The following is a 57,671-nucleotide window of genomic DNA, read 5'->3' as shown; positions in this document are numbered from 1 at the left end:
GACGGTATTGAGCGTAGCGCCCTTCAGTTCGGCGTTGTCGTGTTCTGCAATAACGAGAATGCTCATCAGATTACCTTCGCCTCGTTCTTCAGTTTATCTACCAGTTCAGCCACATCGGCGACCTTCACACCAGCCTGGCGCTCGGCCGGCGGCTCTACTTTCAGGGTCTTGGTGCGCGGGGCGATATCCACGCCCAGATCGGCGGGAGAGGTCGTGTCCAGCGGCTTTTTCTTCGCCTTCATGATGTTGGGCAGGGAAGCGTAGCGCGGCTCGTTGAGGCGCAGGTCTGTGGTCACCACAGCCGGCAGCTTCAGCTCGACAGTCTGCAGGCCGCCATCGATTTCACGGGTCACTTTTACGGAACCGTCTTCGACAACCACTTCAGAGGCGAAGGTGCCCTGGGCCATGCCGGTCAGCGCAGCCAGCATCTGGCCGGTCTGGTTGTTATCGCCATCAATGGACTGCTTGCCCAGGATGACCATCTGAGGCTCTTCCTTATCTACGATCGCCTTCAGGCACTTGGCAACGGCCAGAGGCTGCAATTCCTCATCGGTCTCCACCAGGATGCCGCGGTCGGCGCCAAGGGCCAGAGCGGTGCGAATCTGCTCCTGGCATTGCTTAGGACCCATGGAAACGGCGACTATCTCGCTGACAACGCCTTTCTCCTTCAAGCGTACGGCCTCTTCTACTGCAATTTCGCAGAAGGGGTTGATAGACATTTTCACGTTGGCAATATCGACGTCGCTACCATCCGCCTTTGGGCGGACCTTGACGTTGTAGTCGACAACGCGTTTCACAGCTACAAGAACTTTCATGGAAATCCCGTCTCGGTAATCTGTTTAAAAGCCGCGACTGACAGGTCAAATCGCGAACGAATCGGATCGTTAAGTCAAACGGTTGTTTGAACGGCGTGTATGGTGAGCCTTCTATAAAGCAAAATCAATAGGGTGGCGGTTCCTAACAACCCTTTTCAATTGATTCACGACCCAAAACTAAATGGCGAACTCAGTCACGCTAAGTTGTTGAAATATTACCTTTTTGCCACAGCAAATGAATGCTCCTGCAATTGGTAGGGTTGAATAAACACCGATATAATCCGCGACGATCAAAAAACCAGAGGGCTTTGACGCCCGCCAACACCGTGTAACTAGCTGAGGAGAGCGCCGTGGAACGCGAATCAATGGAATACGATGTAGTGATCGTGGGTGCCGGCCCCGCGGGTTTGGCAGCGGCTTGCCGTATTCGCCAGCTGAATGAGGACGTTTCGGTTTGCGTGGTGGAAAAAGGCTCAGAGGTTGGCGCCCATATTCTGTCCGGCGCAGTTTTCGAGCCCACAGCACTCAATGAACTCTTCCCTGACTGGAAAGACCGCGGCGCCCCCCTCAAAACATCCGTCGCCGGTGACGAAATCTACGTCATGGGCAACGCCGAGAAGGCGACCCGCATCCCCAACTTCTTTGTGCCCAGCACTATGCACAACGAGGGTAACTACATTATCAGCCTCGGCAACCTGTGCCGCTGGCTCGCCGAGCAGGCCGAGAGCCTGGGCGTTGAAATCTTCCCCGGCTTCGCCGCAGCGGAGGTACTTTACAACGAAGACGGCTCAGTCAAAGGGATCGCCACTGGCGACATGGGTGTTGCCGCTAACGGTGACCATAAAGACTCCTATATGCCCGGCATGGAGCTGCACGCCAAATACACCCTCTTTGCCGAGGGCTGCCGTGGCCAGCTGGGCAAGCAGCTGATTTCCCATTTCAAGCTGGATAAAGATGCGGACCCTCAGCACTATGGCATCGGTATCAAGGAACTCTGGAAAGTCAGCGACGAGCACCATAAGCCGGGACTGGTGGTTCACACTGCCGGCTGGCCTCTCGATGAGAGCGGCTCCCACGGCGGTGGCTTCCTATATCACCTGGAAGACAATCAGGTCGTTGTCGGTCTGATCACCGATCTGGCCTATAGCAACCCGCATGTCAGCCCGTTTGACGAATTCCAGCGCTATAAGCACCACCCGGTCATCAAGCAATACCTGGAAGGTGGCCAGCGTGTGGCCTACGGCGCCCGCGCCATCGTCAAAGGCGGCCTGCAGTCCCAGCCCAAAATGACCTTCCCCGGCGGCCTGCTGATCGGCGATAACGCCGGCACCCTGAATTTCGCCAAGATCAAGGGTAACCACACCGCCATGAAGTCCGGCATGATCGCCGCAGAGTCAGTGGTCGAAGCCCTGGCGGCCGGGCGCGGCAATGATGAGCTAAACGAATACTCCGATGCCTACCGCAACAGCTGGGCCCATAAAGAGCTGCACAAACAGCGCAACTTCGGCCCCGCGCAGCACAAGTTTGGCAATATCCTCGGCTCCGCTTACGCCTTTATCGATATCAATATCTTCCAGGGCAAACTGCCATGGACACTGCGGGATACCAAGCCCGATTACGCCCAGCTGAAGCCGGCGGCTGACTGCAGGAAAATCAGCTATCCGAAACCGGACGGCGTGCTCAGCTTCGACAAGCTCTCCTCTGTGTTTATCTCCAACACAAACCACGAGGAGGACCAGCCTTGTCACCTGACCCTGAAGGACGACGAGATCCCCCTCAATCACAACCTGCCCATTTACGATGAGCCGGCCCAGCGGTACTGCCCTGCCGGTGTCTACGAAGTGATTGAGGATGCCAACGGAAAGCGCTTCCAGATCAACTCGCAGAACTGCGTACACTGTAAGACCTGCGATATTAAGGACCCGACCCAGAATATCGTATGGGTTGCCCCGGAAGGCGGCGGCGGCCCCAACTACCCCAACATGTAAGACCGGCAGGTCTTCACCAGTATCTTGCAGGGCGCTCTTTGAGCGCCCTTTTTTGTGCGCATGCCCCCTCCTGCCAATAGATTCACAAGCGGAGGGCGATTAACGAAACCATTAAACGAGGAAGCATTCACCGAGGGTCGATAACCCCAGGTGATGGCGGCACTATGAACGGAGGACTATGCGCAGCAACAAGCAGGAGTAATCACAGCGGCTACACTGAGGGTAGTTTGAGACGCCAGCACGATCCACCGAGACGAGGATAGCCATGAAGTCCGCCCTGCTCTGTATCGACTTGCAACACCTCTTTGCCGCACGCGGTGAGGGCATTTTCGCCAGCGGTGAAAACTGTCGTTTCACAAAGAAAGAGCAAGACTATTTCTTTGAGCGCCTGCAACACCAGTTGCTCCCCAATGTGCAGAAACTCCAGGCCACCTTTAGAGACAAGGGGATTGAGGTGCTGCACATCCGCACCCGCAGCAAAACCCGGGATGGACGTGAGCGAACCTTCTGGCAAAAGCGCATGGGGCTACTGGCAACACCCGGTTCCCGAGAGGCAGAGTTCATCAGCGCCGTGGCACCGCAGGGCGATGAGCTGGTTATCAACAAAACCGGATACGGGCCGTTCGGCAACACCAATATCCACGCCCTTCTCGTGCAACTCGATGTGAAGCAACTCTACTGCTGCGGTGTGCACACCAATACCAGCATAGAGTCCACCATTCGCGCGGCAGCGGATTATGGCTATTGCCCTGTGCTGATCAGTGATGCCACCGCGGCCATCAGTCAGACCCAACATGACAGCAGCCTGGAGCGGCTACAGGACCACTGCAGTGAGATTATCGAGACTGACAAGCTGGTAGAGGACTTCGAGCAACACCTGCGCTCAGTCGGTTAACTCGGCGGAAGTGAAAAATAGCGGAGCTAACAAAGCTCCGGCGCGGCATCCTATGCCAACGATATCGGCTGGTTAAATTCGGCGATTGCAAAGCAAGACTCCTGAAATGCGAGCCCCTGCGCCTTGCAAGACTGGCTGCCAATCCTGAGTGCAAAGCCGCCGGCAATATGTCAAGAAACGGCAATATGGTCAGGAAAAATAGCCCTGAGTTTTGACCGGGTTAACGGGGGCTGCCAACAGTCATCATCGCAAAGCGAATCCCCAGCTGGCTGCTTTTGGGCTGCTGACGTTGCTTGTTTGCGCTGGCAGCTTACATTGGATAACTCGCCGCAGAGGGTAGACGCGAGCGGCCTGTACAAGCCTTTGTGAACCGTTGCGGGTCTTTTTGTCTATGTGAATTGAGATCTTTGTGTGCCGCGACTTAAACGCTTCCCAACGGAAAGCGCTGTCCGTCACTACGAATATCCAGAGCGGACGAGGAGGTATCACTATCGGTACTGCCGATACTGTCCGCTGACTCCTCAAGCGCCCAGTCCACCAGCTGGTAAAATACCTCCCGTGATACCCGGGCCCACAGGTCATTGCGTACCTCGATATACGGCACCGGCTGCGGCGGCTCACCAAACGGGCGCAGGCTCCAGCCCGTATCCCGGGACAGCGGCACCACATCCCCCGTATTGGTGGTAAATAGCAGTAACGGCTTGCCATCACGCTCACCCCTGGCGACCTGTGTGGCAATAAAAGGCACATCTTCTATCTCAATGCGCCACTTCTCCACCGGGGTCACAAGAAAGTACTCATCACCCTCCCGGCGTAGAATACTGGCAAAGAGGCGAACCAGCGCCTGCCGCTGGACTTCGCTGCCCTCATGAATCCAGCTGCCGTTACGGGCGATCACCATATCCATGTCACCGCAGAGCTCCGGGTTCCAACTGTTCACTGGCGGGTGACCTGTAAACTGATCCTCAAGCTTTTGCAACTGCTCAAAAAGTGGCTCAGCCAAAAGAAGACCCCGAGCTACCGCCGGGCTGTGGTGCCTGGCTCTGATCCGGCGCGCGCCTACCGGAGACATCACCGATATGCACGCCGACATCCATGATAAATTCCATCAACCCCTCTCGGTCTTGAATAACATCCGCGAAGGAGCGGGAATGGTAGAGTTCCACTGCACCCTGAACCAGCGCCCAGTAGGTGGAGTAGTAGAAGTAGGCAGGAACGCGCTTCAGCATGCCTTCATCCATCCGGCGCTCGAAGACACGATTGAGGGCTTCGGCGTTGGAGTTACGAATCGCGTGCAGATCGGCAATCATCTCGGGGGCAAGATTAAGCGCAATGATTTTCTCTTCCAGTCGCTGGAAAAGCCGGTCTTTCGCCGGGTCTGCCATACGGGACTCGAAATAAGCACGCGCCGGGGCGGTAATGTCACCCTTCTCGGCGGAAGCCACAGCCGCCTTGATGCGCTCAGTCAGCGCCTTTTCGTAGTCCATCAGGAGGCGCATGTATATCTCCGTCTTGGAGATAAAGTGTTTGTAGATGGTGCCTTTGCCGATATCTACCCGCTCGGCGATCTGCTCAACAGTGACCTTCTCTTCACCATGCTCGAGCAATAACTCCAGGGCGGCATCCAGAATGCGCTGCTCGCGGGCGCGAAAGCGCTGCACCTTCTCTTTTGCCTTGTCCATACCTGCGACCTTACCTGTGGGTGAGCTTTGAGACTGAAGTTGACTATTCATTCATGAATGATAGGCAATTCATCCCACTTGGAAAAGCGCATTGCCCAACTAATTCCATTGCCGATGCACTGCGGCAGCGGGCAGAACAGCGCGCCAATTAAAACCATACACACAAATAAGGAATAGCAGCTACGGCGAAGGCAAACCGCTGCGCCAAATGGCCTATAAGTGAGCTACCGGCAGCTGCCTTGTGTTTTCCGGCCGGGTGTCGCCAGCCACATCGGCAAAGAGATAGATCTATAGATAGACCTGAGATAGCCAACGGTTGTTAAAGTGCTTTTCGATATAACAAGCGCCCAGATTTGCGGCATTCAAGCTCCAGCAACAACTTCGACTCGAAGATTCTCAGCCGACACCTCAGTGGCTAAAGTTCGAGGGCTACAGGTCAATGGCTACAGGCGTTACGGGGCTGCACTTACGAGCCACACACCTGCGAGCCACACACCTGCGAGGCGGGGACCTACGAGACAAGCCTCAGTCTGGGGTCATTTTGATGCCTGCTTGATATTTAAGCCCCAGGAGCTTCCCTGAAGGTGGCCGGCGCGTGCAGAGCCGCCCAGCAGTGATGCGGTCAGCACCCCAGCCCCGGGGTTATCTACAGGCCGCGGCACCGACCTGAGCTCCAGCCGCAGCCAATATCAAGCATGGGTCATTAGTCCACTTTGCCGCCGCTATCATTAGGCAACCGGGGCATTAGCGGTCAAGATAAACGACCAGTTAAGGCAATAGGCGCCAGCGCCTCAACTGGTATCATCAATGGCACTGGCAGCGGGTTACTGCCCTGCCCCATCCTCACCAAAGAAATTACTCAGCTACAGGGCCACGCCATTATGGAGAAACTCAGCCACCTGTTGGATGTCGAGGAACTCGATGGAAATCTGTTTCGCAGCCGCCACCATGTGGAGAACTACCGCAAGGTTCTCTTCGGCGGGCAGGTCCTCGGCCAGGCGCTGATGGCCGCCACGCGCACCGTGGAAGGGCGCCTGCCGCACTCCCTGCATGCCTATTTCCTGCGCCCAGGCAGCAGCGAGATGCCGGTGATTTACGATGTCGACCCTATTCGGGACGGTGGCAGCTTCACCACCCGGCGCGTGGTTGCGCGCCAGAAAGGTCGGGCAATCTTCAACATGTCCGCCTCATTCCAGGTTCACGAACCCGGTTTTGATCATCAGGCGCCCATGCCCACAGGAGATATTCCCGACCCGGAATCCCTCAAAAACACCCAGCAACTGGCAGAAGAGGCCGGCCTGACCAGCGCCGCCCATGATCAGCGTCGTTACATGGTGGACTTCCGGCCGGTGGACCCCGAACGGTATTTCAGCGCAGAAGAACGTGAGCCCAGCTGTATGTTCTGGTTTCGGGTCGTTGGCGAAATGAGCGATGACCCGGTGGAGCATCGCTGTGCCCTCTCCTACGCCTCGGACCTGGCACTGCTCGGCACCAGCCTGCAGCCACACCCAACCTCACTCTACGACCCCCACCTGATGCCGGCCAGCCTCGATCACGCCATGTGGTTCCACCGGGACTTCAGGGCCGACGAGTGGCTGCTTTACGTGACCGATAGCCCCTCAGCCAGTGGGGGACGGGGGTTCTGTCGCGGCGAGCTCTTCACTCGTGACGGCCTGTTGGTGGCATCTGCCTGCCAGGAAGGCCTTATCCGCCGGATCGATGGCAAAAAAGATTAATTTCCGGTAAATCAGTGGTTTACAGAGCGCGGGCGGCTGTTATAATTCCGCCCGCTTCATTGATGAAGCACTTCAACATCGGTGAGTAGCGCAGCCTGGTAGCGCACTTCCTTCGGGAGGAAGGGGTCGGAGGTTCGAATCCTCTCTCACCGACCAGATTCAAAAAGCCCGCTTTATGCGGGCTTTTTTGTGCCTCTCTTGCGGGCTGCCAGCCCCCTTGCGCAGTGCCTTTATTTATTGTGCCGGTATAGCAATGCTGATTACTGCCGGCAGAAACACAGACAGCACACCTTCCGCCTTCACTCCACTTGTTTGCCCGGTGCAAAGCAGGCACCCTTCATCCGCCTTCCACCACTGCAATCCAGCAGACCTTTTAGGTCTTTCCTGAAACAATTTAGAGCCCAAGGAAAGCTTCTGAAAACTACTTGGAAGAGATCTCCGTGCCAGTAGCGTAAACTGCAAGGCACCACGGTTGCATGCGCGGCCTAACATCCAGATCGCGATATTTTGTGAGTTAGATGCATTTGCCAAGGATTAACCCAGTTTTCTCCCGCCTGTTCACTGGGCTTTTGCTACTCGTATGCATTGGCGCCAGGGCGGCTGCATACGAGCCCTTCGATATTGAGTACCGTGCCGAGATCAAACCGGAAAGAGGCGTGGCCTTGGTGACGATTCAACTGCGGGGAGAAAAGCTGCCCAGCAAACTCGTACTCCACCTACACGGCGACCGATACAAGCATATGCAAAGTACCGACACGCTGGATATAGAGGGAGACAGGGCCACTTGGAAACCCAGCGGAACCAGCTCGGAGCTTAGTTACCAGTTTGCGATCGATGAACAGAAGTCCTCTGGCCGTTATGATTCCCGGGTTCAGGCAGACTGGGCCATTTTGCGCGGCGATAAACTGATTCCCCCCATAGCCGCAACCATGAAATCCGGGCTGCAGTCCCGCGCCCATCTCACCCTGCACATGCCAAACGGTTGGTCTGCCGCCCTGCCCTACAAAGAGTCCTCAGAGAACCGCTTCCCGATCACAGATCCCGGCCGGAGATTCAAGCGCCCCAAGGGCTGGATGATCCTTGGCAACATTGGCAGTCGTCAGGATATGATCGCTGGCGTCAGCACCAAGGTTGCGGCACCGCTGGATGAGGGCATACGACGGCAGGACACCTTGGCATTCCTGAACTGGAACCTGCCGCATATTGTCGAGGTCTTTCCCGGGTTCCCCAACAGGCTACTGGTCGTGATGGGTGGAGACCCCATGTGGCTCGGAGGGTTATCTGGCACCGGCTCGCTGTTTATGCACGGGGGGCGCCCGCTGATCAGTGGCAACCGGACCAGCAGCCTGATCCACGAGCTGGTGCATGTGGCGACAGGCATCAGGGGTGACGGCGAGAGCGACTGGATTGTAGAGGGGCTGGCCGAATTCTACGCACTGGAAATCCTGCGGCGCTCCGGGGGCATCAGCGAGAAACGCTACCAGCAGGCCCTGGAGGCTCTCGCGGAATGGGGCCGGGAATCCGCAACACTGTTCCGAAAGCGTTCCGAGGGCGCTACGACCGCCCGAGCGGCGTCGATCATTGCCAACGTGGATAGGGAGATTCGCAGCGCAACGAATAACCAGGCCAGTATCGATGATGTAGCCCGAGCACTGGCAGAGGAAAGGGGTCAGGTGAGCCTTTCACAGCTCAGGAGGCTTGCTGCCGAGGCTGCCGGCAAGCCGGTCCAGGCGCTCTCCGACAGGGCGCTATCTAACTAGGCAACCCCTAACCAGGCAGTCGCTGAGCGCATGCTCTCTGACCCGTCAGCTTCTATCCCAGCACCGACAAAAACCTCTGAGCCTGTGACCTGCACCCTCTCCCATGCCTGCACGCTTTAGTTGAGAGCTTGGGACCACGTGGGGCCCAGGCAGGCGGTAAATAGCAGGCAAAAAAAAGCCCTGACGACGGGGGGGGGGAGAGCGTCAGGGCCAAGACCATTAGGGTGAAACTGGGAGGATTTCATCCATGCAATTCTGTAGGCGCTACATAACCAACTGCTAGATACAATCAAGCACAATCAATAGGTAGCGCATTTCCTGTCTGCTTGCTGCTTGATAGTGGCGACCTCCTTAAGTGCCTGGAGGATCACGCAGGCCAGATACAGAGAAGTATCGAACAAAATTCGCACCTCGCCAGTTATTTGCCCCCTGCCGGCAATATCAAGTTGTAATAACATCCAGCAGAACTATTACCTATCTGGCCATAGCCATTATTTAGCCGACAGCGATCACTTTTTATACGCCGCTCTCGCTTCACAGTGACGGTAAAGGGAAATCCACCCCCGCAGCCAGACAATACTTGACTAATCCGGCCCAACCCCTAGAATAGCGCGCTCTTACTTACCGCAAGGCACGTAAGTATCAGAAAACGCTAGGATTTTTCGAGTGATTTCGTTAGAATCGCCGGCGTTTTTCCGCCTCAGGCGGCACCTATTAGGCTAGGTGGCAGAGTGGTCATGCAGCGGACTGCAACTCCGTGTACGCCGGTTCGATTCCGACCCTAGCCTCCATTTTCCCGCCCGCTCACCTCCTTAGAGCTGGCAAGCAACGAGAGATACGGCACCAGCCGCACAATACAACTCTCGTTCACCTACCCCGCCCGGGTGGTGGAATCGGTAGACACAGGAGACTTAAAATCTCCCGGCTTTACGGCCGTGCCGGTTCAAGTCCGGCCCCGGGCACCAATCTTTTCCACAGCTCTCTTGAAAACTGCAAACCTACTTACAGCTGGAATATGTGCTGATTTCGCAGCTCTAACGATTTGCCCCTCGAGGCGAACTCGCGAGCGGAACCCCGCAGGTGTGCAAGCAGCCCAGCCGAGACAGTACAATACTGGACACGTAAAGCTGACCACCTCTCTTCCCGCCTAGCTCAGGCAAGATTCAAGCCTGCAATGTGGCAGATGGGCCAGCCATGGCAGCAATGCCAGCCTCGTTAGTCGCCACCCCTTCACGTGCGTCTCACACGCCACGCTCAAGCCAGTTGCTCAACACCCTGTCAACGGTTGCTCGCAATAAGCTATTAAAATAAAAACGCCCACGCGTTTAACGGGCGGGCGTTCTCAGAGGGCAAATTCAACCCGGCGTGTCAGTCCCGCTCTCGCGCCCTTTCATCATCAACATCGCCCTGCCCTTTATTGGCGACAGTGGCATTGGAGCCGGCCTGATCCTCAGGATGATCGGCGACCAGTACCGGCCAGGCGGCGCGCATATACATGACCATGGTCCACAGGGTCAGCGCCGCGGCAACGTAAAGCAGGATATAACCAAGGACTTCCATCAGCGGGTATTCCCGCACATCGAAAGCCAGCAGGATGATAATGGCCGCCATTTGCGCAGTGGTCTTGATTTTGCCCACGAAGGAGACGGCGACGCTGTTACGCTTGCCGAGCTCCGCCATCCATTCCCGCAGGCCGGACACGGCGATTTCACGACCGATAATGACTGCGGCAGCGACCGTAAACCAGCCGTTCTTGTGCAGTCCCACAAGCAGCACCAGCGCGGTCGCCACCATCAGTTTGTCTGCGACCGGATCCAAAAAAGCGCCAAAGGCTGTGCTCTGATTCAGCTTTCGAGCAATGTAACCATCGAGCCAGTCGGTAATGGCGGCGGCGGAGAAGATAATTGCCGAGGCAAAATAGCTCCATTGGTAAGGAAGATAAAATACCAGTACGAAAACCGGTATCAATGCGACACGAAGGAGTGTGAGCTGGTTGGCGAGGTTCATGCTTTTCCTTGTACTTGGGGTGCGCGTAAGTTACCAAGTCGACACCCAAAAAGAAACTTTATACGCCGCCGGTAAAGCCCCAGAAAGCGCCGGGTTTTTATTCGTTGTGTAACGCCGAGTATATATCCTGCGCCAGCTTTCGGCTCACGCCATCAACGCCGGCAAGCTCATCCACTGAAGCCCGCTTGATTTCCCGCAAGCCGCCAAAATGACGCAGCAAAGCGCGACGCCTTGCGGGTCCGACGCCGGGGATACCCTCCAGTGGCGATTCCCGACGCTTCTTGTCCCGCCGCTGACGATGCCCAGTGATGGCGAAGCGGTGGGCCTCATCACGAATCTGCTGTATCAGATGCAAAGCGGGTGAGTCTGCGGATAGTACCAGCTCGCGCTGCTCGGATACGATGTGCAGGGTTTCAAAACCCGCCTTTCGGGTGGTCCCTTTGGCGACGCCGATAATCTCTACGCCGACGACACCAAGCTCTTCCAGCGTTTCAACCGCCTGCCGTACCTGCCCTTTGCCGCCGTCGATCAGAAGAATATTGGGAAACTTCCCCTCTCCGCTGGCCAGCCGGGTATAGCGGCGCTTGAGCGCCTGCCCCATGGCCGCATAGTCATCACCGGGCGTAATGCCCTCAATATTGAAGCGGCGGTAATCGGATTTGACTGGCCCGCCGGTATCGAACACGACACAGGAGGCCACTGTAGCCTCTCCCGCGGAATGGCTGATATCAAAGCACTCCAGGCGCTCGGGCACCTGCTCCAGGGTCAGGCATTCCTGCAGCGATTCAAAGCGCCCCTGCAGCTTCTGCTGGGCGGCAGTGCGGCTGGTGAGGTTCTGAGCCGCCGCCTCTTGCGCCATCGTCACCCAGGTAGCGCGGTTGCCCCGCAGCTTGTGCACAATGGCGACCTCCCTGCCACTCTGCAGGCGCAGGGCATCCTGCAGGGTCTCTGTATCCTCGACAGGCTCTGACGTCAGTATTTCCCGGGGCACCTCGCGCTGGCTGCCGAGGTAAAACTGCGGAATAAACGCCGACAAAAGCTCGGCCGGCGTGAGGCCGAGGCGCTCATCGGGAAAGTAACTGCGGCTGCCCAAAATCCGCCCCTGGCGAATAAACAGGATGTGTACGCAGCTGGTGCCGCCCAGGCTGGCGATGCCCAGCACATCTACATCCCCGCGCCCCTGTTCGGCAACCTGATCCGACTGTAACTGCCGCAGCGCACCGATCTGATCCCGCAGGCGCGCCGCCTTTTCGAACTCCAGCTCTCTGGAGGCCGTATCCATCTGGTCCGCCAGCTCACGAATAATGCTGTCGCTCTTACCGCCGAGAAACATCTCGGCGTGGCGCACATCGACCTGATACTCCTCTTCGCTGATGTACTCCACACAGGGGGCCGTACAGCGCTCAATCTGATACTGAAGGCAGGGACGGGAGCGATTGCGGAAGACGCTGTCCTCACAGGAGCGAATACGGAAAGTCTTCTGCAGAAAATTCAGGCTGTCGCGCACCGAGTGGGCGTTTGGATAGGGTCCGAAATACTGGCCCTTTTTACGTTTTGCGCCACGATGCAGGGCAATGCGCGGATATGGGTCGCGGCTCGAAATAAAGATATAGGGGTAGCCCTTGTCATCCTTCAGCATGACGTTATAGGGCGGGCGCTGGGATTTGATCAGGCTCTGCTCAAGGACCAGCGCTTCGGTCTCGCTGCGGGTGACGGTGACTTCGATACTGGCGATTTTCTCTACCAGCGCCATGGTCTTGGTGGTGAGACCGGAAGCCCGGAAGTAGCTGCCGAGACGATTGCGCAGGCTCTTTGCCTTACCTACGTAAAGAATCCGCCCCTCGACATCAAACATCTGGTAGACGCCAGGCTGGCGAGTGACCGTCTGCAGGAATCGCTTGCTATCGAAAGGGGATGCGCCCTCGGGGGCCTTTATTTCCGCCATGAAGCTGCCTGGAAGGAATGAAACACCGCCTGCCGCCGATACGTGGCTGGCTACAGCCTAAAGCCGCTCTCGCCATCAGAAAGCCACAAAGCCACTAGAGAGCAAGAGAGAGTCATAGCTTGTATGAATGACGAAGAAGGCCGTTGCCTAGAGCACCGTCTCGGGGTCCAACAGCTGGTATTTTACCGCCAGCAGCGTCAATTCGACATCGCTGTGAATTCCCAGCTTGTCAAAAATCCGGTAGCGATAACTGTTCACCGTCTTGGGACTCACCGCGAGGGTGTCGGCAATATCCGCAACCTTGCTGCCATTGACGATCAGAACCGCCGTTTGCAATTCACGCTCCGAGAGCTCATCAAAGGGGGAGGCATTTTCGGGCTTGCCGGAGACATTGCGCATGGCCATTTTGGTGGCCATTGAGCTGCTGATAAAAACCTCACCCCGCTGCACGGATCGAATAGCGCGAACCATTTCCTCCAGATCCGCGCCCTTGGTGACATAGCCAAAGGCGCCGGCCTGCAGCAGCCGGCCGGGGAAAATATCGTCATCCAGCGCGCTGACCGCAACCACCTTTATGGAGGGAGAGCGGGCAACCACCTTTCTGGTGGCCTCAAGGCCACCCATTCCGGGCATTTTGACGTCCATAAGAATGACGTCAACATCCTCACGGCGCACAAACGCCAGCGCCTCTTCCCCGGACTTTGCCTCGCCGACAACATCGATATCGGTAACGTCACTGAGCATGCGCGCTATTCCCATACGCACAAGGTCGTGATCGTCAACCACTAAGACTCTAATCAAAATAGCCCCAACTGCGGATGCTTTAGCGACCGCGACTCAGGTCTCTCACACCCCGAGCATCATATGCACTTCGCCGTTATTGTTATTACTCAGCGCTGGCAGTGCCGCGCAAAGTTCCTTCCTACAGAGCCGGAGCCAACATACCAGACAAAGCCACCACCGCAAAGCGTGTCGCAGGCTTGAGAAAAAAAGCCTTTACAGGTTGGAATGGATATAACGGAAAGTAAGGCTAATCCTGCCGGCGAGCGGCCGGCGACTTTTGGCAACCTGATGCTGCCAGTGGTGCTGCACCGCGCCAGAGGTCAATAGCAGCGACCCGCTGGGCAACTCCAGCACCTCTCGCCCTGCCCCTTGCCGCACGCGAAAGGATAGCCTCCGCGGCTGGCCAAGGCTGATTGTGGCAACCACCGGGGAATCGCCGAGCTCGCGCTCATTGTCCGCATGCCAGCCCATGCCATCGGCGCCGCTGCGGTAGTGGTTGATGAGAATGGAATTGAAAGCGAAACCGGCCTCAAACAACCGGTCACGCACATCTTTAAGGGGCGCGGTCCAGGGTTGGGGGTGCTGCTCAAGGCCAGACCACCGGTAGCGGACACCGGCATCACCGATAAAGGCATGGCGGCGCGGGATCGGATACTGGCGGCCGAACAGGCGAACCGACGGCTGGTCCCACTCGAGTGTATCGAGGCAGTGCGCCATCAGCGTCTCAGCTTTACCAGGAGTAAGCCAGTCAGGCACCAGGACAGCGCACCCCGGCGGCAGTGGCAGCGTCACACTGTCTGGGTATTGATGGGCCAGCCTTTCGGCCAACTGGCGGAAGCGTTTTTCGTCCAAGTGCTCCTCAGTGCTCCTCAGTGCTCCTCAGTGCTCCACGTAGTCGCTGCGATTGCGTAGGGTGTTTGCAATGGATTCTGCCCAGGGTACGCAGTGTACCCCCAGCGGAGACGAGGTTCAGCCCTGGCTCGCCGGCACCTCTGCAGGATCAGCATTCAGGGTTAAGCCGCAATATGAGGGGTAGCGGCGCCAGGGATAGTAACGGGGCCAGGGATAATAGCGGGGCCAGGGATAATAGCGGGGCCAGGGATAGTAACGGGGCTAGGGATAGTAACGGGGCTCGGGCTCCAGCTGCACACCAAACCTGTTCAGGATGTCGTCGGCAATAGCGCGGGCCAGATCGGTGATCTCGGACCCCGCTCCACGGCCGGGGTTGACGAGGACCAGGGCCTGCCTGTCGTGGACGCCCACGTTGCCGATACGGCGTCCGCGCCAGCCGGCCTGGTCGATCAGCCAGCCTGCGGCGAGCTTCCAGCACTTGCCCGCCGGGAAAGCCACCAGATCCGGATAGGCCTGCTTCAGCGCCAGGTACGCGGTTTCATCGACCAGCGGGTTTTTGAAAAAACTGCCGGCGTTGGGAGTCTTCTCCGGTGCCGGCAGCTTGGAGCGGCGCACCGCGATCACCGCTTCGGCAACCCTGGCGGGAGTGAGGCCGCCCACATCGATCTGATGCTCCTGAAGGTACTGCAGCAATGCCGGGTAATCCGCGCGGGGTTGCCAGTTCGACGGCAGGCGCATACGTACCCGGGTAATGATGTACTGATCCCGCGCATCCCCCTTAAAGACGCTGTCGCGGTAGGCGAAGTGGCAGTCCGCCTTGCTGAATTCACGCAGTTCGCCGGAGGCGATATGGATCGCGCTGAGATCCTCGAAGGTATCGCGAAGCTCGACGCCATAGGCGCCGATGTTCTGGATCGGGGCCGCGCCGACACGACCGGGAATCAGGGCCAGATTTTCCAGTCCGCCCAGATTGCGCGCTACGGTGTGCATCACCAGCTGATGCCAGTTCTCCCCGGCGGCAGCGGTGATCAGGGCCCCGTGAGGGCCCTCCTCGACCGCAAGGCCCTGGAGGTCGATATGCAGAACCAGCCCGGGGTAACCCCCGGTCAATACGATATTGCTGCCACCACCTAACGGCAGGATCGGCAGGCGCCTGCGGCGGGCAAATTCCAGCGCCTCGCGCAACTCGTCCAGACTGCCAACATGTGCATAGTGCGCAGCGCGGGCACGAATGGCCATGGTGTTGAAGGGTTGCAGGTCCACATCCCGCTGGATCATCGCGCCAGCAGCTCCCGCATGCGCGTCAGGTCGGCTTCCGTGTCCACCCCGCCCGGCACCTGCTCGCGGGCGTCCGCCACGTGTATCTGCTCGTCGTGAAACAGGAAGCGCAACTGCTCGAGGGATTCAAATCGCTCCAGTGGGGCCATGGGCCAGCCGACAAAACGGTTCAGGAGCGCGACCCGGTAGGCGTAGATACCGATGTGGCGGCGCGGGTGCAGCCCCTCGGGCAGTGCTCGCTGCTCGAAGGCAAAAGCGTCACGCGGCCAGGGGATGGGCGCCCGGGAGAAGTAACGTGCCAGCCCGCTCTCAGAGGCCACCACCTTGACGATGTTGGGATTGAGAAAATCGTCCAGAGACTCGATCGGCTCAGCCAGAGTCGCCACACCCGCCGCATGGTTGCGGGCCAGGTTGCCCGCCACCTGGTCGATCACCGCCGCGGGAATCAGCGGTTCATCGCCCTGCACGTTGACGATGATGCGCTCCTCCGAGAGGCCGAGATTGGACGCCACCTCCTGCAAGCGGTCGGTGCCGGATGCGTGCTCCGCTGAAGTCATACAGACCTCGCCACCGAAGCCGCGCACCGCTTCCGCGACCCGCATATCATCGGTTGCCACCACCACACGCGCCGCGCTGCTCTCACCGGCGCGTTCATAGACATGCTGGATCATGGGTTTGCCGGCGATATCCGCCAGGGGCTTGCCCGGGAGACGGCTGGAGCCAAAACGGGCGGGAATTACAACATCAAAGGAAACGCTATCAGTCATGCTCGGCAAAGTTCTGAATGTGCTGGTGAATCTTCTGGTAAAACAGGTCCGGCAGGCTGGCACGTACTTCCAGCGCCCACCAATGGGTCTGCCAGAAATCGCGGCACTTCACCGCATCTTTCATGGTCATCATCACCGGTGTGACGCCGTCAAACTCCAGTTCCTGCGGGGAGAATTCGTGATGATCGCTGAAAGCCTGCTCCACCACCTGATAGCCAAGGCCGCGCAGTGTGCGGAAAAAACGCTGCGGGTTGCCGATGGCGGCAACGCCGTGGACGAGGCCGGGCTCAGGCCCGGACTCCAGCTTCAGCGTAGATGTCTGGTCGAGGTTGAACTGGTGCCAGCAGGCCGGCTGCAGCGTCATGGTGAAGTCCAGCCGCCCGCCACACTGTTTGCGCACCTCGGGCTCCGGCTCGCCATTGCTGACGACAATCCCCACCTGGTCGAGACGTGAGATGGGTTCGCGCAGTGGCCCCCTCGGCAGCAGGCGGCCATTGCCGAACCCGCGCTGGCCGTCGACCACACAGATTTCCATGCTGCGCCACAGTCCATAGTGCTGCAGGCCGTCATCGGCAATGATGACATCGCAGTGGTGATAGTCGATCAGCGCCTGCGCCGCCTCGGCCCGATTGGGCGAGACCATCACCGGCAGGCCGGTGATCAGGCGCAGCATCAGGGGTTCATCGCCGGACTCCAGCGGGTGGGACTGCTCGGTAACCTGGTATGGATAACTCTTCGCCCGGCCGCCATAGCCGCGGCTGACGATCCCCGGGTTCATGCCGCGCTCGTGCAGCCAGCGGGCGAGTTCCGCCACAAGCGGGGTTTTGCCGGCCCCGCCAGCGGTAATATTGCCCACGACAATCACCGGCACACTGAGCGCCTCCGGTGCGTGGGTGCGCGCCCAACCCCGGCGCCCTTCCACCGCGAGGCGGTAGAGGCCCTCAACCGGCGACAGCAGCGCGAGGCCACCGGACGATTGCTCCTCATCGGCGGGATACCAGCGCTTGTTGAACCAGTCTTCCAGTGACATCCCTACCCCGCGGTTTGCTGCTGAAGCAGCGTCGCGTAGCGACCGCCCGCTGCAAGCAATGTTTCGTGAGTGCCGCTCTCGATAATACGCCCCTGCTCCATCACCAGAATACAATCCGCACTCTCGATAGTGCTGAGGCGGTGGGCAATCACAAAAGTGGTTCTGTTCTTCATCACCTCAGCCAGTGCTGCCTGTATGTGGCGCTCGGACTCGTTATCCAGAGCGGAAGTGGCTTCGTCGAGAATCAGGATTGGCGCGTCCTTGAGCAGTGCTCTGGCGATCGCCAGCCGCTGGCGCTGGCCACCGGAGAGCATCTGCGCATTGTCACCCAGCATAGTGTCCAAACCGTCCGATAGCTCGCCGATGAACTCGGAAGCATGGGCCAGCTGCACCGCTCTCTCCACCGCCTCGCGGCTGGCGCCGGCCAGCTCGCCATAGGCGATATTGTTGTACACGGTGTCATTGAACAGCACGATGCTCTGGGAAACCATGCTGATCTGGCGGCGCACGTCGGCAATGGACACGTCGGTGATATCCGTGCCGTCGATCAGGATGCGCCCCTGAGTGGGATCGTAGAAGCGCGACAGCAGGCTGACCAGTGTACTTTTGCCGGAGCCTGACGCGCCCACAAGCGCCACCGTGCTTCCGGCTTCAACAGAGACATGGATATCGCTCAACACCTCGGGGGCGGCCGGGTCGTAGCGGAAGCCCAGATGTTCGAAGGTAACCGCGCCGCGAACCGGCTCCGGCAAGCGCGCGGTGCCGCCAAGCGGCTCCTTGGGAGAGTCGAACACCTCAAAAATGCTCTCGGCGGCCGCAATCCCGCGCTGGATATCGGCAAACACCTCGGACAGGCTGCGCACGGGTTTGGCCAGTGAGGCCGCCGCACCGATATAAGCGGCGAATACGCCCGCGGTCATGGACTCCACCATCCCCGGCGCCAGGGCCAGCCAGACGATGGTGGCTGTGGACAGCCCTACCAAAACCTGGATCACCGAAACACTGGCGTTGTCCGCTACCACCAGCTTCATAAACTGCTGGCGGTTGTTGTCGCTGGCCTGCTCGAAACGCTTGTTTTCATAGGTCTGACCGCCGTACATGCGCACCACGTGGTAGCCGTTGATCGCCTCCTGGGTAACATGGGTCACATCGCCCATGGTGTTCTGGATGCGGTGGCTCAGTTTGCGAAAGCGCTTGCCCACGGTGCGCACGATCAGGGCGATCATTGGGGCGAACAGAAAGAATGTAAGAGTCAGCTTCCAGTTCACCAGCAGCAGGTAAGTCAGCAGGCCGATGGTGGTAAAAGACTCCCGGATCAGGACTTTTACCGCCTTGGTGATGGAATTGGTCACCTGCTCCACGTTGTAGGAGACCTTGGAGATCAGGTAGGCACTGGTATAGCGGTCGAAGTAGGCACTGGGCAGCTGGCCAATTTTGGCAAACAGCTGGGTGCGCAGCTGGTGAATCACCGCCCGCCCCACATAGGCCAATCCGTAACTGCCAATGAAATTGCCGCAGGCGCGCAGCACGATGATCAAGAGCATCGCCAGCGGAATCAGCCAGCGGGCGGTCTCCTGCGGCATCACGCCGCCGGGAAAGTGGCTGGCGACGATCTTGGCGAGAAAGCCCCGGCTCTCCTGAATACCCGCCCCAACGGCATCCAGCAACAGCTCGGTCACCGCGATCAGGCTCACGCCCATGACGGAAAACAGCAGAAAGCCGAACACGGCCAGTGCGAAGATCGGCCAGTATGGCAGGGCGTAGGTCAACAGGCGGCGGTAGGTTTCCGCACCGCGCTGGGGTTTGCGCGGTGGCGCGTTCACTCTGTCCATACAAACTCTTGGCCGGACTCCCTGCAAACACAAAGCGGCAGCATGAACGCGCTGCGCTTAAGCGGGCCTGCAGGGTCCCCCGTCAGCCTGTCAGCTGCGGTTGGACTGCGGGCCCTCTTGCGAGGGGTTAATTTTTTTCTGGTTGCCGTGTAGTGATACTGAGGTGGACAAACCCCAGCTGACCCGCGGCATCCATGGCGCGAACCACCGCCTGATGCTCTGCGGTGGCGTCAGCGGTGATAACAAGCGGGCGATTGTACTCGCCCGCGGAAACTTCCGACAGCGCCGATTTGAGCGTAGCCAGCTTTTTGTTGATCAGCGCGCGGCCATCCACCGCGTAAGAGCCATCCGCGTTAATCAACACCTCAACCATGCTTGGCTCAGCCTGCGCCTGTGGGCCGGCGGCCTCCGGCAGGTTGAGCTTCAGGTGGCTCTCCTTGGTAAAGGTGGTGGAAACCATAAAAAAGATCAGCAACAGGAAGACCACATCGATCAGTGGCGTGAGGTTGACCCCATCCTGCTCGCGCTGCTGGCGGCGAAACTGCATTGGACTTACCCCACTCAGACCGCTTCGATGCGGCGGTCACTGTGCAGGGCATCCACCAGCTTCACCGCCTCCTGCTCCATGGTCACGACGATACTGTCGACACGGCGCTGAAAATAGCGGTGCGCCATCAGCGCCGGAATAGCCACCGTCAGGCCGGCGGCGGTAGTGATCAGGGCCTGGCTGATACCACCGGCCAGAACACCGGCGTTGCCGGTACCCTCCAGCATAATGGCGGTGAACACCTGGATCATGCCGAGCACTGTACCCAACAGACCAATCAACGGTGCCACGGCGGCGATGGTACCCAGGGCACCGAGGTAGCGCTCCATTTCATGCACAACCTGACTGGCGGCCTCTTCGATGCTGTCTTTCATCACCTCGCGGCCGTGCTTGGAGTTGGACAGCCCGGCGGCGAATATCCGCCCGAGGTAACTTGAATCGCGCAGAGTCTTGAGTTTCTCGCCGTCGACCTGGTTGTTTTTCAACCAATCCCAGACCTGACCGAGCAAGGTACGCGGAGCGATGCGACTGGCGTTCAGCGTCCACAGACGCTCAATACAAATGGCAATCACCGCAACGGAACAGAGGAGTATTGGCAGCATCAGCCAGCCGCCGGATTTTATTATTTCGAGCACTTTATATGACCCCAAAACTGCCAAAGGGAATAGCGGCCTCAGACTCTACCACAGCTGGTCCCGGCGGCTAAGTCCCCGTTGCATCCAGTGGCCGCAGTGTGACGCAGGAGGCAAAGTGTAAATACGCCCAAGAATTCACCAGCTTCTTTTTAACCACGCGCTTAATCCGCGTATTTTGTTCCAATCCATCTGGCCTCGTCTCTCCGCCCCCTGATACGCCTCTGCCCAGGTCTGACAGGATTCCTGCGAAAGGCAACCTCCACGATCTCTCCACTAGCGCAGCCAGAAAGGCCCTGTGTCCCTGGCCTTTTGCACCACAGGAGACTCAACACCTGGCTCCCAAAAGAAGGAAACGGCACCACTGTCGGCGGTGGAAAAAATGCGCGCGCCACGATGTTGATAGCGGCTCACCACCTCCGGATGGGGATGCCCGAAATGATGGCGATAGCCGGCACTGAACACCACCGCCGCCGGCTGACTCCAGCGCAGAAATGCTTCCGATGACGAAGTGCGGGAGCCGTGGTGGGGGGCAATCAATAAATCCACCGGCAAGAAATCATCAAAGCGCCGTGCCAATTGCCCCTCGACCGAGGTGGAAATATCGCCGGCCAACAGGATACGGTGATCACGCCACTCCACCAGCGCCACACAGCTATGGTCATTTTCCTCCCCGCTGACATCGTCTTCGTTTGGCCACAACCAGGTAATGCGCATCCCACCCAGATTGAAGGCGCTACCGGCCACGCAGGGAAAGGCCGCCAAACTGTGGGAACCCGATAAACCCTGCGGCCGAGATGAACCATCAGGTCCGGCTCCTGCGCTCATGCGCCGAACCAACTCCCCGGGTGCCGCCAGCCGCTTGATTGGCATCATTGCCAGAAGCCCCGCAAATCCCCCGGCGTGATCACTGTCGCCATGGCTCAGCACCAGGAGGTCCACCTCGCGTCCGCCCTCACCCAGCAGAAATGGCGCGACGATTGCGCTGCCGGCATTCCAGCCTCCGACAGTGCCGGGCCCTGCGTCATAGACCAGCACGGCGTCCCTGGAGCGCAGCACCACCGCAAGGCCCTGCCCCACGTCCAGCGCCGTTACCGCCAGCTTGTCTGCAACCGGCGTCCGCGGCAGCCAGCCCGACGGCAAGCCAACCAGCAGCACCAGTAGCGCCACCCAGCCAAGCGCCCTGCCCGGCACGCCGGCTGGCAATAACAGCCAGAAGATACCGAGTCCGAACATTACCGCCAGCCAGGGGGAGGCGGGTGCGCCGGCACTGAACCAGCCGCCGCCGACAGCCATTGGGCCGGTGAGCATTTCCAGCAGTAACTGCAGCTGCGCACTCCCCAATGTCAGCAGCCAGGCGCCGGCTGAAGTTCCCACGAGCAGCGTGCCGATCAGTAAGGCAGGTAGAATCGACACCGCCATCCAGGGAATGGCCACCAGGTTGAATACAAAGCCGCCGGCACTGAAACCCTGAAAAAATGCCATGGATGGCAGCAGCAAGGCGAGCCCGATCAGCCACTGGCTGCGCAGCAGCTCCAGCAAGCGCCCTGCCGACCTTTTGGCCAGACCGGATAAGCCCTGCTGGCCGCACAGTGGGGACAAGTCGCAAGAGTGAGAGAGTCCCGCTCGCGGCGTGACCCGATAGCGGCCGCGAAATCCCAGCAGCAGCGCCGCCACAGCGAGAAAAGACAGCCAGAAACCCGGCCCGTGAAAGGCCAGGGGCTGCAGGGTAAGCACGATCGCCAGCGCCAACAGCAGCGCCAGTGCGCTGTGCAATCGCCGGCGCCAGTACCAGGCCAGCAACAAAACCGCCAGCATCACCAGCGCCCGCTGTGCCGATAAGGGCGCTCCACTCATCAGCACATACAGGCCCGCCGCTGTCAGCGACAGAACAGGCACCAGCAAGCGGGGAGTCCAGCCCAGAAACAGCCCGATCAGTCGCGCCAGCAGCCCCGCCAACAGGGCCACAGCGCCTGCCACCATGCCTACATGCAGGCCGGAGATGGCGATCAGGTGCGCAGTGCCGGAGTTGCGCAGCGCCTGTGTCTCCGCATGCGACAGGCCGCTGCGGTCCCCCAGTACCAACGCCAGGATCAAATCTGCGCTCGGTAATTCCAGGGATCGAATGCGGCTGCGGATCGCCTCGCGGGCGGACAGCACCCCGCCACTTTCACCGAGCAGCTTGGGCTGCGCATCCTGTGGCCTGATGTAGCCGGTGGCATAAATATTTCGGCGCAGCAGCCAGCCTTCGTAATCGAAGCCGTGGGGATTCACGCTCCCTCTGGGGCGTTTCAGCCGCACCGGCATCGTCCAGATAGTGCCACCGCGCAGCCGCGCCTGCTCCTCCGGACCCGCCCCATACCAAGTCAATTCAAGGTGCCTGCCGCGCAGGCTTTCCTCTGCAGCCGAATCCAGCACCCGGGCAGTGAAACGGATATCGACGCCCCCACGGCTTCCGTAGCGGCTGCGCGAATCCCTGACCGCCGGCAGTGAATCCACACGCAGCGGCAAAACCCAGTCCGCACCGTGGCCCGCTTCCGGGAGCCGGTCCAAAAGCGCTCGCTGGTTGCTCCAGGTGGCCCATCCGGCGCCGAGCATTGCCGCCAGCAAGAGGGGCAGAACAGCTCGGCGCCATGGGGACACAGTCACCGCCACCGCAAGCGCAAAGCCCACAAGAACAAGAGCCTCCAGGGTGGGGAGCTGATACAGGCTGCCGCAGATAAGGATTGCCGCCACATAGGCGGCCAGCTCTCTCGGGCCAGGCCGGTAGCGCGCCGCAATCCTCAACTGTTGGCGCACTGCTAACAGCGTTTTACGGTTACTGCCTTCCCCGGCCTGCGTACTCGCTGCATCCATGCTGCGATCTCTATCTGGGTATGAAGTTGATTTTGCCCTGCTCCGGTTTTAGCTCTGCTTTAACTTGGCTGTTTACCGTCTTCCCGGCTCAGCGGCCGTCCTATGTCTATTGCCGATGTTTGCCCGCCGCTCCCGGGGCTGGCCAGTGATTTTGCGAGCGCCAACATGGGTTTGTGCCAGATTCCAGCCGATGAAGCAAAAGTTGTCCATGAAGTGGAATCAGCGAATTTGGCTGCACCGAACCAGCCGGCTGCTCATTTTTTAATCGGCCTGGCGCGTTTATATAAAAAAATGTCACCTTTAATTTTTTTGTCACATACGATGCGCAGAATTCGCAGCAACTCGAGGGATGGCAGAGATTCGGACAGGAAGCCGGCCCTCAATCACAAGCAAAACCACAAACCTGTGAGACGACCATGAAAAAAACTGCTATCTCTCTGGCCATTGCCGCCGTGGTGCCAGCACTGGCAACTGGTCAAGATGACTCCAAGGCTATGCAGCTCTATGGCAAAGCCAATGTCGCATTCCAGTCTGCCGACGAAGGCGAAGGTTCCATCACGGATATCAAGAGCAACGCCTCACGCCTGGGCGTGAATGGCGAACTGCCCTTCGCCAACGGCCTCACCGGCATCTACAAGATGGAGTACGAGGTCAATGTGGACGGCGATGCGGAAGAGACCTTCTCCCAGCGCAACATCTACGTAGGCATCCAGGGTGACTTCGGTCAGGTGATCGGTGGCAAATTCGACACTCCGCTGAAAGTGGCGCAGAAGAAAGTTGATTTATTCAACGACCTGGAAGGCGATATCAAGAGCCTGATCACCAAGAGTGACAACCGCGAAGCCAACAACCTGCAGTACACCAGCCCCTCTTTCGGAGGCTTCAAGGTCAGCACTGCCTATATCAGCAATCGTGAAGAAGTGATCGGCACTGACCAGCAAGAGAACGAGATCACCCGCGACAACGGCACCTCCATTTCCTTCGCCTACGACCAGGGCGGCGTCTACATCGCTTACGCCTACGACATGGATGTGGAAGCCAACGGCTGGGATACCGCCCGCCTTGTTACCCAATACAATATCGGTGCGGTTCAGGTAGGTGCCCTCTACGAAGAGCAGGAAAAAGAAGACGGCAGCAGCCAGGAAGGCTGGATGACTTCCGCCGCCTACAAGATCAATGCCTGGACATTGAAAGCCCAGTACGGCCAGTCTGATATTGTCGAAGAAGACGGTGAGACCTACAGCCTGGGTCTGGACTACAAGCTGTCCAGCGCCGCCAAGGTATACGGTTTCTTCACCGACGAGTCTGCAGCTGCTGATTACGACCGCAGCTACTTCGGTGTGGGCACCGAGTTCAAGTTCTGATCCCCGGGGTCAAGGCTTGAAAACAGGCGGCCAGCGGCCGCCTGTTTGCGTTTTGTTGTCAGGGTATTTCCAGTCCGGCTTGTCTCCTTGATGCCTTGATGCTTGATGCCTCGCGGCATTTGTCCCGACAAAACACGCCCAAAGCAGCTAATCGCACCGATCAATTCCAATAGACGACTCAGTCCGTTACCGATGGCCGGCAGCTTGCACGCGCTCACCGTTACCGGAGTTGCCAGTATACGCGCCGCAGGGACTCAAACCCCGACAATACGAGCGCGGAACTTGCGGCCTTTCAGCTTGCCGCTGGCGAGTTTGGCCAGCGCCTTTTTGGCCACCACGCGCTCCACCGCCACAAAAGTGGAAAAGTCGAACAGCTGGATCTTGCCGATCTGGTCTCCGCCGATACCGCCATCCCCGGTGAGGGCACCCACCACATCGCCGGCGCGCACTTTCTGCTTTTTGCCACCGTCGATCTGCAGGGTCGACATCACCGGCCGCGAAGGCGTAAACCCTCTGGGCAACTCCGGCAGCGCCTCCAGGGTGATTTTCAGCTGCAGCAACTCTTCGAGACGCTCCAGCTTGTAGATCTCTTTCTTGCTGACAAGAGACAAGGCCACACCCTTCTGCCCAGCCCGCCCGGTACGGCCGACACGGTGTACGTGTACCTCGGGATCGCGGGAGAGATGGTAGTTCACCACCACCGGCAGTTCTTCAATATCCAGCCCGCGCGCCGCCACATCCGTTGCCACCAGAATCGAGGCACTGCCGTTGGCGAAGAGTGTCAGGGTGCGTTCGCGCTCTTTCTGCTCCATATCCCCATGCAGGGCAAGCGCCGCAAAGCCGGCGCGCTTCAGTGTTTGCGCGGCCTCGTCGGTTTCTTTCTTGGTGTTGCAGAAAACCATTGCCGATGAAGCGTCATAGCTAGCCAGTAACTGGTACAGGGCCGCGGGCCGCGCCTCATTGTTTTCCACCCGGTAGTAATGCTGCTCGATGGTACTCTGGGTATGCGCGGCCGCCACTTCCACCTTCACCGGCTTGCGCAGTACCCGACCCGCCAGTGCATCGATGGTTTTGGGGTAAGTGGCGGAAAACAGCAGGGTCTGCCGCTCTTCGGGCAGCTGTTCAAGAATCTGATCCAGCACCTCCTGGAAACCCATATCGAGCATTCGGTCCGCCTCGTCGAGCACCAGCGTGTCCACATTGGCGAGGTCTAGGTTGCCTTTGCGCAGGTGGTCTTCAATCCGCCCCGGCGTGCCCACCACGATATGGGCACCGTGTTTGAGGGAACCTATCTGTGGCCCGAAGGGCATGCCGCCGCAGAGGGTCAGAATCTTGATGTTGTGAATGGCCCGCGCCAGCTTGCGCAGCTCCCGCGCCACCTGATCCGCCAGCTCCCGGGTGGGACACAGCACCAGCGCCTGCACGCGGAATCGCTCCACGTTTAGCTTGTGCAGCAGACCCAGCCCGAACGCCACCGTTTTGCCGGAACCGGTCTTGGCCTGCCCGATGACATCCCTGCCCTCCACAATCGCCGGCAGCGCAGCGGCCTGGATTTCCGTCAGCCGCTGATAGCCGAGGTCCTGCAGATTTTTGAGGAGCGCCGGCTGCAGCGGCAGGGACTTGAAATCGCGGGGGTGATGGTTGTCGGGGCTGGTCAAGACAATGACTCGTGTCGGTAAATGGCCGCGTATTGTAGGTAAGGGGCGGCCGATTTCCTATTGGAAACGCCTGCGACCCCATCGACATTCAATGAAGTAGGCCGGCGGGGGAAGCCGAGAAGAAGTCCAGACTGTCGAGAATGACCGGCGCTTCCGACCCGGAAGAGGGTTTGAAAGAGTATTTGAAAGCGGATTGGAAAGGCGGACCAAGGAGACCAATCGGAGGGAAAAACACACGGCCAAATCAGAGAAACGAATCAGAGAGCGGAAGCGGAAGCAGAGCCGCAGGGTCCGGAGAGGCCGCTATCAGCCAGACCTTGCCAGACCTTGCCAGACCTTGCCAGACCTTGATCAACCTGCTGATCAGACACAGCCCAAGCACAAGGTTCAAAGCCACGGCAAAAACACACAGCCGGCCATGACACCGGCCTATGCAGCCCAGTAGTCAGTCAAGCTTAGCGTTACAGATTGACCTCAATATCGGCAATGATCGCATTGGCGGTATCGCGGGCGGTTGTAATGTCATCGGCCCGCGCCAGGGCCACGCCCAAACGGCGCTTGCCGGCCACTTCCGGTTTGCCGAACAGGCGCAGCTGGGTATCCGGGCGGGCGAGCGCGGTGGCCAGGTTGCCGAACCGCATCTGCGTGGAATCCCCCTCCACCAGCAATACGGCAGAGGCAGAGGCGCGGTGCAGCTGGATATTGGGAATGGGCAACCCAAGGATGGCGCGGGCGTGCAATGCGAACTCGGACAAGTCCTGCGAGATCAGCGTCACCAGCCCGGTATCGTGGGGTCGCGGCGAAACTTCACTGAAAATCACCTCGTCGCCTTTAACAAACAGCTCCACCCCGAACAGGCCGCGACCACCGAGATTGTCGGTCACCGCCCGGGCAACATCCTGAGCGCGCGCGAGGGCAGTCGCCGACATAGGTTGCGGCTGCCAGGATTCCTGATAATCCCCGTCCGCCTGGCGATGGCCAATGGGTGCGCAGAAGCTGGTGACAATCCTGCCGCTGCCATCGTTGTGGCGGATCGTCAGCAGGGTGATTTCGTAATCGAAATCCACAAAGCCCTCGACGATCACCTTGCCCTTGCCGGCGCGGCCGCCCTCCTGCGCATAAGCCCAGGCAAGGTGAACCTGAGAGGCATCCCGCACCAGGCTCTGGCCTTTACCCGATGAACTCATGATCGGTTTGACCAGGCAGGGAATGCCGATCTCGTCGATGGCGGCTTTGAATTCCGCCTCGCTGGCGGCAAAGCGATAACTGGAAGTGGTCAGGCCCAGAGTTTCTGCGGCAAGCCGGCGTATACCCTCGCGGTTCATGGTCAGCTGCACCGCTCGCGCGCTGGGGACTATCTCCACCCCCTCGCGCTCCAGCTCGGCCAGAGTATCGGTAGCGATGGCCTCGATTTCAGGCACCACCAGGTGAGGCTGCTCCTTCTCAATCACGTCGCGCAGGGCAGTGCCATCGAGCATATTGATCACATGACTGCGGTCTGCCACCTGCATCGCCGGGGCGTTGGGGTAGCGGTCAACGGCAATCACCTCGCAGCCGAGGCGCTGCAGCTCGATCACAACTTCCTTGCCCAACTCCCCCGCGCCGCAGAGCAGTACGCGGGTTGCAGTAGCGGAAAACGGGGTGCCCAGAGTGGCCATAAATGTGTACCTCAAGATAAAGGGGGCTCTTACTGGATCATCAACGGCCTAGTCATTGTCCCAGGCCGGAGCCAGACGCTCGGCCTCCTCTTCACGAACATCATCGATAACAGCCATCAGATCAGCGACGTCGACACTGCGCGCATCATGCTCGAAACTGCCACTAAGGCGACTGTCGGGATGCAGTTCGCCGCTCTCATACAGCGCCCAGATTTCCTTACCGTACTCCGTATTCAACAGTTCCGGGGCAAAACGGCCAAAATAGGCGCGCATATTGTTGACATCGCGCTCCAGCATGGCAGCCGCATGGTTGTTGCCGGCGGCATCCACCGCCTGGGGCAAATCGATAATGACCGGGCCTTCCGGCCCGAGCAGTACGTTGAACTCAGAAAGATCGCCGTGGACAAGGCCGGCGCAAAGCATACGCACAACATCGGCCATCACCTGGGCGTGGTACTCGCGGGCCTGCTCCGGGGTCAGGGTAACGTCGTCCAGTCGCGGGGCCGCATACCCTTCGGCATCAGCGACCATCTCCATCAGCAGCACACCGTCGACAAAGCCGTATGGCTGCGGAACGCGCACACCGGCGGACGCCAGCCGGTAGAGGGCATCCACCTCGGCACTCAGCCAGGCCTGCTCCTGCTCCTTCTGGCCATAGCGGGTCTTCTTCGACATGGCCCGCGCGCGGCGGCTATTGCGCATCTTGCGGCCTTCCTGATACTGCACCGCCTGCTTGAAGCTGCGCTGCTTGGCCTCCTTAAAGACCTTGGCACAGCGCAACTCATCGCCACAGCGCACCACATACACCTGCGCTTCCTTGCCGCTCATCAGCTGGACAACGACCTCATCAATCAGACCGTCGTCGACCAGCGGTTGTAGTCTCTTGGGTATTTTCATCCGGGTACTTTCATCTGGGTACTTTCATCTGGGTACTTTCACCTGGGTACTTTCACCTGGGTACTTTCACCTGGGTACTTTCACCTGGGTACTTTCACCTGGGTACTTTCACCTGGGTACTTTCTTCGGTGTGCCGGTATCCGGGTACAGGCATCTGCGCACTTTCTGGGTTCTGTTGTGAGGGTCGCCAAACGCGAGTCATCTTCTTGTATTCCCCGCCGGCCAGGCCCTGAGCACTGTACACCCTGCCCTATTACTCCCCGCCATGTTACTAGCGCACCGACAACTAGTCGATTGCGACGGACACAAACAGAACTGTTAATGCACAGCTTGTCTGAGATTAGTGGCAACCTTAGCTTGTGACAATCAGCACAAAATATACTGGCACAGCGCACAACTTTGCCGTTGAGCTCGTGCTCACCGCGTAGAGCGAGGACATATTAATCCGTCGCAGCCTTCACATTTTCATTACACCTTGAGCATGTTATCTTTTGCGCGCATTTTTTATAAATCACGGATGATAATAATGAATGATTTTGTGTGCTGGAGACGCACCATCACTGGTGTTCTTGCAAGTTTCCTGGTGATTGTACTCAGTGGCTGTGGAGGGGGTGGTAACGACCAGTCAACGACACCGGAGGACTCCGGCGGTGGCGGTAACGAACAGCCAGCGGCACCAACTGGAACCGGCGATGACAGTAACGATCAGCCGCCGATACCCGGAGAAAGCAGCGCTGGCGGTAACGAACAGCCAGAGCCAGTGGAAGACAATAGCGGTGGTGCCAATGAACAGCCCACTGCGCCCGTGGACACCAGTGCTCCTACGGTGATTTATGCCTCGCCCACCAGCACCGAAACCGGCGTACCACGCTCGGCAGTGGTTTCGGCCTTCTTTAGCGAAGAACTGCTGGCCAGCTCGGTATCCAGTGAGAGCTTCAGTCTCAGGGGCGACATCCCCGTTCAAGGTACAGTCTCCTTTGACTCCTCCACCAATGAGGCTACCTTCACCCCAAATACGCCTTTGGGCATTCTAACTAGCTACACCGTCACCCTAAGCACCGACATCAGCGATCTGGCCGGTAACGCACTGGCCAGCGTATCCAGTTGGGGTTTCACCACCGCCGACGGCAGGCTCAGCACTAACGCAGAAACGGTACAAGGCCCAGCCGCATCATCGTACATGACCAGACCCCACGTGGTTTACCACGATAACGGTGACGCGATTGCTGCGTGGTCAAGAGAAGATAAGATCTGGGTCAACCATTACCGCGCTGGCAGCGGTTGGGGAGCCCCTTCCCCCTTAGATTTAGTGGCGCCATCAAACACTGAGACCAACGGTCGTGAACTCTGGTTAACCTCCGATGACAGTGGCAATGCAATGATTGCCTGGAGCGAGCATAAAACAGATATCTGGGCAGACATCTTCTCAGCGATCTCAAGACGCATCTTGACGGGTATCTTTACCGGCAGCTGGACAGACTTCTGGACCGACCTTCGGGATGACGTCTGGGCAGATCTCAGAACAGACATCTGGGTTAGCTACTACGATCAGTCTTCAGGCAGCTGGTCAACACCGGTAACACTGAACACACCCGGTGTCAGTCGCGCACCAAGACTTGCGATGGACAGCAACGGCAATGCCATGGCCTTATGGGTCGAGGGGTTAGGCAACATTTGGGCTCGCAATTTCTCACTGGAGTCAGGCTGGACTGACGCAGTAAAAATTGAATCCGATCCTGGCTTTGTCCATGGACATCAGTTGGTCTTTGACGGGTACGGCAATGCCATCGTCACCTGGGCGGAATTTGACGGCACCAACAAGGTCTATGCCAATCGGTTTGATTCTGGCAGTGGCTGGGATACCCCTTTTCTGCTGTCGGAGGATATCGGCCTCCGCGCAGGCACCCCGCGATTAGCTGCGGACGCCAGCGGCAACGCCATCGCCATCTGGACGAAACGTGAGGGACTCCGATACAACCTCTGGTACAGCTATTACGATACGGTAAATGGCTGGGGTAGCGCGGCACCACTTGAAGAGCATGATGAAAGCGTTAAAGTTGCACAGCTTGCCATGAGCACTAACGGCAGCGCTATTGTTACCTGGTTTAGATCCGATCGCGACTTGGCGGGCACCTGGTCCAGCAGACGCTATATCCCAGGGGAGGGCTGGGGCAACCAGGAAGACCTAGGCTCCAGCTACAGAGATTCTTGTTTCTGCTCTTATATGAATTGGGATCTGGACCTGGAAATCGATAACAATGGTAACGCCTTGTTTTTCTGGGAGCACGACGACGGCACTGATACCACTATCCGGTTTAACCGTTACACGACAGCCAATGGCTGGGGACAGTCAACCGAACTGGCTCCCACGGAAGCCAATGACGATGGGCAATGGTCCCTCGCAGGGGCGGTTAATGAAAACGGTGAGGTTATGGTCGTCTATAGTGATTCGTCCAGCAGCGAAGCACAGATCTGGAGCCGACAGTTTAAGTAAGTAAATCCAACTGACTTAACCGGGCGGGTTCGCCCGCCCGGTTAAGCAACCCAGTCAGCGATTGCCATCAAGCACGCCTCACAAAACCTCACTCCGCTCAAGCCCCTACCTTATCTTGACCTTTTTTGTGGCGTGCCTGCGGGTGATCAATTGCAGAAAATGTTGCGTTGGCCTGTGCGGTAGTGCACTGCCGGGCTATGGCTGCTGTTGGGCTAGACTTCGGGGGTGCTCTTTAACTCGTACTGGGAAACTTTCGCGCAGGCCCAGTTACTAGTGCGGAAATTCGATCACTCCGCGCGTGAATTTCGGTGCAGCGATGATCTCAATATTGTCATCTGCGGGCGCAATGAGAGCGATCTGCTCAAGCGACATATTACCGCCTGTGGAAATTCAGACTGCGATATCCGATGGCCAACAGCCGATTCTTTCGCCCTTATTTAGTTTTTGCGGCTGTTTACGATAACAGGGGGAAGCGTAAAGCTGCACCCCTATGCTTTGGGGTTAGCGCTGATTAATCAAATGTAACACTGAACTCTCGGCATCGCGGGCCTCACGCTGGATTTTGATACCTCCACGCACAACCAGCCCACAAATCAGCGTACCGATCAGTAAATCCGGGTACCGGCTATCAAACAGCGCAACGAGGCAAGCAGATACAATCACCCCTAAATTGGCAACGACATCATTGACTGAAAAAATCCACGAGGCCCGCATATGTACACCGCCAGTGTCGTGCTTTGAGATAAGCGCAAGGCAAACGACATTCGCCAGTAAAGCAACTGTGCCCACCACTATAATTAATGTGCTTATCGGCTCACTGCCGAACACCAAGCGCCTGAGAACCTCGCACAGCACAGCGGCACCCAGCAGAATCTGCAGGTAACCGCTCACCCTGGCTGCAGAGACTTTGTTCGCCAGCGCCTTGCCAACCGCGTAAAGCGAAAGCCCATACACCATGGCATCCGCCAACATATCTAGGGAGTCTGCTATCAAACTGGTTGACTGAGAGATCAATCCCAACACCAGCTCAAGGATAAACATACAGGCGTTGATAGCTAACAACGCAACGAGAGTGTGTCTTTCCAGACTGTTTTCCTGTGTCATTAGCTCACCCCAAACAGCCCCAACTGCCCATCCACGAGGGTGTCAAAATCCAGCGCGATAAAAGGCAAAATAGCATCAGCCACCGGCTTCAGCTGCCGGTCGATATAGTGCTGGTAATCCATCGGTGCCTGCCGGTACTCCACCGGCTCCGGGCCGTTGAGGGTGATTACGTAACGAATCCAGCCTTTGTTCTGGTAGCGGGGTGCCAGCCCCTGCTGGCGGCGGTGCTCATCGGCGAGCCGCGCCGCGCGCACATGGGGCGGCACATTTTTTACGTATTGGTCCAGTTTGCGCCGGAGCCGCTTGCGATACACTAGCTGCTCATCCATCTCCCCTGCCCGGGTTTTCTGTACCGTCTCGCGGATATACTCGGACGGATCAACACCCTTAAACACCATCCCATAGAGTTGCCTCTGGAACTCCCTGGCGAGAGCAGTCCAGTCGCTGCGCACCGTTTCCAGGCCCTTGAATACCAGCTTTTCGTCATCGCCGTTCACCACCAGCCCCGCATAGCGCTTTTTTGAGCCGGCCTCTGAACCGCGAATGGTGGGCATCAGAAAGCGTTGGTAGTGGGTCTCGAATTCCAGCTCCAGTTCGCACTCCAGCGCCAGCTCGTCTTTGAGTTTGTTTTGCCAGCGCCGGTTGATTTCACTGGCGAGATTTCTGCCGATGATATCCGCCTCTTCCGGGCTGGGCCGACCGCTCAGCCAGACAAAGGTGGAATCGGTATCGCCATAGATAACCTGATGGCCAAGCTCCTCAACCCAGCGGGCCGTCTGCTGCATGATCTCGTGACCGCGCAGGGTGATGGAGCTGGCCAGGCGTGTGTCGTAGAAACGGCAGCCACCACTGCCGAGCACGCCGTAGAAGGAGTTCATGATGATCTTGATGGCCTGTGAGCGCGCGGCATCCCGCTCCTGCTTGGCGATGTCGCGCTGCGCCCAGAGGTTGGTGATGATGTCGGGGAGGAAGTGCTTGTCACGGGAAAAGCGCGCACCGCGAAAACCGGGGATAGACTTGGGTATCGTATCTTCCTCCACCCGGGCACCTTCCCGCCGCGCTTCACTCTCCCCTTCGCGCCACTCTTTACGTAGTCCTTCAGGTCTATTTTCCTGCTTTTCTTTACGCCGCGCTTCCTGTGTAGACTCCCCCTCCTCTGCCAGCCCTTCAACCAAGCCCATGGGGTCGATCTTGAAGGTGCGGATAATGCTGGGGTACAGACTCTTGAAATCCAGCACCAGCACGTTGTCATAGAGGCCCGGCCGGGAGTCCATCACATAGCCGCCGGGACTGGCCAGGCCACCGTCGGCCGGCAGGTTGGGCGCCACATAGCGGCTGCGGTGCAGCCTGGGCAGGTAGAGGTTGGTGAAGGCCGCCACCGAACCGCCGCTGCGATCCAGTTCCAAGCCGGTAAGCTGGGCGCGCAGGCGCAGGTAATCCAGCAGGCGCGTGTGCTGGAATATGTCCCAGACCAGCCGGCAGTCTTCCAGGTTGTACGCGGCAAGTTTGGGTTTGTTATGCAGAAAATCCTGCTCAATCGCCGCCAGACGGTTGTCCACGTCCTCGGTGTCCTTGCCCCTGCCCAGCAGGGTCTGGGCCACAAACTCCAGGCTGAAGCTTTCGAAGTTATAGGTGGCGTTTTTCAGTCCGTCGATACCGTCCAGCACCACCCGGCCCGGCAGTGTGACAAAGCCCTGATTGCCCTCGCGGCCATCCCGCCAGCGGGCATCGGTGCCACCACGCCCCAGCTTCAGGCGCAGACCATGACGGGCGGCCCTTTTCAGCAGCAGCCGGAAATCGAAATCCACCACCGACCAGCCGATGATGATGTCCGGGTCCAGACATTGAATCCTCGCCTCCAGCGCCTTGAGCAGCGCGCGCTCGTCATCCACCCAATGGATGGTGGTTTCAGCACTTTCAGGCTCGCCCACCATCAACACCTCCTCCACACCATGACCGTAGAGACCGACGGAATACAGCTCACCCCGGCCGGAGCACTCCACGTCCAGTGATACCACCTTGAACTGTGGCTGCACCTCAGCGCCCCTGAGACGCACCTGCCGATATTCCATGTAGCCATCTCTGGCCCTGGCCACACCTTCAAAGTAGAGGCCACCGCGGGCAAAGCGCTCCATCAGGTAACGGTCGTGAAGGCGAAAATCCGCTTCAAACACCTCGATGCCGCGAGTTTGCAACAGTGCGTGCGCGCGGCGGTGGGCGTCGATGGTGGGGAAATACAGCATGGCCGCTTGTTCGCGGCTAAAGGTCTGAAAGCCCAGCTGCTGCCAATCATAGGGGACACCGGCCAGCACCTCGGTGACCTGAGCGCGGTCGGCCACCCTCACCATAAACACCGGGCGCTCACCTTCAATGACCAGCTTGACCGGGCCCTCGGGGGAGGCCAGCCAGTAGTGGATACAGGTGCTGCCGCGTTGGTCAAAGCTGTGGCGGCTGAGGAGGAATCCTTGCGGCAAGAGACTGTTCTGGGTTCTGGGTTGAGATCAAGGTTTGCGCAATTCTACTGGATAAATGCACAGATATCAGTAAGTGTGAGAGCTAGGTAGGAGGGCTAAGCGGATTGACCAAGTCGATCTGAAAAAAGGGAAGATTTTGAGCGAGAAGAATCTGAAGCTCAAGAGTGCTGAGACCTTAAGCGTCAATGATTAGCTCCACCCCAATATTTTTTTCTTGCAATTAATGAGAGGATAAAAAAGGAGAAAGGCATGCTAGCACACCTTTCTTCTTTCTTTACTTAGCCAAATGAATTAAAAGCTAAACTTTGCCCCTAGAGAAACATTAGAAATTTCATCACCATCCCATTCAAACACCTGATACTCAAGGACAGCGTCAAATTGCTCAGTCAGGTTCGCCGTCGCTCCGACGCTATAGCTCATATCAGTGCCATCATCACTAAACACCTCTCCAGCTCCCGATTCGTCAACACTAAAATCCCACCTAAAAAAGCCGAGCTTTGCAAAAACATCAACTTTTTCATGGACAGGAAGAGCAGCTACAGCTGAGAAGTTCAAGCCATCTGTACTCAAGGTGAATGGTGCCCCAGAAACCTCTACACTACCAAGGTCAACATAGGCAACCTCTAGAGCAATATTCCTGGTGACCTCATAGCCGGCAGTCAAAGAAAACGAAGTCGCTGACTGTAGACCAGAAATATCTACCTCAGCCTGACCGATCGAAGTACCAAAGTATGCACCTTCTGCACTTACATTGACTGAAGCAAAAATCATCAGTGAAACCAACAAAGTCTTTTTATACATAACATCTCCATTTTTAGTTTTTGTTTACGAGCAAGTTTTACAGCCTGGCTCAAAGCCGTTTACCACATAAAACATTTGCAAATGCCCTAAAAACAAACAGGGCTTTTAATATTCGGTAAAAATTTTCAAAATCTTACAGCATAAAAAGAAGAAAACCTAGCCTTAAACACTCGGGTTAGGGCGTGGCAGCACGAGCATGGAAACCATCTCTGCGCTACACTCAAAAGAGCGTGCTTTAATTCTGCTCCAGCTCCATCATCGCTACTTGCTGCACTCTCCAGCCTTTGCCAGTTTCAATTCCGCAAGATCTCTTTTCCCTTCCTCAGTAGATACAAGCTTCAGATCAGCGCCGCCAACGAAAACTCCCATCTTAATATACTGCTCGATAAAGTAGTTCTCTCCAGACTTGGCCTGCAACATCAGATCATTCGGAGAAAACTCTGACTCTGTTGAAACTTTATACTCCGTATCACCTGGAACTTCTTTATAGAAGAAAACGTTGGGCGCGGATTGACCTACACACTCATCATTCAACCATATATCTTTCTTAAGCGCCGTTCCTGGTCCAAATGTTCTGTAAATATAAAGACCCGCACTCCCATCCTTTGGTGACGCATACTCTTTAAGCTTGCTGGCCTTATCATCGCTCTCCATGGGAACCGATGCACAGCCAGTAAAGAAAGCAGTTAAAACAGAAATTATCGCGATCTTTTTAAACATATCTATTTCATCCATTTTTTAGTTAGTTCATTAAGCAGACTTCAACAGAAAAACCAGAAACCAGAAACCAGAAACCAGCACATCAACGACCATAATCGACACAATAATGACCGACCTGAATAAATATTACAGTAGCGCTCCGCACAGAAAACGAAACAAAGCCAGATCAGATTTTTTCACTTGAAAAATAAAGCCAAGCCAACCAAAGTCAATTGATTTTTTATCAAAAAGCTCAAGATCAAACAGAGAGGGTTTATATTTTCATTTTTAAATGAAAACTATTTTAAAAAAGCATCCGATGAGCCACCCAATATTGAGGATCTATGCCATCAAATTTCTTATGAAAAAACCTATGATAGCTATCATTCCAATAGTAAAAATATCCCACAATTATTAGATTAATCAGTAAACATATTAAAGAGCGCCATTGAAGTGGGCGCTCTTTATCCTCTGGCGTAACTGCTGTGCCATGGAGACAGAGTGTGCCGGCCTACCACTAAAAGCAATCGCCAGGCACCCGCACCCACCCTTCCATCAGAATCCGCGCACTGCGACTCATAATGGCCTTGGTAGCGCTCCACTGCCCATTGACGATTTCCGCTTCCGCCCCGACCCGCAAGGTGCCGGACGGATGGCCGAAGGTCACGGCGTTGCGCTCCCCGCCTCCAGCGGCCAGATTGACCAGGGTGCCGGGAATGGCGGCGGCGGTGCCGATGGCGACAGCGGCGGTGCCCATCATGGCATGGTGCAGTTTGCCCATGGACATGGCGCGCACCAGCAGGTCGATATCCCCTGCGGCCACCTGCTTGCCGCTTGAAGCGGTATAGCTCTGCGGCGGCGCCACAAAGGCAACCTTGGGGGTATGCTGGCGGGCGGCCGCGTCTTCCGCTTTCTCGATCAAGCCCATCTTCACTGCGCCATAAGCACGGATGGTTTCGAACATGGCCAGTGCCTTGTCGTCACCGTTAATGGCTTCCTGCAGTTCGGTACCGGTGTAACCGATATCCGTCGCGTTGACGAAAATGGTGGGGATACCGGCGTTGATCATGGTGGCTTTCAAGGTGCCGACCCCGGGCACCTCTAAATCGTCAACAAGGTTTCCGGTGGGGAACATGGCCCCTTCCCCATCCGCCGGGTCCATGAATTCGATCTGCACTTCGGCCGCCGGGAAGGTGACGCCGTCCAGTTCGAAATCACCGGTTTCCTGCACTTCCCCATTGGTGATGGGGACCTGGGCGATGATGGTTTTCTTGATGTTGGCCTGCCAGATGCGCACGGTGCAGATACCATTTTCCGGCACGCGCTCGGCATCCACAAAACCGCTGTTGATGGCGAAGGCACCGACGGCGGCGGTGAGGTTGCCACAGTTGCCGGACCAGTCCACAAACGGCTTGTCGATGGAGACCTGTCCGAACAGGTAGTCCACATCGTGACCGGGCTGTTCGCTCTTCGACAGGATGACGGTTTTGCTGGTGCTGGAGGTGGCTCCGCCCATGCCGTCGGTCTGCTTGCCGTAGGGATCGGGGCTGCCGATCACCCGCAGCAGCAGGTTGTCGCGCGCGGCGCCCGGAACCTGCGCGGATTCCGGCAGGTCCTGCAGGCGAAAGAAGACGCCCTTGCTGGTGCCGCCACGCATATAGGTGGCGGGCACTTTGATTTGTGGTGCGCTTACCTTGGACTCAGGGCTGCTCATTGCGCGGCGCCCTCGGCTTCGAGGAAGTCGTTGGCGAAGCGCTGCAGGACACCGCCGGCGTCGTAGATGGAAACTTCTTCGGCGGTATCCAGGCGGCATTTCACCGGTACTTCCACGGTTTCACCGTCCTTGCGGTGAATCAGCAGGGTCAGAGTCGCGCCCGGGGTGCGCTCACCAAGTACATCGAAGGTTTCGGTGCCGTCGATGCCGAGGGTCTCGCGGGTGGTGCCCGGCTGGAATTCCAGCGGCAGCACGCCCATACCGATCAGGTTGGTGCGGTGAATGCGCTCGAAGCCTTCCGCCACAATCGCTTCCACGCCAGCGAGGCGCACACCCTTCGCGGCCCAGTCGCGCGACGATCCCTGGCCGTAGTCGGCGCCGGCGATAATGATCAGCGGCTGCTTGCGGTCCATATAGGTTTCGATGGCCTCCCACATGCGGGTGACCTTGCCTTCCGGTTCGATACGGGCAAGAGAACCCTGCTTCACCGCACCGTTTTCGTCGCGCACCATTTCGTTCAACAGTTTCGGGTTGGCGAAGGTGGCGCGCTGGGCGGTGAGGTGGTCGCCGCGGTGGGTGGCGTAGGAGTTGAAGTCCTCTTCCGGCAGGCCCATTTTCGCCAGGTATTCACCGGCGGCACTGCTGGCCAGAATCGCGTTGGAGGGCGACAGGTGGTCGGTGGTGATGTTGTCACCCAGCACCGCCAGCGGACGCATGCCTTTCAAGGAACGCTCACCAGCCAGGGCGCCTTCCCAGTAGGGCGGGCGGCGAATGTAAGTGCTCTGCGGGCGCCAGTGGTACAGCGGCTCGCCCTTCTCTTCTTCCGCCTTGCTGAGGTCAAACATCGGGATGTAGACCTCGCGGAACTGCTCGGGCTTCACGCTCTGCTTGACGATCGCGTCGATCTCTTCGTCGCTCGGCCAGATATCTTTCAGCGTGACCGGGTTGCCGTCTTTGTCGTGGCCCAGTACGTCCTTCTCGATATCAAAACGGATGGTGCCGGCGATCGCGTAGGCCACAACAAGCGGCGGCGAGGCCAGGAAGGCCTGCTTGGCGTAGGGGTGGATGCGGCCGTCGAAGTTGCGGTTGCCGGACAGTACGGCGGTGGCGTACAGGTCGCGGTCGATCACTTCCTGCTGGATTTTCGGGTCCAGGGCGCCGCTCATGCCGTTACAGGTGGTACAGGCAAAGGCGACCACGTCAAAGCCCTGCTGCTGCAGTTCCGGCAGCAGGTTGGCCTCCTCCAGATACATTTTTACGGTTTTGGAACCCGGTGCCAGGGAGGTTTTTACCCAGGGCTTGCGGGTCAGGCCGAGCTTGTTGGCGTTGCGGGCGATCAGGCCCGCGGCGATCATGTTGCGCGGGTTGCTGGTGTTGGTGCAGCTGGTGATGGCGGCGATGATCACGGCACCATCGGGCATCAGCCCCTCTTCTTCTTCCCACTCTTTGGCGATACCGCGGTTGGCCAGCTCGGATACCGGCAGCAGCGCGTGCGGATTGGAAGGACCGGCCAGATTGCGGGTAACGGAAGACAGGTCGAACTTCAGTACGCGCTCGTACTCGGCATTTTTCAGGCTATCTGCCCAGAGGCCGGTTTCCCTGGCGAATTTCTCTACCAGCGCCACCTGCTCGTCATCGCGGCCGGTGAGCTTCAGGTAGTCGATGGTCTGCTCGTCGATGGCGAACATGCCGGCGGTGGCACCGTATTCCGGGGTCATGTTGGCGATGGTGGCGCGGTCGCCCAGACTCAGGCTGGAGGCGCCTTCGCCGAAGAATTCCAGATAGGCGCCGACCACGCGCTCGCGGCGCAGGAATTCGGTCAGGGCCAGCACCATATCGGTTCCGGTGATGCCGGGCTGCAGTTTGCCGGTCAGCTCGACGCCGACGATATCGGGCAGGCGCATATAGGAGGCGCGGCCGAGCATCACGCTTTCGGCTTCGAGGCCGCCCACGCCCACGGAGATAACACCGAGCGCATCCACCATCGGAGTGTGACTGTCGGTGCCCACACAGGTATCCGGGAAGGCGACGCCGTCTTTGACCTGCACCACCGGAGACATTTTCTCCAGGTTGATCTGGTGCATGATGCCGTTGCCGGGCGGGATCACGTCGACGTTTTCAAACGCGGTTTTGGTCCAGTTAATAAAGTGGAAGCGGTCTTCGTTGCGGCGCTCTTCCACTTCGCGGTTTTTTTCAAACGCGTTCTTTTCAAAGCCGGGGTGCTCGACCGCCAGGGAGTGGTCGACGATCAGCTGGGTGGGCACCACCGGGTTGACTTTGGCCGGGTCACCGCCCTTTTCGGCGATGGCATCGCGCAGGCCGGCGAGGTCCACCAGTGCGGTCTGGCCGAGAATGTCGTGGCAGACGACGCGGGCGGGGAACCAGGGGAAGTCCAGTTCGCGCTTGCGGCCGATAATCTGCTTGAGGGCGTCGGTGAGTTTTTCCGGCTCACAGCGGCGCACGAGGTTTTCCGCGAGGATGCGGGAGGTGTAAGGAAGCTTTGCATAGGCACCCGGCTGAATGTTTTCGACCGCTTCACGAGTGTCGAAATAATCTAAGTCGGTGCCGGGGAGTTTTTTGCGGAATTCGGTGTTCATTTCGGGTCACGCAGTGGGGTCGTTGTGTGGCGACACTGCTGACGGGCCGCCCTTGGCTGGAGACGCCTTGCACCCATCCATGGGGGCTTGGCTGCGAGATCCCTCTCGCAGATAGTCCAGCCAAGGTCTGCCCATCAGCAGCGCCTTCGCATCGCGTTATCTACGCTGATTGTGGAACCGTTGAATAATGGTGCGGGTGGCTGGCGCTGGCCGCCCGCGCACAGGAGGCGGAGCGCACATGCCGTACGCGAGCATTCCGAGCACTGCCGGACGCCGTCAGGCACCCGCGCAGTACATATTCAAGGATTCCTGACAAGGGCTCCTTATCGCTCGGCGATCGGAGTCACTTTACGCAGTTCCGGACCGGTGTACTCCGCACTCGGGCGGATAATGCGGTTGTCGGCGCGCTGCTCAAATACGTGGGCGGCCCAGCCGGTTACGCGGGACATGACAAAGATCGGCGTAAACAGCTTGGTGGGAATACCCATGAAGTGATAAGCGGAAGCGTGGAAGAAGTCGGCGTTACAGAACAGCTTTTTCTCGCGCCACATCACTTCTTCGCAGCGTACGGATACCGGGTACAGCACGGTGTCACCAACATCGGCAGCCAGCTTTTCGGCCCACTGCTTGATGATGGCGTTGCGCGGATCGGACTCGCTGTACACCGCATGGCCGAAGCCCATGATCTTTTCCTTGCGCTCCAGCATGCCCAGCAGTCCCTGCTCGGCTTCGTCGGCGGAGGTGAAACGCTCGATCAGCTCCATGGCCGCCTCGTTGGCGCCGCCGTGCAGCGGGCCGCGCAGGGAGCCGATGGCACCGGTGATGCAGCTGAACAGGTCGGACAGGGTGGAGGCACAAACGCGCGCGGTGAAGGTGGACGCGTTGAACTCGTGCTCGGCGTACAGGATCAGGGAGACGTTCATCACCTGCTCGTGCAGTGCGTTGGGCTTTTCGCCGCGCAGCATGTGCAGGAAGTGACCGCCGATGGAGTCGTCATCGGTCTCGGTCTCGATACGCACGCCGTCGTGGGTGTAGCGGTACCAGTAGCAGATGATGGACGGGAATGCGGCCAGCAGGCGGTTGGCTTTTTCCTGCTGCTGGGCGAAGGACTCTTCGCCTTCCAGGTTGCCCAGCATGGAACAGCCGGTGCGCATCACATCCATCGGGTGCGCGTCGACGGGGATGCGCTCGAGGACTTCTTTCAGTGCCTGCGGCAGGCCGCGCATGCCCTTGAGCACGCCTTTGTAGTCCGCCAGCTGGGCTTTGGTGGGCAGCTCGCCATAGAAAATCAGGTAGGCCACTTCCTCGAATTCACAGTGTTCCGCCAGGTCTTTTACATCGTAACCACGGTAGGTCAGACCGGAACCGGATTTTCCAACGGTGGACAGTGCAGTCTTACCAGCTACCTGGCCACGCAGGCCGGCGCCACCCAGTTTTTTCTCAGCCATCTCGTTTTCCCTTTTATTCGCAAGAGTTTTGGATTCCGCCGCACCAGTGGGCGCGACGGGCAATCGTTGATGCGTGGAATTTACTTCTTGAACAGTGAATCCAGCTTCTGCTCGAACTCGTGGTAATTCAGGTAGTCGTAAAGTTCTTCACGGGTCTGCATGGTGTCGACAACCGCCTGCTGATCACCGTTCTGCAGGATGCTGGTGTAGACATTTTCCGCCGCCTTGTTCATGGCGCGGAAGGCGGACAGCGGGTACAGCACCATGTCCGCACCAGATTCCGCCAATTCCTTGCTGTTGTACAGTCTGGTTTTACCGAATTCGGTGATGTTGGCGAGGATCGGCACGTTCAAGGCGTCTTTGAAAGCGCGGTAGTGCTCCAGCTCGGTCACCGCTTCGGCGAAGATGCCGTCGGCACCGGCTTCGATGCAGGCCTGGGCCCGCTCGATGGCCGCGTCCAGCCCTTCCTGGGCGAAGGCATCGGTGCGCGCCATGATAAAGAAGTCGTCATCGGTGCGGGCATCGACGGCGGCCTTGATGCGGTCCACCATTTCCTCTTTGGAAACGATTTCCTTGTTCGGGCGGTGGCCACAACGCTTCTGGGCGACCTGATCTTCGATGTGTACCGCCGCCGCGCCGGCGCGAATCATCTCTTTAATGGTGCGGGAGATATTGAACGCCCCACCCCAGCCGGTATCGATATCCACCAACAGCGGCAGCGCGCTGGCGGCGGTGATGCGGCGCACGTCCTCGAGCACATTGTCGAGGCTGGTCATACCCAGATCAGGCAGGCCATAAGAGGCGTTGGCCACACCGGCGCCGGACAGGTAAATGGCTTTGTGGCCAATGCGCTCGGCCATGATGGCGGTGTAGGCATTGATGGTTCCCACCACCTGCAGTGGCTGGTTCTCGGTAAGTGCCTGGCGAAAACGCGCGCCTGCGGAAGGTTGCTGACTCATGGTCTACCTCAGCTTTTTCTCAATGTTGTGGCGCGAGGCGCGAATGTGCCTGCGCATGAGGATTTCGGCCAACTTGCCGTCACCGGCTTCGATGGCTTCAATGATGTGACTATGTTCGCGGAAGGCCCGCTTGGCCCGGGGGCTGGCCATACCCAGCTGATAGCGGTACATGCGCACCCGGTAATAAAGACGGTTGCAGAGGGTGTCGATCAACAGATCGTTGCCGGAGGCCTGCACAATGCGGAAGTGGAAGTCGAAATCCCCTTCCGGCTGAAAATAGGCGCGCCCCGCCTGCAGCTCTTCCTGCTGCTCGTGCCGGGATAGCATCTGACGCAGCGCCACCAGATCCTCTTCCGTGCGCTCCAGGGCTGCCAGACGGCAGGCCATGCCCTCCAGGGCTTCGCGCACATCGTAGAGTTCCAGCAGGCCGCGCTCGCTGAGTTCCACCACCCGCGCACCCACATTGACGCGGCGCTCCAGCAGGCCCAGGGATTCGAGACGCATCAGTGCTTCGCGCAGACTGCCGCGACTGGCGTTGAAACGCCGCGCCAGCTCCGGCTCGCTGACCTTGCTGCCGGCGGGAATCCGCCCTTCGACGATCTCTCCGCGCAGAGTCAAAAACAGACGCTCCGCCAGGCTCAGATTCGCTTCGGGTATGTCGGTGCCGCCGTCTCTCAGATCCATCGGACCCTCTCGACCTCAAGATTGTCGACAATTTAAAGGTGAGATCGGCACATTGCAAGTGACAAGTGTCAATTCCAGCGTAATATCCGCAGACATTGTTGACACATTAAGGGAAAATATGGCCCGGGAAGGCACGGTAGTCTTAGTGCGACTATGCAGGCATAATAGCGCCCGCACGGATTCAGCCGTGCTCCCCCGCTTTGAACACTCTATGCTTTTGATGGGCGGCAGACCCGCAGTTGCGTGCGGGCGGCATTCTGTCCAACAGAGGTTCACACAGCAGACGGTCACACAGTTTATGGCTGCCGGTATCCGGACTAATTGAGTTATGCCGAAGAGTATTATCAGGCGCTGGCTGCCGACTCCCGACCAGGTTCGCGCCAACAAGGGCCTGAGGTTTTTCGGCAGCCTGCTTCACGACCCCAACCTCTTTCACCTGAACAGGCACTCTGTGTCCGTCGCCTTTGCCGTGGGTGTTTTCACCAGCTTCCTGCCGCTGCCAGGGCAAATGCTGATTGCCGCACTGCTGGCACTGTGGTTTCGCTGCAACCTGCCGCTGTCGATGATTCTGGTGTGGATCAGCAACCCGGTGACGATGCCGGCGATCTTCTACGCCACCTACAAGCTCGGCGCCTGGATCCTGGGCACGCCGCCGCTGGACTTCAGAATTGAACTGTCGTGGGAATGGCTGACCGGTGAGGTGGGCAAGATCTGGCTGCCGCTGTTCTTCGGCTCAGTATTGTCGGGGATATTCTTTGCCGCGGTCTCTTATTTCGCCATGCAGGGGCTGTGGCGCTGGCATGTGATCAAGCGCTGGAAGACGCGCATCGCCAACCGCTCAGCTATCGGCTGATTGCTTCTTTTTACTGCCCTCTTATCATTGTGGTCGTGGTTTTTGCGCGCCTGCAATCCACTCAGCCGCTTTTTCTGACCTGCGTTTTCTGAATTGGCTTTACTGATTCATATTGCAGCGGCGCACCTCGCACCCGGGGCCTGCGTACTCGAGCTACCAGTCATGCAGAAATCCCAGCAACTCCACGGCCTTCAGGCGGGCGGGAATCAGCAGATCCCTTTTCGGGCGCGACCGGCCCTGCCATTTGCGCAGTGGGCCCCAGCCATCGGGGCCCTGACCAGCAGCAGGGTAAATAAGCCGTAGATATCAAACTCCAACCGCTCTTCCTGCTTCGTCACTGTTCCGCACTTTTACCGACACCTTTACCAGTACCTCTGCCAACACATTTACCAGCGCTTTGATCGAGAATCTTCAGCAGGAATCTTGTCGAGCACCTATCTCCAGCAGCGACTCCACAACTACTGCTCGTTGCGCAGTGCGGCCGCCGGCTGCACCCGGCTCGCCTGCAGCGCCGGGTAGAGAGTCGCCAGCAGGCTGAGTACGAAGCCGGCACCGACCACCAGCGCAACGTCGGGCCACTGCAGCTCGGACGGCAGATAATCCACTGGGTAAACATCGGACTTCAGAAACTGGATGCCAAACAGGGATTCCAGCCCCGCCACCAGATCGGTCACCACCAACGACCCCAGCACACCGAGTATGCCGCCCACCGCCGCGCCAACAAGACCAACCAATGCGCCCTGACTGACAAACGTCAGCAGTATTTCCCGGGTGCTGGCGCCCATGGTGCGGAGAATCGCGATATCGCCATGTTTGTCGATTACCACCATCACCAGGGTGGAAACCACATTGAAAGCGGCGATGGCGATAATCAGCAGTACCAGCAAGCCCACCAGATTGCGCGACATCTGTATGGCCTGATACAGGTTGCCGTGGGTGCTGCTCCAGTCGGTACCGAAAAACCCCCGTGTCGGCAGAGCATTCACCAGCTGCCGCAATACATAGTAGGAACCGAGCATATCGTGCAGACGCAACTGCACCCCGGCACCGGAACCGCCGCCCGCCAGGTACTGGGCCCGCGACCAGTCCACCAGTGCCAGAGATTGATCCAGGGCAGTGCCGGAATGGAACACATCGGCAACCCGGAAGCCGGAAATACGCGCGGCGCGGCGGGCGCCGTCCCCGCCATCATTACTGGGTACGATCAGGGAGACATACTCCCCCTTGGAAACCTGCAATTTCTCGGCAATACCGCGCCCAAGGATCACCGTCGGCTCGCTGGCGGAGCGCAGCCCGGCGAGGCTCTCCGGCTCAAGGAAACGGCCGATATTCGACACCTCCACAATGGTTTGCGGGTTAATACCCTGCACCAGCAGCGGGGTCACTTCGCGCCCTTTGCGCGCCAGCGCGTTGACCTGCCAGACCTCGGCGGCGGCGACCACTTCGGGATGAGCGGCAAGCCGGTTGCGCAGCTCGGGCCAGTCGATTTCCGCGCTGGCGTTATAGATGGTGGCGTGGGGCATGATGCCGAGGATGCGCTCGCGCAACTCGCGGTCAAAGCCGTTCATCACCGACATGACTACGATCATCAGCGCCACGCCCAGGATGAGTCCCACCATGGACAGCCCGGAAATAAATGACACCAGACCGGCGGAGTCGTCGCCCCGGCGCTGGGCGCCCGCGTAGCGCAGGCCGATAAAGACAGGTAACGGCCTAAACATGATCGCCCTGGTTCCAGTTGCTCTCCAGCCTGCCATCCACCAGATGCAGGCAGCGGTCGAGGGATGCGGCCAGTTCCGGGTCGTGGGTGACGATGACGAAACTGATTCCCAGCTCGCGATTCAGCCGGTCCATCAGCTTGTGAATCTCCCCGGCGGTGGCGCGATCCAGGTTGCCGGTAGGTTCATCCATCAGTACACAGGCCGGGCGCGTCACCAGCGCCCGGGCAATGGCCACCCGCTGGCGCTCGCCGCCCGACAACTGCGCGGGCTTATGGGTTAGCCGCTCGCCGAGGCCCACAGCGCGCAGCATTTCAGTCGCCTCCGAGCGGGCATCGGCCACCGACTGCTTGCCGATCAGAAGCGGCATGGCGACATTTTCCAGTGCGGAGAACTCCCCCAGCAGGTGATGGAACTGGTAGACGAAGCCAAGGCTGCGGTTGCGCAGCCAGCCGCGCTCGTTGGCATTGAGGCTGGCCAGATCCTTGCCGGACACCCAGACCTCTCCGGATGAAGGGGTATCCAGCCCGCCGAGAAGGTTCAGCAGCGTGGACTTGCCGGAACCGGAGGAGCCGACAATGGCCAGCCGCTCGCCCTTGGCCACTTCGAGCTCCACCCCCTGCAGCACGTGCAGGTCGCGACTTCCCTGGCGATAGTGTTTTTTCAGTGCGCGGCAGGCCAGCACCACTTCGCGCTGGGCGCTGTTACCGCTTGCCGCCTCGGCGGCTTGCAGTTCCACTTGGCTATTCATTGCTTTTTATTAAGGTCCGGACTGTTCGTTGCTGATTGCCGCAGATCACTCGTAACGCAGCGCTTCAGCGGGTTGAATTTGTGACGCTCTCCACGCGGGAAAAAGGGTCGCCAGCAGGCTCATCAGAATGGCCGCGGAGAGGACGATGAGCGCATCTGCACTGCGAAATTCAGAGGGCAGAAAACTGACGAAGAAAACCCGCGGATCAAAAATCTTCGCGCCCAGCAGGCTTTCCATCCAGCTGACCATTTCAGTCAGGTTGAAGGCGATGAACGTGCCCAGAAGCGCACCACTGGCCGCACCGATAATGCCGATGGCACTGCCCTGCACCACAAACACCGACATGATCTGACGGGAGGTGAGACCCAGCGTGCGCAGCACCGCAATATCGGAGCGCTTGTCCGCCACCATCAGCACCAGCGCAGACACAATATTAAAAGCCGCCACAGCGACGATAATCATCAGCATCAGGGTAACGACGGTCTTTTCCATCTTGACCGCCTGAAACAGACTGCCCTGGGATTGGCTCCAGTCTTCACCGGAAAAGTCCTCGCCCAAAGTGGCGGCGTATTGCGGCACGCGCCCCAGAGCATTGTTCATATCGTCGAAGCGCAGCTGCAGGCCCTGCACCTTGCCGGGCATGCGCAACAGGCGCGCCGCGTCCTCAAGATTGATCAGCGCCACACCCTGATCCACTTGGGCGCCCACTGAAAAGATACCCGCTACGGTAAAACGCTTGGTGCGCGGAAAGATGCCCGCCGGGGTAACCACTACTTCAGGCAGGGTGAGCACCACACTGTCACCGACAATGGCATTGAGCTGACGGGCGAGGATATTTCCCAGCACGATGTTGTAACTGCGCGGCTGCAATTCATCGAGGGAGCCGCTGATCATATGCTCGCCGACGGTGGACACAGCGCGCAGCGCCTGTGGGTCAACCCCCTGAAATTCCACCCCATGACTGGCACCACCGCCGCCAAGCAGCGCGAAGCCTTTAACAAAAGGACTGGCCGCCTGCACATGGGGCTGCTGCTGCAGGGTTTGCGCAACCCCCTGCCATTCCGTCAGTCCCCCTTCCCGCTCGATAAAGCCGTGCGGCACCACGCTGAGAATGCGCGTCTTCAGCTCGCGATCAAAACCATTCATCACCGAGGTAACGACAATCAGCGCCATCACTCCGAGGGCCATTCCCAGCAGCGAAAAGCCATTGATGAAAGAGATAAACTGCTGACGGCGACGTGCCGCCACGTAGCGCAGTCCGATATAGAGGGGGACAGGTTTTAGCATAGAGGCGATTTAAGCGGAAAAACGCCAATAAATCCAAGCATTTGCACAGATTCCTCAAGAGTGACTGTGCTTTGGCCGCGAAACTCAGTGTGGGTTCCGCTGTGACAGTTTCCGCCGCAGTCGATCCAGGTCCTGCGCAGACCAGCCCGGAGGCTCGGCCAGTGCCAGCCAGGCGCGCAGATAATCTGCCGGCGCGTAGTTGTGGCCAAAGCCCACTGGCGCCGTACCCGTCTGCATATCGGCGCCGAGCTGCAACATGGTGACAACCGGATACCAATGCAGGTCGGGAGAGACATCCGGGCCGCGCGGCGGATTCATCCACGCCGGCTTGCGATAGGCGGCTTCCGGCTCGAAAAACACAATGGGATCACTGGCATACTGCAGATAGGCGATGCGGAAATTTCCCCACGGCGACTCGCCCCGATCATACCCCCCCTCCTGATTACCAAAGCGAACCACGGCTCCGCCGCGAAAAATTGGCAGCCAGGCCGGTGAACCAGGATCACGCTCCCGGGTGATTTCGCGCCAGGTATCGCTGCGAAATGGCGGCCCCACCCAGAGCGCGCCATCAAACGGATCATCGATGATGTCGTATAAGTCGAAAGATCGATCCGAATTCATCGCACCGAGGCTGAGGCCGAAGAGATACAAGCGCGGCCGGGTTTCAGGCGGCAGCCGCCGCCAGTGGCCGTAGATTTCACGAAACAGCGCCCGCGCCGTTTCCACCCCATAGGCACCCTCGGTCATCAGGGCGATGGGGCTCGGGAGGTAAGAGTATTGCGCCGCCACACTGGCGATATCGCCACGGAAAAGAAACTCCACCGAATTAATGCCACCGGGATCGACCCAGCCGGTGCCGGTGGGGGTGATCAACACCAGCACCGACCTGTCAAAACCACCGACTCGCTTCAGCTCTTGCAGCGCCAGCCGCGCACGCTGCTTCGGGGTCTTCGCCGCATTGAGACCGACATATACCCTGACCGGGTCACGCGCCACCGGTGATTCCCCAGCCACTTCGGCAATCTCCCGCGCCGTCGGCCCCAGGCCCAGGTATCGCCGCCCCTGGTGCCCCATATCCCGCCAGCGCAGCAGCGAACCGGGCCCGCCCGCTTTATCACCCCTGCTGGGCGCCGGCAGGTCCGGTTCCATATGCTCATCGAGGGTGCGGTAAGCGGCGTCGGTGGCGCGCAGAGCGGCCGACAGCAGCACATCATTAGTGATGGCCCAGAAGATGGCGACTGCCGACAGCAGCCCCAAAAGCAGCGAGACGCGCCTTGGCACAAGGCGCTCAAGACGGTGTGAGATCACAGCAAAAGTGTGGCGGAACAGCCTCGCCAGCGCCAACAGCACGGCAAAGGTGAGACCGGCCACAAAACCGATAGTCAGCGGGCGCACCCCGCTCACCGGCTCCATACCCATCAACAGGCGAATGGCATTCTGCCAGCCAGTTGCCTTCCACAGGAATCCCAGCACCAGCAGTACACAGAAAAGCACTGCCAGCCAGCGCAGTAGCCTTCGGCTGTTACCCATGGGCTGGGGTAATTCCACCGCAGACCACAGCCAGGAGATGCAAAAGCCCACACCATAACCCGCGGCAAGGGAAAAGCCAGAAATGATGCCCTGCATCGAGTCGGTGCGGGGAATCAGCGACGGCGTCAGTGAAAAAGCGAAAAAACTTGCCGCGAACAGCAGTCCCAATGTCGAAAATGAAAGCCCGATTCGCATTCCCTGCCGCCTGTATCCGCACTGATGCACCTGCCCACAGTATAGAGAGCCACCGCTCTGCCGCCCTTGCCCGCCGTTACGCACCAGTGGCAAAACGTGGTACATTTCAGGCCTTAAGGCGCCACTTCTGCTTAAATGGCGACCACCTCAACAGAACAAGCAGAACACTAAGAGAACAATAAATTCCGGAGAGGAACCCATGTCGAAGTTCACCTTGCACCTGCTGGCTGGCACTGCCTTTGCCGCACTGCTGGCAGGCTCCAGCGCCGCCCTTGCAGAGGAGATTGAAATCCCCGTGGGCGCCCAGAGTCAGGAGCGCTACATTGAGGATGTGCGCGGCCTGAACAAGGAGGAGGTCAGCGTGCGGCTCGGTGAGCCGCTCGATGTTGAAGGGCCAGTGGGCGACCCCGCCATTACCCGCTGGGAATACCCGGATTTTTATGTTTACTTCGAATGGGAAAAGGTCCTGCACACCGTCCGCAAGCCACCACAGGGCTAACCGCAGGTTTTACCCGCTGCCCAGTATCAGGCAACCCCGCGACAAGACCGCAGGCCGGAAAGCTCACTGCCGAATAAACCCGCCCTGATGACTTACCCCGGAAGACCGCCCAGCGCCGCAGCCAAGCGGCGCTGGGCAACCGCGCCGAGAATGGATTCATCTGTCATCGCTCTTTTGTACGGTTCCAGCTACCGGCCCTTTCCTTTTTTCCTTTTTCCCTTCCACCCTGCCCTACATGCACCCCGCCCTACAACCTCACTGTACTCCTAACCTTCTGCCCAGCCTGCTGCCCGTTATGGCTCGATACCATGAAAACTTTTCCAAAATCGGCACTAACGGTTTCTTCGCAGGCGAAAAGTAACCATCCCTGCCGGCATAAATCACGATTTAATTCTGGATGAGGTGCGATGGCTTTGGGGAAAGCGCAGGTGCGGGTGCGGGTGCGGGTGCGGGTGAAAAGTAAAACAGGCGTAAGCTCTTTCAGCGGTGGCGGTGGCGGTGGCGGTGGCGGTGGCGGTGGCAAGAAAGTGGAAAACCCGCTGTACTTGCCAGCCACCGAAGTGTTGAGGGTGAAAACTTTGGCGGGACTATATAGGAAAACTAAATACAGCGGCTTAAATGCAGCGGCCTAATAGAGGTAGGTGGCGGTGCCGGTGGCGATCATTTTCTCCGCGTCATTCACCAGCTCCATCCGCGCCACCACCAGCTTGTTGCCGGCGCGCAGGATGGAACCATGACACAGGAAATGCTCTCCCCTGCCCGGCTTGAGATAGTCCACCCGCATATCCACCGTGCCCAATTTTGACAGGCGTTCGACCTTCTCCTCCCAGGGGACGTCGCCCATGCGCTGGTAGGCGGCGACCATGGCCGTCAACCCGCCCACGGTATCCAGAGCGGTGGCGATAACGCCACCGTGCAGGATGTTTTTCCAGATATTGCCAATCAGCTCCGGGCGCAGTTCGAAGGCGGCGCTGATACTGAGCCGCTCGAGATCCAGCTCGCGCATTTCCAGCCCAATCTGGCGATTGAAGGGGATCTGCTCAAAGAATCCCCGCACCAGTTCACGAAACTCCGTTGGGGAAGGCTCGGTCACAGGCGCATCACCCGATTGAGGCCATCCAGTGCGGCGCTGCGATAGGCTTCTGCCATGGTCGGATAATTGAAGGTGGTATTCACAAAGAAGTCGATCACGTTATTGGGGGCCGGTTGCTTCATGATGGCCTGACCAATATGCACGATTTCCGCCGCCTCTGCTCCAAAGCAGTGGATGCCGAGAATCTCGTGGGTTTCGATGTGAAAGAGGATTTTCAGCATGCCGACCCGCTCGCCGGAAATCTGCGCCCGCGCCGTGTGCTTGAACAGCGCACGTCCCACCTCGTAGGGCACCTTGGCGGCGGTCAGTTCAGATTCCGTCTGCCCGACCGAAGAGATTTCCGGCAGGGTGTAAATGCCGGTGGGGGCATCCTCGATCACGCGGTGTCCGCGACCGGCGATGGCCGCCGCCACAGCCCTGCCCTGATCATAGGAAGCACTGGCCAGGCTTGGCCAGCCAATCACATCGCCCACCGCGTAAATGCTCTCCACGCCGGTGCAGTAGTGTTCGTCCACGGTCAGTTGGCCGCGGTGGTTGGCTTCCAGGCCGACATTTTCCAGGCCCAGCGAGCTGGTATTGCCGGAGCGGCCGTTACACCACAGCAAGGCGTCGGCGTGGATGCGCTTGCCGGACTGCATCTCCATAATGACACCGTCGTCATTGGGCAGCACCCGGGCGTACTCCTCCAGATGACGGACGGTCACACCCATATCCCGCAGGTGGTAACTGAGCGCGTCAGAGATCTCATCATCGAGAAATTCCAGCAGGCTGCTGCGGGTGTTGATCAGATCCACCTTGATGCCGAGGGCGGCAAAGATGGAGGCGTACTCACAACCGATCACACCGGCACCGTAAATCATCATGGAGTGCGGGGTATGCTGCATTTCCAGAATGGTGTCGCTATCGTAGACCCGCGGGTGATCAAAATTCACATCGCCGGGGCGATAGGGGCGCGAACCGGTGGCAATGACAAACCTGTCGGCCTTCAGCACTTCGACGGCGCCGTCGTGCAACTCCACCTCGACGGTATTGGCATCCCGGAAGCTGGCCTCGCCGTGGATCAGCTCAACACGGTTGCGGGCATAAAAGCTAGCGTGCATCTCCACCTGATAGTTGATGACCTTGTGCACCGACTCCATGACCTGGGGAAAAGACAACCGGCAGGGTTCGCCCAGCGCACGGAAGACAGGCTGGGTGTTGTAGCGCATCAGCTGCTTGACCGAGTGCCGCAGGGCCTTGGAGGGAATGGTGCCCTTGTGGGTGCAGCTCCCCCCCACCGCCGGGCGCTTCTCGATCACGGCGGTACGCATGCCCTTTTTGGCCGCGCTCATGGCCGCCGCTTCGCCCGCGGGGCCGGATCCAATCACTACCAGGTCAAATTTCTGCTCTGCCATCTAACAACTCTGACTTTTTCTGACTATTTCTGAATGATTGTCTTCCTGACGTGTTTGTTCTTTAGCTGACTGGAACTTACTGGCGCTTGCTTGCGTCGTAGGCGAGATCCGCCGACTGGGCCAGGCGCTCCTGACGCTCCTGCTCCTTGCGGCACTCGTCATCGTCGCCACCGCAGATGGCGCAATCCTGCTTCATGCCAATATTGTTTAGTCCGCCGCAGCTGCCCTTGAGAGGCTTGTTCTGGATGATGGCCCCCAGGGCCATGCCGGTAATCACCAGAGCGACGGCGATAAACGCAAAAACATAAATAATCACTTCTTGGACCTCTCTAAAAACGGTTGGAAGGCGCTGCTGGCGACGGGCTCGAAACCATTGTCCGTCTTCACCAGCATATAAACGGCGATGCCTTCCCGCTCCGCCCATTCTAGCGCGGCCTCGGCGCCCAAAACATTGAAGGCTGTGGCCAGTCCGTCAGCTTCCGCACAGCTGTCGGCGATCACCGTCACCGACGCCAGCCGATGGCGCAGCGGGCGGCCATTGCGCGGGTCAATGCTATGGGCATAGCGTACCCCATCGCGCTCGTAGTAATTGCGGTAATCACCGCTGGTGGCCATGGCATAGCCACTGATTTCAACGGGAATCTGCACCACGCTGCCCGCCGCCACCGGCTTTTCGATGCCGATGCGCCACTTGCCGCCACTGGGGTTCACACCCAGAGTGCGCAGCTCTCCGCCAATTTCCACCAGGTAATTGCCGATGCCCCGGCTCTCCAGCAGGGCCGCCACGCGATCGACACCGTGGCCCTTGGCGATTGCCGAGAGATCCAGCTCCACCGCACGCTGGCGCATCAGCCGATCCGGCTTGCGCGTCAGTTGCAGGGCATCGGAGCCCAGGACTTGCAATAGCCCGGCAAGCTCATCATCACCGGGGATAGTCTCCGGCTGCGCCTGCGGGCCGAAGCCCCACAGGTTGACCAGCGGCCCCACGGTAATATCAAAGGCGCCGCCACTGCGGCGGTAGATATCCAGCGACAGAGCCACAACGTCCGCCAGATGCTTGCTCACGGGCAGCGCCTCGCCCACCGCGCCGCGGTTAAACAGCATCAACTCGGAGTCCGCAATATAAGTGGACATCTCCCTGTTGACCGCCGCAAGTTCCGCCTCGATGGCCTGCTGGAGGGCCTCCTCGCTGACAGACGCCGATGGATTCACCACGGTGATGTGGTAGCGGGTACCCATGGTGGGGCCACTAAGGCGCCACACATCCTCTCGGGGCGTGCAGGCGCTGGTGAAAATAAAAAACAGCAGCCCGAAAAACAAAAACAGGGCCCGGGATACGGGCCCTGTTTTTGTTGTTGTCGGCACTCGTTTTGAGTCGAGCAGACTAGTCACTGTGATCAGCCGCCGAAGTCATCCAACAGGATGTTGTCGTCTTCAACACCCAGATCCTTCAGCATGTTGATCACTGCGGCGTTCATCATGGGCGGGCCGCACATATAGTACTCACAGTCTTCCGGCGCCGGGTGATCCTTGAGGTAGTTCTCGTAAACCACGTTGTGGATAAAGCCGGTGTAGCCTGTCCAGTTGTCCTCGGGCTGGGGGTCCGACAGGGCGACGTGCCACTGGAAGTTATCAAACTCTTCCTGCAGGCCGTTGTAGTCGTCCTCGTAGAACATTTCACGCAGTGAGCGCGCGCCGTACCAGAAGCTGATCTTGCGCTTGGAGTTCAGGCGCTTCAGCTGGTCGAAGATGTGCGAACGCATCGGCGCCATACCGGCACCACCACCGATAAAGACCATTTCGTTGTCGGTTTCCTTGGCGAAGAACTCACCGAAGGGTCCGTAAACGCGGATCTTGTCACCCGGCTTGAGGCTGAACACATAGGAAGACATCTGCCCCGGGGGCACACCCTCGGTACGGGGCGGCGGTGTGGCGATGCGGATGTTGAACTTCACAACACCCTTTTCTTCCGGATAGTTGGCCATGGAATAGGCGCGAACCACCGGCTCGGTCACTTTGGATTCCAGGTTGAAGAAGCCGAAATGCTCCCAGTCGCCGCGGTACTGCTCTTCGATATCGAAATCGGAGAATTTCACATGGTGGGCCGGCGCCTCGAGCTGTACGTAACCACCAGCACGGAAGTCGACGTTCTCCCCCTCCGGCAGCTTCAGAGTCAGCTCTTTAATGAAGGTGGCAACGTTCGGGTTGGATTCCACAGTGCACTCCCACTGCTTCACACCGAACACCTCTTCGGGCACCTCGATTTCCATGTCCTGTTTTACCGCAACCTGACAGGACAGACGCTTGCCCTCTTTGGCTTCGCGCGGAGTGAAGTGTGCGGCTTCGGTCGGCAGCATATCGCCGCCGCCGGAAACCACCTTACACACGCACTGCGCACAGCTGCCGCCGCCACCACAGGCAGAGGCCAGGAACAGGTTGTTGGACGCCAGGGTTTGCAGCAGCTTGCCGCCGGCGGGGACGGTGAGAGTTTTCTCACCGTTAACCAGAATATTGACGTCACCGGTATTCACCAGGCGCGAACGGGCGGCGAGAATCACCACCACCAGCGCCAGTACGATGATGGTGAACATCGCAACGCCGAGAATAATTTCCAAATTCATGCTATTGCGCTCCCCCGCTTAGATATCGATACCGCCGAAGGACATGAAGCCAAGCGACATCAGGCCAACGGTGATAAAGGTGATACCCAGGCCCTTCAGGCCATTCGGCACATCACTGTACTTGAGTTTTTCGCGGATACCGGCAAGTGCGGCGATGGCCAGTGCCCAGCCGACGCCAGCACCGAAACCGTAGGCCACGCTCTCACCAAAGTTGTACTCGCGCTCCACCATGAACAGTGAGGCACCCATGATGGCGCAGTTCACTGTGATCAGCGGCAGGAATACACCCAGGGCGTTGTAGAGGGCCGGTACGTATTTATCCAGGAACATCTCCAGGATCTGTACCAGCGCGGCAATCACGCCGATATAGGACAGCAGCCCGAGGAAGCTCAGGTCCACGTCTGGATAACCGGCCCATGCCAGGGCACCATCCTTCAGCAGGTAGGTGTAGATGAGGTTGTTGACCGGCACTGTGAGGGTCAGTACGAAAATGACCGCAACACCAAGGCCGATGGCCGCCTCAACCTTCTTGGAAACCGCCAGGAAGGTACACATACCGAGGAAGAAGGCCAGCGCCATGTTCTCGACGAACACTGCGCGGATAATCAGAGAAATATAATGTTCCACGACTTAGGCCTCCTGCGCTTTGGTATTGTGCGCAATCTTGAACTCGTCCTCTTCCACCTGGGCAGGCTTCCAGGTACGGATCGCCCAGATAAACAGGCCGATCAGGAAGAAAGCACTCGGCGGCAGCAGCAGCATGCCGTTAGGCTCGTACCATCCACCGTTGTTGACGGTTTTCAGGATCTCGATACCAAACAGCTTGCCGGCACCGAACAGCTCGCGGATGAATGCCAGGGCGATCAGGATGACACTGTAACCAAGACCATTACCCACGCCGTCGAAGAAGCTGGCCACCGGGCCGTTCTTCATGGCGAAGGCCTCGGCGCGGCCCATCACGATACAGTTGGTGATAATCAGGCCAACGAATACCGACAGCTGCTTGGAGATGTCGTAAGCCAGGGCCTTGATCACCTGATCCACCAGGATTACCAGAGAGGCAATCACGGTCATCTGCACGATAATGCGGATGCTGTTGGGGATCTGGCTGCGAATCAGCGATACCAGCACGTTGGAGCAGGCAACCACCACGGTCAGTGCAACGCACATGACCAGGGTGACCTGCATGGAGCTGGTGACCGCCAGCGCGGAACAGATGCCGAGGATCTGCAGCGCAATGGGGTTATTGTTAAAAATCGGTTCCAGCAGAGTATCTTTAACTTTCATGCTTACGCCTCCCCTGCTCTAAGGTTCTTCAGGAAGGGACCAAAGCCTTCGCTGCCGAGCCAGAATTTAACCAGGTTGTCCACGCCCTTGCTGGTGAGCGTAGCACCGGACAAACCATCCACCTGATACTTAGCCTTGGGACTGTTGGGATCAACACTGCCCTTGATGAGAGTGATGGCGACTTCGCCGGCATCGTCGTAGGCATTTTTGTTGATCCACTGGGCTTTCCAGTTGGGGTTATCGACCTCACCACCGAGCCCGGGGGTTTCCTTGTGCTCGTAGAAGCCAAGGCCGGCGACGGTGTTCAGGTCGGCCTGCAGGGCGAGGAAGCCGTACAGCTGGCCCCAGAGACCATAACCGCGCACCGGCAGGATGATCTTCTCCAGCTTGCCATCGCGCTCGACCAGATAAACTTCCTTCACGTTTTCGCGACGGATGATCTTGGCGATGTCCTGCTGGGGCTCCAGCTTCTCGCTGGCGGAAGCGA

General features: G+C 58.6%; 48 protein-coding genes and 3 tRNA genes (2 of these 51 cut by a window edge). 12 read left to right on the top strand and 39 right to left on the bottom strand.

Features of this window, described 5'->3' with window-relative positions; translation table 11 throughout:
• On the bottom strand, positions 1–66 hold the start of the coding sequence (locus ABEA58_RS00455) for an electron transfer flavoprotein subunit alpha/FixB family protein (protein ID WP_345547760.1). It extends 864 nt beyond the left edge of the window; only the first 66 of its 930 coding nucleotides appear in the window; it begins with the start codon at positions 64–66; the stop codon falls past the left edge of the window.
• Positions 66–815, bottom strand: a complete 750-nt coding sequence (locus ABEA58_RS00450; RefSeq protein WP_345547758.1) for an electron transfer flavoprotein subunit beta/FixA family protein — start codon at positions 813–815, stop codon at positions 66–68. The genes ABEA58_RS00455 and ABEA58_RS00450 overlap by 1 nt, the downstream gene beginning before the upstream one ends.
• Positions 816–1,180: 365 nt before the next feature.
• Here ABEA58_RS00450 and ABEA58_RS00445 point away from each other — a divergent pair, with 365 nt between their 5' ends.
• On the top strand, positions 1,181–2,803 hold the full coding sequence (locus tag ABEA58_RS00445; RefSeq protein WP_345548048.1) for an electron transfer flavoprotein-ubiquinone oxidoreductase: 1,623 nt from the start codon (positions 1,181–1,183) through the stop codon (positions 2,801–2,803).
• 265 nt (positions 2,804–3,068) lie between these two features.
• Positions 3,069–3,698, top strand: coding sequence for a cysteine hydrolase family protein (locus tag ABEA58_RS00440; RefSeq protein WP_345547756.1), 630 nt, complete (start codon positions 3,069–3,071; stop codon positions 3,696–3,698).
• A gap of 421 nt (positions 3,699–4,119) precedes the next feature.
• Here ABEA58_RS00440 and ABEA58_RS00435 read toward each other — a convergent pair whose 3' ends face one another.
• Both ABEA58_RS00435 and ABEA58_RS00430 read right to left on the bottom strand, forming a co-directional pair.
• Positions 4,120–4,638, bottom strand: a complete 519-nt coding sequence (locus tag ABEA58_RS00435; protein WP_345547754.1) for a DUF1285 domain-containing protein — start codon at positions 4,636–4,638, stop codon at positions 4,120–4,122.
• A gap of 55 nt (positions 4,639–4,693) precedes the next feature.
• Positions 4,694–5,380, bottom strand: a complete 687-nt coding sequence (locus tag ABEA58_RS00430; RefSeq protein WP_345547752.1) for a TetR/AcrR family transcriptional regulator — start codon at positions 5,378–5,380, stop codon at positions 4,694–4,696.
• An 878-nt stretch (positions 5,381–6,258) separates the two neighbouring features.
• Between ABEA58_RS00430 and ABEA58_RS00425 the strand changes: the two genes are divergently transcribed.
• The 5 genes from ABEA58_RS00425 (at position 6,259) to ABEA58_RS00405 (ending at position 9,841) form a co-directional block, all read left to right on the top strand.
• Positions 6,259–7,116 carry an acyl-CoA thioesterase gene (locus tag ABEA58_RS00425; RefSeq protein ID WP_345548046.1) on the top strand — a complete coding sequence of 286 codons (858 nt, stop codon included), beginning with the start codon at positions 6,259–6,261 and terminating at the stop codon, positions 7,114–7,116.
• A 79-nt stretch (positions 7,117–7,195) separates the two neighbouring features.
• A tRNA-Pro gene (locus ABEA58_RS00420) sits at positions 7,196–7,272 on the top strand.
• Positions 7,273–7,781: 509 nt separating this feature from the next.
• Positions 7,782–8,876, top strand: a complete 1,095-nt coding sequence (locus ABEA58_RS00415; RefSeq protein ID WP_425563501.1) for a hypothetical protein — start codon at positions 7,782–7,784, stop codon at positions 8,874–8,876.
• Between the two features lie 717 nt (positions 8,877–9,593).
• Positions 9,594–9,667 (top strand) — tRNA-Cys (locus tag ABEA58_RS00410).
• Between the two features lie 87 nt (positions 9,668–9,754).
• Positions 9,755–9,841, top strand: a tRNA-Leu gene (locus tag ABEA58_RS00405).
• 403 nt (positions 9,842–10,244) lie between these two features.
• Here ABEA58_RS00405 and pgsA read toward each other — a convergent pair.
• The 11 genes from pgsA to ABEA58_RS00350 all read right to left on the bottom strand — a co-directional run bounded on the left by pgsA (position 10,245) and on the right by ABEA58_RS00350 (position 23,405).
• The gene (gene pgsA / locus ABEA58_RS00400; protein WP_345547750.1) at positions 10,245–10,883 is read right to left on the bottom strand and encodes a CDP-diacylglycerol--glycerol-3-phosphate 3-phosphatidyltransferase; all 639 of its coding nucleotides are present in this window, start codon (positions 10,881–10,883) and stop codon (positions 10,245–10,247) included.
• Positions 10,884–10,980: 97 nt separating this feature from the next.
• Positions 10,981–12,828, bottom strand: a complete 1,848-nt coding sequence (gene uvrC, locus ABEA58_RS00395) for an excinuclease ABC subunit UvrC (RefSeq protein WP_345547749.1) — start codon at positions 12,826–12,828, stop codon at positions 10,981–10,983.
• A 147-nt stretch (positions 12,829–12,975) separates the two neighbouring features.
• Positions 12,976–13,629, bottom strand: coding sequence for a response regulator (locus tag ABEA58_RS00390; RefSeq protein ID WP_345547747.1), 654 nt, complete (start codon positions 13,627–13,629; stop codon positions 12,976–12,978).
• 195 nt (positions 13,630–13,824) lie between these two features.
• Positions 13,825–14,463, bottom strand: coding sequence for an alpha-ketoglutarate-dependent dioxygenase AlkB family protein (locus ABEA58_RS00385; RefSeq protein ID WP_345547745.1), 639 nt, complete (start codon positions 14,461–14,463; stop codon positions 13,825–13,827).
• A gap of 261 nt (positions 14,464–14,724) precedes the next feature.
• Complete coding sequence (murB, locus tag ABEA58_RS00380) at positions 14,725–15,741, bottom strand: UDP-N-acetylmuramate dehydrogenase (RefSeq protein ID WP_345547744.1); 1,017 nt, start codon at positions 15,739–15,741, stop codon at positions 14,725–14,727.
• Positions 15,738–16,508, bottom strand: a complete 771-nt coding sequence (kdsB, locus tag ABEA58_RS00375; RefSeq protein WP_345547742.1) for a 3-deoxy-manno-octulosonate cytidylyltransferase — start codon at positions 16,506–16,508, stop codon at positions 15,738–15,740. Before kdsB ends, murB begins: the two co-directional genes overlap by 4 nt.
• Positions 16,501–17,538, bottom strand: coding sequence for a tetraacyldisaccharide 4'-kinase (gene lpxK, locus ABEA58_RS00370; protein ID WP_345547741.1), 1,038 nt, complete (start codon positions 17,536–17,538; stop codon positions 16,501–16,503). The genes kdsB and lpxK overlap by 8 nt, the downstream gene beginning before the upstream one ends.
• Positions 17,539–17,540: 2 nt before the next feature.
• Positions 17,541–19,370: a lipid A export permease/ATP-binding protein MsbA gene (msbA, locus tag ABEA58_RS00365; protein ID WP_345547740.1), complete on the bottom strand. Its 1,830-nt coding sequence runs from the start codon at positions 19,368–19,370 to the stop codon at positions 17,541–17,543.
• Between the two features lie 127 nt (positions 19,371–19,497).
• Entirely contained in the window at positions 19,498–19,917 is a 420-nt protein-coding gene (locus ABEA58_RS00360; protein ID WP_345547738.1) for an ExbD/TolR family protein, read from the bottom strand.
• Between the two features lie 14 nt (positions 19,918–19,931).
• Entirely contained in the window at positions 19,932–20,552 is a 621-nt protein-coding gene (locus ABEA58_RS00355) for a MotA/TolQ/ExbB proton channel family protein (protein WP_345547736.1), read from the bottom strand.
• Positions 20,553–20,825: 273 nt separating this feature from the next.
• Positions 20,826–23,405: a DNA internalization-related competence protein ComEC/Rec2 gene (locus ABEA58_RS00350; protein WP_345547734.1), complete on the bottom strand. Its 2,580-nt coding sequence runs from the start codon at positions 23,403–23,405 to the stop codon at positions 20,826–20,828.
• A gap of 102 nt (positions 23,406–23,507) precedes the next feature.
• Here ABEA58_RS00350 and ABEA58_RS00345 point away from each other — a divergent pair, with 102 nt between their 5' ends.
• Together ABEA58_RS00345 and ABEA58_RS00340 are read left to right on the top strand one after the other, a co-directional pair.
• Entirely contained in the window at positions 23,508–23,825 is a 318-nt protein-coding gene (locus tag ABEA58_RS00345) for a hypothetical protein (RefSeq protein WP_345547732.1), read from the top strand.
• Complete coding sequence (locus ABEA58_RS00340; RefSeq protein ID WP_345547730.1) at positions 23,822–24,769, top strand: porin; 948 nt, start codon at positions 23,822–23,824, stop codon at positions 24,767–24,769. The genes ABEA58_RS00345 and ABEA58_RS00340 overlap by 4 nt, the downstream gene beginning before the upstream one ends.
• Before the next feature lie 254 nt (positions 24,770–25,023).
• Here ABEA58_RS00340 and dbpA read toward each other — a convergent pair whose 3' ends face one another.
• From dbpA to ABEA58_RS00325, 3 genes are all read right to left on the bottom strand, one after another.
• Positions 25,024–26,427: an ATP-dependent RNA helicase DbpA gene (dbpA, locus tag ABEA58_RS00335; RefSeq protein WP_345547728.1), complete on the bottom strand. Its 1,404-nt coding sequence runs from the start codon at positions 26,425–26,427 to the stop codon at positions 25,024–25,026.
• Between the two features lie 461 nt (positions 26,428–26,888).
• Positions 26,889–28,085: a formate-dependent phosphoribosylglycinamide formyltransferase gene (gene purT, locus ABEA58_RS00330; RefSeq protein WP_345547727.1), complete on the bottom strand. Its 1,197-nt coding sequence runs from the start codon at positions 28,083–28,085 to the stop codon at positions 26,889–26,891.
• Positions 28,086–28,133: 48 nt separating this feature from the next.
• Positions 28,134–28,982 carry a PA4780 family RIO1-like protein kinase gene (locus ABEA58_RS00325; protein ID WP_345547725.1) on the bottom strand — a complete coding sequence of 283 codons (849 nt, stop codon included), beginning with the start codon at positions 28,980–28,982 and terminating at the stop codon, positions 28,134–28,136.
• 526 nt (positions 28,983–29,508) lie between these two features.
• Here ABEA58_RS00325 and ABEA58_RS00320 point away from each other — a divergent pair.
• On the top strand, positions 29,509–31,476 hold the full coding sequence (locus ABEA58_RS00320; RefSeq protein WP_345547724.1) for an Ig-like domain-containing domain: 1,968 nt from the start codon (positions 29,509–29,511) through the stop codon (positions 31,474–31,476).
• Positions 31,477–31,977: 501 nt separating this feature from the next.
• Here ABEA58_RS00320 and ABEA58_RS00315 read toward each other — a convergent pair.
• The 9 genes from ABEA58_RS00315 to ABEA58_RS00275 all read right to left on the bottom strand — a co-directional run bounded on the left by ABEA58_RS00315 (position 31,978) and on the right by ABEA58_RS00275 (position 43,956).
• A complete protein-coding gene (locus ABEA58_RS00315; RefSeq protein ID WP_345547722.1) occupies positions 31,978–32,580 on the bottom strand; it encodes a cation efflux transmembrane domain-containing protein in 603 nt (200 codons plus the stop codon).
• Entirely contained in the window at positions 32,580–35,054 is a 2,475-nt protein-coding gene (locus ABEA58_RS00310; protein WP_345547720.1) for a DNA polymerase II, read from the bottom strand. The genes ABEA58_RS00315 and ABEA58_RS00310 overlap by 1 nt, the downstream gene beginning before the upstream one ends.
• A gap of 291 nt (positions 35,055–35,345) precedes the next feature.
• On the bottom strand, positions 35,346–35,855 hold the full coding sequence (locus ABEA58_RS00305; protein ID WP_345547718.1) for an outer membrane beta-barrel protein: 510 nt from the start codon (positions 35,853–35,855) through the stop codon (positions 35,346–35,348).
• Positions 35,856–36,116: 261 nt separating this feature from the next.
• Positions 36,117–36,590: a DUF2846 domain-containing protein gene (locus ABEA58_RS00300; RefSeq protein WP_345547717.1), complete on the bottom strand. Its 474-nt coding sequence runs from the start codon at positions 36,588–36,590 to the stop codon at positions 36,117–36,119.
• A gap of 481 nt (positions 36,591–37,071) precedes the next feature.
• Complete coding sequence (prpF, locus tag ABEA58_RS00295) at positions 37,072–38,268, bottom strand: 2-methylaconitate cis-trans isomerase PrpF (RefSeq protein ID WP_345547716.1); 1,197 nt, start codon at positions 38,266–38,268, stop codon at positions 37,072–37,074.
• On the bottom strand, positions 38,265–40,865 hold the full coding sequence (gene acnD / locus ABEA58_RS00290; protein ID WP_345547713.1) for a Fe/S-dependent 2-methylisocitrate dehydratase AcnD: 2,601 nt from the start codon (positions 40,863–40,865) through the stop codon (positions 38,265–38,267). The genes prpF and acnD overlap by 4 nt, the downstream gene beginning before the upstream one ends.
• Positions 40,866–41,188: 323 nt before the next feature.
• Entirely contained in the window at positions 41,189–42,313 is a 1,125-nt protein-coding gene (prpC, locus tag ABEA58_RS00285) for a bifunctional 2-methylcitrate synthase/citrate synthase (RefSeq protein ID WP_345547711.1), read from the bottom strand.
• 80 nt (positions 42,314–42,393) lie between these two features.
• The gene (gene prpB, locus ABEA58_RS00280) at positions 42,394–43,272 is read right to left on the bottom strand and encodes a methylisocitrate lyase (RefSeq protein ID WP_345547709.1); all 879 of its coding nucleotides are present in this window, start codon (positions 43,270–43,272) and stop codon (positions 42,394–42,396) included.
• A gap of 3 nt (positions 43,273–43,275) precedes the next feature.
• Positions 43,276–43,956 carry a GntR family transcriptional regulator gene (locus ABEA58_RS00275; RefSeq protein WP_345547708.1) on the bottom strand — a complete coding sequence of 227 codons (681 nt, stop codon included), beginning with the start codon at positions 43,954–43,956 and terminating at the stop codon, positions 43,276–43,278.
• A gap of 328 nt (positions 43,957–44,284) precedes the next feature.
• On the opposite strand from ABEA58_RS00275, the gene ABEA58_RS00270 reads away from it, so the two are divergent.
• Positions 44,285–44,809, top strand: coding sequence for a DUF2062 domain-containing protein (locus ABEA58_RS00270; protein WP_345547706.1), 525 nt, complete (start codon positions 44,285–44,287; stop codon positions 44,807–44,809).
• Between the two features lie 458 nt (positions 44,810–45,267).
• Here ABEA58_RS00270 and ABEA58_RS00265 read toward each other — a convergent pair whose 3' ends face one another.
• The 4 genes from ABEA58_RS00265 to ABEA58_RS00250 form a co-directional block, all read right to left on the bottom strand.
• Complete coding sequence (locus ABEA58_RS00265; protein WP_345547705.1) at positions 45,268–46,530, bottom strand: lipoprotein-releasing ABC transporter permease subunit; 1,263 nt, start codon at positions 46,528–46,530, stop codon at positions 45,268–45,270.
• A complete protein-coding gene (lolD, locus tag ABEA58_RS00260) occupies positions 46,523–47,278 on the bottom strand; it encodes a lipoprotein-releasing ABC transporter ATP-binding protein LolD (protein ID WP_345547703.1) in 756 nt (251 codons plus the stop codon). Before lolD ends, ABEA58_RS00265 begins: the two co-directional genes overlap by 8 nt.
• A gap of 45 nt (positions 47,279–47,323) precedes the next feature.
• Positions 47,324–48,565 carry a lipoprotein-releasing ABC transporter permease subunit gene (locus tag ABEA58_RS00255; protein WP_345547701.1) on the bottom strand — a complete coding sequence of 414 codons (1,242 nt, stop codon included), beginning with the start codon at positions 48,563–48,565 and terminating at the stop codon, positions 47,324–47,326.
• 84 nt (positions 48,566–48,649) lie between these two features.
• On the bottom strand, positions 48,650–50,290 hold the full coding sequence (locus tag ABEA58_RS00250; RefSeq protein WP_345547699.1) for an alpha/beta hydrolase: 1,641 nt from the start codon (positions 50,288–50,290) through the stop codon (positions 48,650–48,652).
• Between the two features lie 199 nt (positions 50,291–50,489).
• On the opposite strand from ABEA58_RS00250, the gene ABEA58_RS00245 reads away from it, so the two are divergent.
• Positions 50,490–50,789, top strand: a complete 300-nt coding sequence (locus ABEA58_RS00245; protein ID WP_345547697.1) for a hypothetical protein — start codon at positions 50,490–50,492, stop codon at positions 50,787–50,789.
• Between the two features lie 628 nt (positions 50,790–51,417).
• Here ABEA58_RS00245 and ABEA58_RS00240 read toward each other — a convergent pair.
• From ABEA58_RS00240 to ABEA58_RS00205, 8 genes are all read right to left on the bottom strand, one after another.
• The gene (locus tag ABEA58_RS00240) at positions 51,418–51,882 is read right to left on the bottom strand and encodes a thioesterase family protein (protein ID WP_345547695.1); all 465 of its coding nucleotides are present in this window, start codon (positions 51,880–51,882) and stop codon (positions 51,418–51,420) included.
• Complete coding sequence (gene sthA / locus ABEA58_RS00235) at positions 51,879–53,276, bottom strand: Si-specific NAD(P)(+) transhydrogenase (RefSeq protein ID WP_345547693.1); 1,398 nt, start codon at positions 53,274–53,276, stop codon at positions 51,879–51,881. The genes ABEA58_RS00240 and sthA overlap by 4 nt, the downstream gene beginning before the upstream one ends.
• Positions 53,277–53,352: 76 nt before the next feature.
• Positions 53,353–53,592, bottom strand: coding sequence for a (Na+)-NQR maturation NqrM (nqrM, locus tag ABEA58_RS00230; RefSeq protein ID WP_345547692.1), 240 nt, complete (start codon positions 53,590–53,592; stop codon positions 53,353–53,355).
• Complete coding sequence (locus ABEA58_RS00225) at positions 53,589–54,539, bottom strand: FAD:protein FMN transferase (protein ID WP_345547690.1); 951 nt, start codon at positions 54,537–54,539, stop codon at positions 53,589–53,591. The genes nqrM and ABEA58_RS00225 overlap by 4 nt, the downstream gene beginning before the upstream one ends.
• 134 nt (positions 54,540–54,673) lie before the next feature.
• Positions 54,674–55,897: an NADH:ubiquinone reductase (Na(+)-transporting) subunit F gene (gene nqrF / locus ABEA58_RS00220; RefSeq protein ID WP_345547688.1), complete on the bottom strand. Its 1,224-nt coding sequence runs from the start codon at positions 55,895–55,897 to the stop codon at positions 54,674–54,676.
• An 18-nt stretch (positions 55,898–55,915) separates the two neighbouring features.
• Positions 55,916–56,524: an NADH:ubiquinone reductase (Na(+)-transporting) subunit E gene (nqrE, locus tag ABEA58_RS00215; protein WP_345547687.1), complete on the bottom strand. Its 609-nt coding sequence runs from the start codon at positions 56,522–56,524 to the stop codon at positions 55,916–55,918.
• Between the two features lie 3 nt (positions 56,525–56,527).
• Entirely contained in the window at positions 56,528–57,184 is a 657-nt protein-coding gene (locus ABEA58_RS00210) for an NADH:ubiquinone reductase (Na(+)-transporting) subunit D (protein WP_345547686.1), read from the bottom strand.
• Positions 57,185–57,186: 2 nt separating this feature from the next.
• A protein-coding gene (locus tag ABEA58_RS00205) for a Na(+)-translocating NADH-quinone reductase subunit C (RefSeq protein WP_345547684.1) crosses the window boundary here: on the bottom strand, positions 57,187–57,671 show its 3' portion. The gene runs 298 nt beyond the window's last position; only the last 485 of its 783 coding nucleotides appear in the window; its start codon lies off the right edge, out of view; its stop codon occupies positions 57,187–57,189.

It is taken from the genome of Microbulbifer aestuariivivens (assembly GCF_039545115.1).
Classification (GTDB): Bacteria; Pseudomonadota; Gammaproteobacteria; order Pseudomonadales; family Cellvibrionaceae; genus Microbulbifer; species Microbulbifer aestuariivivens.
The sequence above is the reverse complement of the archived record's forward strand: the minus strand, read 5'-3'. Positions and strand labels throughout refer to the sequence as shown.

What these genes read in the sequence shown, in the direction of transcription:
- ABEA58_RS00300 (WP_345547717.1), bottom strand. Translation starts at nt 36,590, where the DNA reads ATGGATGAAATAGATATGTTTAAAAAGATCGCGATAATTTCTGTTTTA.
- lolD (WP_345547703.1), bottom strand. Translation starts at nt 47,278, where the DNA reads ATGAATAGCCAAGTGGAACTGCAAGCCGCCGAGGCGGCAAGCGGTAAC.
- prpF (WP_345547716.1), bottom strand. Translation starts at nt 38,268, where the DNA reads ATGAGCAGCCCTGAGTCCAAGGTAAGCGCACCACAAATCAAAGTGCCC.
- ABEA58_RS00445 (WP_345548048.1), top strand. Translation starts at nt 1,181, where the DNA reads ATGGAATACGATGTAGTGATCGTGGGTGCCGGCCCCGCGGGTTTGGCA.
- kdsB (WP_345547742.1), bottom strand. Translation starts at nt 16,508, where the DNA reads ATGACTGATAGCGTTTCCTTTGATGTTGTAATTCCCGCCCGTTTTGGC.
- ABEA58_RS00245 (WP_345547697.1), top strand. Translation starts at nt 50,490, where the DNA reads ATGTCGAAGTTCACCTTGCACCTGCTGGCTGGCACTGCCTTTGCCGCA.
- ABEA58_RS00430 (WP_345547752.1), bottom strand. Translation starts at nt 5,380, where the DNA reads ATGGACAAGGCAAAAGAGAAGGTGCAGCGCTTTCGCGCCCGCGAGCAG.
- ABEA58_RS00315 (WP_345547722.1), bottom strand. Translation starts at nt 32,580, where the DNA reads ATGACACAGGAAAACAGTCTGGAAAGACACACTCTCGTTGCGTTGTTA.
- purT (WP_345547727.1), bottom strand. Translation starts at nt 28,085, where the DNA reads ATGGCCACTCTGGGCACCCCGTTTTCCGCTACTGCAACCCGCGTACTG.
- ABEA58_RS00440 (WP_345547756.1), top strand. Translation starts at nt 3,069, where the DNA reads ATGAAGTCCGCCCTGCTCTGTATCGACTTGCAACACCTCTTTGCCGCA.
- ABEA58_RS00305 (WP_345547718.1), bottom strand. Translation starts at nt 35,855, where the DNA reads ATGTATAAAAAGACTTTGTTGGTTTCACTGATGATTTTTGCTTCAGTC.
- ABEA58_RS00320 (WP_345547724.1), top strand. Translation starts at nt 29,509, where the DNA reads ATGAATGATTTTGTGTGCTGGAGACGCACCATCACTGGTGTTCTTGCA.
- ABEA58_RS00340 (WP_345547730.1), top strand. Translation starts at nt 23,822, where the DNA reads ATGAAAAAAACTGCTATCTCTCTGGCCATTGCCGCCGTGGTGCCAGCA.
- murB (WP_345547744.1), bottom strand. Translation starts at nt 15,741, where the DNA reads ATGATCCAGCGGGATGTGGACCTGCAACCCTTCAACACCATGGCCATT.
- lpxK (WP_345547741.1), bottom strand. Translation starts at nt 17,538, where the DNA reads ATGTCACTGGAAGACTGGTTCAACAAGCGCTGGTATCCCGCCGATGAG.
- ABEA58_RS00270 (WP_345547706.1), top strand. Translation starts at nt 44,285, where the DNA reads ATGCCGAAGAGTATTATCAGGCGCTGGCTGCCGACTCCCGACCAGGTT.
- ABEA58_RS00325 (WP_345547725.1), bottom strand. Translation starts at nt 28,982, where the DNA reads ATGAAAATACCCAAGAGACTACAACCGCTGGTCGACGACGGTCTGATT.
- ABEA58_RS00210 (WP_345547686.1), bottom strand. Translation starts at nt 57,184, where the DNA reads ATGAAAGTTAAAGATACTCTGCTGGAACCGATTTTTAACAATAACCCC.
- uvrC (WP_345547749.1), bottom strand. Translation starts at nt 12,828, where the DNA reads ATGGCGGAAATAAAGGCCCCCGAGGGCGCATCCCCTTTCGATAGCAAG.
- ABEA58_RS00265 (WP_345547705.1), bottom strand. Translation starts at nt 46,530, where the DNA reads ATGTTTAGGCCGTTACCTGTCTTTATCGGCCTGCGCTACGCGGGCGCC.
- sthA (WP_345547693.1), bottom strand. Translation starts at nt 53,276, where the DNA reads ATGGCAGAGCAGAAATTTGACCTGGTAGTGATTGGATCCGGCCCCGCG.
- ABEA58_RS00275 (WP_345547708.1), bottom strand. Translation starts at nt 43,956, where the DNA reads ATGGATCTGAGAGACGGCGGCACCGACATACCCGAAGCGAATCTGAGC.
- ABEA58_RS00350 (WP_345547734.1), bottom strand. Translation starts at nt 23,405, where the DNA reads ATGGATGCAGCGAGTACGCAGGCCGGGGAAGGCAGTAACCGTAAAACG.
- prpC (WP_345547711.1), bottom strand. Translation starts at nt 42,313, where the DNA reads ATGGCTGAGAAAAAACTGGGTGGCGCCGGCCTGCGTGGCCAGGTAGCT.
- ABEA58_RS00255 (WP_345547701.1), bottom strand. Translation starts at nt 48,565, where the DNA reads ATGCTAAAACCTGTCCCCCTCTATATCGGACTGCGCTACGTGGCGGCA.
- ABEA58_RS00250 (WP_345547699.1), bottom strand. Translation starts at nt 50,290, where the DNA reads ATGCGAATCGGGCTTTCATTTTCGACATTGGGACTGCTGTTCGCGGCA.
- ABEA58_RS00450 (WP_345547758.1), bottom strand. Translation starts at nt 815, where the DNA reads ATGAAAGTTCTTGTAGCTGTGAAACGCGTTGTCGACTACAACGTCAAG.
- pgsA (WP_345547750.1), bottom strand. Translation starts at nt 10,883, where the DNA reads ATGAACCTCGCCAACCAGCTCACACTCCTTCGTGTCGCATTGATACCG.
- ABEA58_RS00345 (WP_345547732.1), top strand. Translation starts at nt 23,508, where the DNA reads ATGTCTATTGCCGATGTTTGCCCGCCGCTCCCGGGGCTGGCCAGTGAT.
- prpB (WP_345547709.1), bottom strand. Translation starts at nt 43,272, where the DNA reads ATGAGTCAGCAACCTTCCGCAGGCGCGCGTTTTCGCCAGGCACTTACC.
- nqrF (WP_345547688.1), bottom strand. Translation starts at nt 55,897, where the DNA reads ATGAATTTGGAAATTATTCTCGGCGTTGCGATGTTCACCATCATCGTA.
- acnD (WP_345547713.1), bottom strand. Translation starts at nt 40,865, where the DNA reads ATGAACACCGAATTCCGCAAAAAACTCCCCGGCACCGACTTAGATTAT.
- ABEA58_RS00360 (WP_345547738.1), bottom strand. Translation starts at nt 19,917, where the DNA reads ATGCAGTTTCGCCGCCAGCAGCGCGAGCAGGATGGGGTCAACCTCACG.
- msbA (WP_345547740.1), bottom strand. Translation starts at nt 19,370, where the DNA reads ATGGACAGAGTGAACGCGCCACCGCGCAAACCCCAGCGCGGTGCGGAA.